Genomic DNA, 57,671 nt, shown 5'->3' on the forward strand with positions numbered 1-57,671 from the left:
GCGCGCTGTCGGCGGTCTACACGGCGAAGCTGGAGACGAGGAAGGGCAGGGCCGTGAAGGCCCGTACCGGCACCGACCAGGACTGACGAACGTCACATCACGTCCCCGTCGCGCCAGTCGAAGACCAGCGGCTCGGCCGGGTCCGGTAGCGGCCGCCCGGCCGCCGCCCACAGATACGTCGAGTCCTCCTCGTCCGGCAGCCGGACGATCCCCGCCGGGCTCAGCGTCTCGATCCGGCCCCGCCACAGCCGCCATCCGCGCCCGCGGTAGAGCCCGGCCCCGTCCCGCGACGCGGACAGCGCCCCGAAGGCGTACGCCCCGTCGACCGCCCGCTCCAGCTCCCCGAGCACCCGCCCGCCGAGCCCCTGCCGCCGCAGCTCCGCGCGCACGGCCACGGCCTCGACGTACCCGATCCGGTACGACCGCCCCCGGTACAGCACCCGCCGCATCACCAGGCTGCCGTGCGCGGCGACCCCGTGCCCGTCCTCGGCCCAGACGTGCAGCCCGCCGAGCGCGTGGTCCCAGTCCTCGTCGGCGAAGTCGCCGTCGAAGGCGCCGTCGAGCAGGGCGCGGACGGCGCGCAGCCGAGCGGGCCCGAGGTCATGGGTGGGAGCGGTCCGCAGGATCATGCTCACCAGTGTCCTCCGGCCCGCCGCGGACCCGGCGGGAAATGGAAACCGCCCCCGACCTCGGTTGGGGGACCGAGGAAGGGGGCGGTGACTGGGGGTGTGGGCTCAGCCCATGTGCGGGTAGCCGTACTCGGTCGGCGGGACCAGCGTCTCCTTGATGGCCCGGGTCAGGGTCCAGCGCATCAGGTTCTGCGGGGCACCGGCCTTGTCGTTGGTGCCGGAGGCGCGGCCGCCGCCGAAGGGCTGCTGGCCGACGACGGCGCCGGTCGACTTGTCGTTGATGTAGAAGTTGCCGGCGGCGAAGCGCAGCTTCTCCATCGTGTACGCGGCGGCGGCGCGGTCGTTCGAGATGACCGAGCCGGTGAGGGCGTAGTCGGAGACGGACTCCATCTGCGCCAGCATCTCGTCGTACTTCTCGTCCTCGTAGACGTGGATCGCGAGGATCGGGCCGAAGTACTCGGCCTTGAAGACCTCGTTCTCCGGGTCGGTGCACTCGATGACCGTCGGGCGGACGAAGTAGCCCTCGGAGTCGTCGTAGGTGCCACCGGCGACGATCGTGCAGCTCGGGTCGGCGGCGGCGCGGTCGATGGCGGCCTTGTTCTTGGCGAAGGAGCGGTCGTCGATGACGGCGCCGATGAAGTTCGACAGGTCGGTGACGTCACCCATGGTGATGCCGTCGACCTCGGCCGCGAACTCCTCCTTGAAGCCGTCGTTCCAGATGGAGGCCGGGATGTACGCACGCGAGGACGCGGAGCACTTCTGGCCCTGGAACTCGAAGGAGCCGCGGGTCAGCGCGGTCTTCAGGACGGCGCGGTCGGCGCTCGGGTGGGCGACGACGAAGTCCTTGCCGCCGGTCTCGCCGACGATCCGCGGGTAGGAGCGGTACTTCTCGATGTTGGTGCCGACGGTCTTCCACAGGTGCTGGAAGGTCCGGGTCGAGCCGGTGAAGTGGATGCCGGCCAGGTCGCGGTGGTTCAGGGCCACCTCGGAGACGGCGATGCCGTCGCCGGTCACCAGGTTGATGACGCCCTTCGGCAGACCGGCCTCCTCCAGGAGCTCCATGAGGAGCACGGCGGAGTGGGTCTGGGTCGGGGACGGCTTCCAGACCACCACGTTGCCCATGAGGGCGGGGGCGGTGGGCAGGTTGCCCGCGATGGCCGTGAAGTTGAACGGCGTGATCGCGTAGACGAAGCCCTCGAGCGGGCGGTGGTCGAGGCGGTTCCACACGCCGGGCGAGTTCGCCGGCGGCTGCTCGGCGAGGATCTGGCGGGCGTAGGCCACGTTGAAGCGCCAGAAGTCGACGAGCTCGCACGGGGTGTCGATCTCGGCCTGCTGGGCGGTCTTCGACTGGCCGAGCATGGTGGAGGCGGCCAGCGTCTCGCGCCACGGGCCGGCGAGCAGCTCGGCGGCGCGCAGGATGATCGCGGCGCGGTCGTCGAAGGACATCGCGCGCCAGGCCGGGGCGGCGGCCAGGGCGGCGTCGATGGCGTCCTGGGCGTCGGCCTGGGTGGCACCGCGGAAGGTGCCGATGACGGCCTTGTGGTTGTGCGGCTGGACGACGTCGAACGGCTCGCCGCCACCCATGCGCTTGACGCCGCCGATGGTCATCGGCAGCTCGCGCGGGTTCTCGGCCAGCTCCTTGAGCTTGGCCTCCAGGCGGGCGCGCTCGGGCGAGCCGGGGGCGTAGCCGTGCACCGGCTCGTTGACGGGAGTGGGGACCTGGGTCACAGCGTCCATGAGTCGCGATACTCCTTCGGAGGGGTGTGGGCTCAGCCCTTGGTGAGGATGGAGCGGACGAAGAAGAGGAGGTTGGCCGGCTTCTCCGCCAGACGGCGCATGAAGTAGCCGTACCAGTCGGTGCCGTACGCGGTGTAGACGCGCATCCGGTGGCCCTCGGCCGCGAGACGGTTCTGCTCCTCGCTGCGGATGCCGTACAGCATCTGGAACTCGTACTCGTCCAGCTTGCGCCCGGCGCGGCGGGCGAGCTCCTGGCCGACGGAGATGAGCCGGGGGTCGTGGGAGCCGATCATCGGGTAGCCCTCGCCCTCCATGAGGATCTTCATGATCCGGACGTAGGCCTTGTCGATCTCGGGCTTGTCCTGGATGGCGACCGAGGCGGGCTCCTTGTAGGCGCCCTTCACGATGCGCACGCGCGAGCCGTTGGCGGCCAGGCGGCGTGCGTCGTCCTCGGTACGGAAGAGGTACGCCTGGATGACGCATCCGGTCTGCGGGAAGTCCTTCCGCAGCTCCTCGTGGATGGCGAACATCGAGTCGAGGGTCGTGTGGTCCTCGGCGTCCAGGGTGACGGTGGTGCCGATCTCGGCGGCGGCCGCGACGACCGGGCGCACGTTGGCGAGGGCCAGCTCGTGGCCGTTGTCCAGCGACTGGCCGAACATCGACAGCTTGACGGACATCTCGGCCCGGGCGCCGAGGCCCAGCTCCTTGAGGCGGCCGATCAGCTCCAGGTAGGCGTCCCGGGCGGCGTAGGACTGCTCGACGGTGGTGATGTCCTCACCGACGACGTCGAGGGTGACCTCCAGGCCGCGGGCGGCGAGGTCCTGCACGATCGGGACGACGTCGTTCACCGACTCGCCGGCGATGAAGCGGGCCACGACCTGCTTGGTCCCGGGGGCGGCCGACACGAAACGGCGCATCTTGTCGCTGCGCGACGCGGCGAGGATCACGGGACCCAGCACGGGGCACCTCCTGAGGGCAGGGTGACGAAAGGTGCGGTACCCGAGGATTCGTAACCAATCGGGAACAGCACGAAGAACCACCGTGAAACCTAAGGATCGCTCCGATCGTCCGCCATCTACAGCTGTCACGCATCCGTGGCCACGGGCTCAGACATCTGTCTGAAGGCACGGGCGAACGGTGCGAGAATGGGCGCCGTGAAGGCCGATTACCAGGACCTGGTGGACGAGATCTCGGCGCTGCTCGGCGCCCCCGCGACCCTGGAGAACCGGGACTTCGGGCTGATCGCCTTCGGTGCGCACGACTCCGAGGACGACAGCGCCATGGACCCGGTCAGGACCCGCTCGATCCTGACCCGGAAGTCCACCCCGGCGGTCCGGGCCTGGTTCGAGGGCTTCGGCATCACCCGGGCGACCGGCCCGGTGCGCATCCCGGCCGCCCCTGACGCGGGCGTGAACCGGGGCCGGATCTGTCTGCCGGTACGCCATCGGGGGGTCGTCCTCGGGTACGTGTGGCTGCTCGACGCCGAGCCGGGCCCCTCGCACGCCCAGCTGACCGCCGCCATGGAGGTCGCCGCCCGGATCGGCGACCTGCTCGCCGACGAGGAACGGGCCGGCGCCGACCTCTCCCGCGAGCTGCGCGCCACCCTGACGGCGGAACGCGGCTGGCAGTACGACATGGCGGTCGCCGCCCTGCGCACCGCCCTCGGCCCGGACGCCGACGGCCTGCACGCCCTGGTCTGCCTGGCCCCCTGGCCGGACGAGGACTCCCCCTCCCCGCGTACGGTGCCGGCCGCGGCGGCCCTGTGCACGGTGCCGTGGCGGACGGCGGCGCCGGGCGAGGGCGGCGCGCCCCGTGCCCTCGCCGCGCTCGTGCGGCTGCGCTCCGGTGACAACCTCTCGCCCGCCGCCGGCGCGGCCGGCCGGCTGCGCACCACGGCGGAGGCGGCCGGGACCGCGGCCGTCGCGGGCATCGCCGCGCCGCGCCGCGGGCTCGCGGACCTCGACATCGCCTGGCGGGAGGCCGCGTCGGCGGCCCGGGCCGCGGGCGCCCAGCCGCTGCTCGGCCCGCTGGCCGAGTGGGCCGCCATCGGCCCGTACCGGATGCTGACCGCCCTCCCGCCCGCCGAGCCGGACCCGGCGGTGCGCACCCTGCTCTCCCCGACCCATGCCGAACTGGCCCGCACGGCCGAGGTGTTCCTCGACCACGCGGGCCAGGCGGGCCGCACGGCGACGGCCCTGGGCATCCACCGGCAGACCCTCTACTACCGCCTCTCCCGCGTCGAACAGCTCACCGGCCTCGACCTGGACGAGGGCGAGGACCGGCTGTTGCTGCACATGGCGCTCAAGGCGGCGCGGCTGTAGGGCGGCTGACGGACCGCCGGATCCGCCGGGCCGCTACCGGTCCCCCATCAGGACCCTGAGCCCGGCCGTCAGGTCGTCCGCGCTCGGCGCCGTCTCCGGGTCCACCATCCACTGGATCATCACGCCGGTCGCCAGCGCCTGGCAGAGCAGCCCGGCCACCCGGGCCTTCTCGGGCTCCTGCTCCGGGTCGATGCCGAGGAAGCCCTGGGCCATGCCGAGCCGGCCCTCGCGCTGCGGCTCCTTGACGGCCTCGCGCAGCTTCTCGTCGTCGTCCATGCGGGTGACGACCTCGGTCTGCAGCTTCCACACCGGGCGGCTGGCCCCGGCGGTGGCGATGAGCCGCTCCCAGACGTCGTGGAAGCGCTGGTACGGGTCGGCGGGCAGGTCCTTGGTGACCTCCTCGGCGGGGCCGGCCCGGTGGCCCCACTCCTCGGTCAGCGCGAAGAACGCCTGCTGGAGCAGGGCGTCCTTGGAGCCGTAGTGGTAGCCGATGGAGGCGAGGTTGGTGCCCGAGGCGGCGACGATGTCGCGGGCCGTGGTGCGCCCGTACCCCTTCTCCAGAAGGCAGCGCTTGGCGCCTTCGAGCAGATCTTCCTTGTGTCCCATGACAGCACTGTACCCGGCCGCTAGACGCCCGTCTAAGACGGGCGTCTAGCGCGCCGGGCAGCAGTCGGTGCGGCGTGCGGTCGGCGCGGAGCGGTCAGACCAGGTTCAGGTCAGACCAGGTTCACCGAGCGGGCCGAGGCCGCGCCGATCTCCGCCGAGATCTCCGCGAGCACGTTCGCCGGGACGGTCTCGTCGACGGTGAGCACGACCAGCGCCTCGCCGCCCTCGGTCGTCCGGGAGACCTGCATGCCCGCGATGTTCAGACCGGCCTCGCCGAGGATCCGGCCCACCGTGCCGACGATGCCCGGACGGTCCTCGTAGCGCAGCACCGCCATGTGGTCGGCGAGCGCCAGGTCCACGTCGTACTCGCCGACGGCGACGATCTTCTGCAGGTGCTTCGGGCCCGCGAGCGTGCCGGAGACCGAGACCTCCTGGCCGTCGGAGAGCGTGCCGCGCACGGTGACCACGTTGCGGTGGTCGGGCGACTCGGAGCTGGTGGTCAGGCGCACCTCGACACCGCGCTCCTGCGCGAACAGCGGCGCGTTCACGTACGACACGGTCTCGTCGACCACGTCCTCGAACACGCCCTTGAGCGCGGAGAGTTCGAGCACCTTGACGTCGTGCTGGGTGATCTCGCCGTACACCTCGACGTCGAGACGGACCGCGACCTCGCCGGCGAGCGCCGTGAAGATCCGGCCGAGCTTCTCGGCGAGCGGCAGACCCGGCTTGACGTCCTCGGCGATGACACCGCCCTGGACGTTGACCGCGTCCGGGACCAGCTCGCCGGCGAGCGCCAGGCGCACCGAGCGGGCGACGGCGATGCCGGCCTTCTCCTGGGCCTCGTCCGTGGAGGCGCCGAGGTGCGGGGTACAGACGACCTGGTCGAGCTCGAAGAGCGGGGAGTCCGTGCAGGGCTCCTTCGCGTACACGTCGAGGCCGGCGCCGGCGACCCGGCCCTCCTTGAGCGCCGAGTACAGCGCCGCCTCGTCCACGATGCCGCCGCGCGCGGCGTTGACGATCCGCACCGAGGGCTTGACCTTGTGCAGCGCCTCGTCGCCGATGAGACCGAGGGTCTCCGGGGTCTTCGGCAGGTGGACGGTGATGAAGTCGGCGACCTCCAGCAGCTCGTCCAGGGACAGCAGCTTCACGCCCATCTGGGCGGCGCGGGCCGGCTGCACATAGGGGTCGTACGCGACGATCTTCATGCCGAAGGCGGACATCCGCTGGGCGACCAGGACGCCGATCCGGCCGAGGCCGACGACACCGAGGGTCTTCTCGCTCAGCTCGACGCCCGTGTACTTCGAGCGCTTCCACTCGCCGTTCTTCAGCGCGGTGTTGGCCTGCGGGATGTTGCGCGCGGTGGCGACGAGCAGACCGCACGCGAGCTCGGCGGCGGTGACGATGTTGGACGTCGGCGCGTTGACGACCATCACGCCGGCCTTGGTGGCGGCGGAGACGTCCACGTTGTCCAGGCCGACACCGGCGCGGGCGACGACCCGCAGCTTCCGAGCGGCGGCGATGGCCTCGGCGTCGACCTTGGTCGCGGAGCGGACCAGGATCGCGTCCACGTCGGCGATGGCGGGCAGCAGCTCGGCACGGTCCGCGCCGTTGCAGTGCCGGATCTCGAAGTCCGGGCCCAGGGCGTCGACGGTGGCGGGCGACAGCTCTTCAGCGATGAGTACGACAGGTTTCGAGCTCACGTTGAGTCCTCACAAAGGCAGTGCGGACGGCCGTCCCGACGGCCGCAGCGGTGGAGGGGGGCTAGCCGCGTGAAAGCGCACGACGCTGTGGGCCAGACGCGATGTTGTTGAGCAGTGTAGTGGTGCGGCGGCGCGGTTCCTGCGCCTCCTTGGAAGGATCACCCGTCCGTGGTTGGACGGGCTGTCCAAGGCCGTGACGAGGTGTCCAGGATGCGGCCCGGGGGCCGGACGGTGTGTCCGGCCCCCGGGCCCGGAAGGCTTACGCCTCCTCGTCGTTCACCCAGCTCATGAGCTTGCGCAGCTCCTTGCCGGTGGTCTCCAGGAGGTGCTGCTCGTCCTGGGTCTTGTACTCGTTGTACTTCTTCAGACCGCCGTGGTACTCGTCCATCCAGTTCTTGGCGAAGGTGCCGTCCTGGATGTCCGTGAGGACCTTCTTCATCTCGGCCTTGGTGGCGTCCGTGATGATGCGCGGGCCGGTGATGTAGTCGCCCCACTCGGCGGTCTCGGAGACGGACCAGCGCATCTTCTCCAGGCCGCCCTCGTACATGAGGTCCACGATCAGCTTCAGCTCGTGGAGGCACTCGAAGTAGGCGATCTCCGGCTGGTAGCCGGCCTCGACCAGGGTCTCGAAGCCCGCCTTCACCAGGGCGCTGGCGCCACCGCAGAGAACGGCCTGCTCGCCGAAGAGGTCGGTCTCGGTCTCCTCGGTGAAGGTCGTCTTGATGACACCGGCGCGGGTGCCGCCGATGGCCTTGGCGTACGACAGGGCCAGGGCGAACGCGCCACCCGTGGCGTCCTGCTCGACGGCGGCGATCGCCGGGACGCCGCGACCCTCCTCGTACTGGCGGCGGACCAGGTGGCCCGGGCCCTTCGGGGCGACCAGGGCGACGTCGACGCCGGCCGGGGGCTTGATGAAGCCGAAGCGGACGTTGAAGCCGTGGGCGAAGAAGAGGGCGTCGCCGTCCTTCAGGTTCGGGGCGATGGACTCCTCGTAGACCTGGGCCTGGATCGGGTCCGGGATGAGGATCATGATGACGTCGGCCTCGGCGGCGGCCTCGGCGGGCGTCACGACGCGCAGGCCCTGCTCCTCGGCCTTGGCCTTGGACTTGGAGCCCTCGTGCAGACCGACGCGGACGTCGACGCCCGAGTCCCGCAGCGACAGCGCGTGGGCGTGGCCCTGGCTGCCGTAGCCGATCACCGCGACCTTGCGGCCCTGGATGATGGACAGGTCGGCGTCGGAGTCGTAGAACAGCTCGGCCACTGGAGTTTCTCCTTGAGGTGCTGGTGTTGCGTCCCACCGTACGGCGGGGTGCGGGAGGTTGGTTTTCGGGTCTCGCCAGGCGGACCACCGGGTGGACCGGCGGTCAGCGCCCGTTGACGACGGGGAGTGTCACGCGCTGCGGTCGAGGGCCCGCAGGGACCGGTCCGTGATGGACCGGGCGCCACGCCCTATGGCGATCGTGCCGGACTGGACGAGCTCCTTGATGCCGAACTGCTCCAGCATCTTCAGCATCGCCTCGAGCTTGTCACTCGAACCGGTGGCCTCGATGGTGACCGCCTCCGGCGAGACGTCCACGGTCTTCGCGCGGAAGAGCTGGACGATCTCGACGATCTGGGAGCGGGTCTCGTTGTCGGCGCGGACCTTCACCAGGACGAGCTCGCGCTGGATCGCGGCGCTGGGCTCGAGTTCGACGATCTTCAGGACGTTGACCAGCTTGTTGAGCTGCTTGGTCACCTGCTCGAGAGGCAGGTCCTCGACACCGACCACGATGGTGATGCGGCTGATGTCGGGGTGCTCGGTGACACCGACGGCGAGGGAGTCGATGTTGAAGCCGCGACGGGAGAACAGGGCGGCGATCCGGGCGAGGATGCCGGGGGTGTTCTCGACCAGGACGGAGAGCGTGTGCTTGGTGGACATGGTGTGGGTCTCTTCCCTGTAGCTCTTCTGCGCCTGCGGCTCAGTCGTCTTCGCCGTCGCCGAAGTCGGGGCGGACGCCCCGGGCGGCCATGACCTCGTCGTTGGAGGTGCCGGCGGCGACCATCGGCCAGACCTGGGCGTCCTCGTGGACGATGAAGTCGATCACGACCGGACGGTCGTTGATGGCGTTGGCCTCCTCGATGACCTTGTCGAGGTCGGCCGGGTCCTCACAGCGCAGCGCGACACAGCCCATGGCCTCGGACAGCTTGACGAAGTCCGGGATGCGGGTGCCCCGGGCGTCCGGGTTGACGTCGTCCGGGCCGGAGTGCAGCACGGTGTTGGAGTAGCGCTGGTTGTAGAACAGGGTCTGCCACTGCCGGACCATGCCGAGGGCGCCGTTGTTGATGATGGCGACCTTGATCGGGATGTTGTTCAGCGCGCAGGTGACCAGCTCCTGGTTGGTCATCTGGAAGCAGCCGTCGCCGTCGACCGCCCAGACGGTGCGCTCCGGCGCGCCGGCCTTGGCGCCCATGGCGGCCGGGACGGCGTAGCCCATCGTGCCGGCGCCGCCGGAGTTGAGCCAGGTGCGCGGGTTCTCGTAGTCGATGAAGTGCGCGGCCCACATCTGGTGCTGGCCGACGCCGGCGGCGAAGATCGTGCCCTCGGGCGCCAGGGCGCCGATGCGCTGGATGACCTGCTGCGGCGACAGGCTGCCGTCCTCGGGCAGGTCGTAGCCGAGCGGGTAGGTCTCGCGCCAGCGGTTGAGGTCGCTCCACCAGGCGGTGTAGTCGCCCTTGTGGCCCTCGGTGTGCTCGGCCTGGACGGCCTGGACCAGGTCGGCGATGACCTCGCGGGCGTCACCGACGATCGGGACGTCGGCGGCGCGGTTCTTGCCGATCTCGGCCGGGTCGATGTCGGCGTGGACGATCTTGGCGTACGGGGCGAAGCTGTCCAGCTTGCCGGTGACGCGGTCGTCGAAGCGGGCGCCGAGGGCGACGATCAGGTCGGCCTTCTGCAGCGCGGTGACGGCGGTGACGGCGCCGTGCATGCCGGGCATGCCGACGTGCAGCGGGTGGCTGTCGGGGAACGCGCCGAGCGCCATCAGGGTGGTGGTGACCGGGGCGCCGGTGAGCTCGGCGAGGACCTTCAGCTCGGCGGTGGCGCCGGCCTTGATGACGCCGCCGCCGACGTACAGGACGGGCCGCCTGGCGGCGGTGATCAGCTTGGCGGCCTCGCGGATCTGCTTGGCGTGCGGCTTGGTGACCGGGCGGTAGCCGGGCAGGTCGGTCTGCGGCGGCCAGCTGAAGACCGTCTTCGCCTGGAGGGCGTCCTTGGCGATGTCGACCAGGACCGGGCCGGGGCGGCCGGTGGAGGCGATGTGGAAGGCCTCGGCGATCGTCCGCGGGATGTCCTCGGCCTTGGTGACCAGGAAGTTGTGCTTGGTGATCGGCATCGTGATGCCGCAGATGTCCGCCTCCTGGAAGGCGTCGGTGCCGATCGCCTTGGAGGCGACCTGACCGGTGATCGCGACCAGCGGGACGGAGTCCATGTGGGCGTCGGCGATCGGGGTGACCAGGTTGGTGGCACCGGGGCCCGAGGTCGCCATGCAGACGCCGACCTTGCCGGTGGCCTGCGCGTAGCCGGTGGCGGCGTGGCCCGCGCCCTGCTCGTGGCGGACCAGGATGTGGCGGACGCGCTGCGAGTCCATCATCGGGTCGTACGCCGGGAGGATGGCGCCGCCCGGGATGCCGAAGACGGTGTCGGCGCCCACTTCCTCGAGAGAGCGAATGAGGGACTGCGCACCCGTGACGTGCTCGACGGGGGAGGCGGGCTGCGCGCCGCTACGGGGTCGCGGCTGCGGATGGTGCCCGGTGGCCTGCTCGGTCATCAGCATTCTCTTCTCGAAGCAGAGGGTTTTTGCGAGGGTTTGGTACGACTTCGGGGTGTTCCGGTGCAACAAAAAACCCCTCGTGCCGTGAGGCAAGCGAGGGGAGCGCGTCGGGTGCTTTTCAGGCGGACCTTCTTGGGGGCCCTGCCTCAGCCGACGCGCTTGCCAAGTACGAGAATTCGGGTGCGCATGGCACTGACCCTCCCCCCGACGCACAGTCACTGTCAAGTGGGTGGGACGGGCGTCTCATCATGTGAGCGCACGGGGGGCCGGTTTCCGGCGGTCAGGGCGCTGACGGCGCCCGCGGGGGTCACCGGAACGGGTGCGCCCGGCAGCGGGTACTCGTCCCGGACCAGGGCGCGGCGCAGCCGGTACTCGTCGAGCGGACCGGAGAAGGCCAAGCCCTGGCCGTGGGTGCAGCCCATGGCGCGCAGGGCGAGCACCTGCTCGGGCATGTCGACGCCGTCGGCGACGGACTGCATCCCGAGGTCGCCGGCGATGCGCAGCAGACCGCTGGTGATCTTGCGCAGTCTGGCCGATTCCACCACGCCCTCGACCAGCCCCCGGTCCAGCTTCACCAGGTCGACGGGGAGCCGGCGCAGGGCGTTGATGGCCGCGTGACCGCTGCCGAAGCCGTCGAGGGCGATCCGGACGCCGAGCCGGCGCAGGGCGGCGAGCCGCTGCTCCAGTTCGTCGAAGGTGACCCGGGGGTCCCGGGGGTCGGTGTCGGCGAGCTCGACGATCAGCGAGCCGGAGGGCAGTCCGTGCCGGGTGAGCAGGGCCTCGACGGAGCCGAGCGGCAGGGAGCGGTCCAGCAGCCGGCGCGCGGAGAGCCGGACGGTGACCGGGGTGCGGTGGCCGATTCCGGCCCGCTCGGCGGCCTGCTCGACGGCCTCCTCCAGGAGCCAGCGGCCGAGCTCGGCGGTGCGCTCGCCGTCGTCGGCGGCCCGCAGGAACTCGGCCGGGGTGAACAGGATGCCCTGCGCGGAGCGCCAGCGGGCCTGGGCGGCGACGGCGGTGATCCGGCCGGTGGCGAGGTCCACGACGGGCTGGTGCAGCAGGGCGAACTCGCCGTCGTGCAGGGCGGTGCGCAGCCGGGCGGCGAGCTCGGTGCGCCGGACCACCTCGGCCTGCATCTGCGGGGCGTAGAGCTCGACCCGGTCCTTGCCGCCGGCCTTGGCCCGGTACATGGCGAGGTCGGCGTTGCGCAGCAGGTCGCCGGCGCCGATGCCGGGCTCGGCGAAGGCGACGCCGATGGACGCGGCGACCCGCACCTCGCCCGCCTCCACGCGGTACGGCTGGGAGAGCCGCAGTCGCAGCCGGTCGGCGATGTCGTGGACGCGGCGCTCGCGGGCGGCCTGGTCACGGGTGCCGTCGCCGAGGATGAGCGCGGCGAACTCGTCGCCGCCGAGCCTGGCGGCGGTGTCCCCGGCCCGTACGGCGTCCTGGAGCCGGCGGGCGGCCTGGACGAGCAGCTCGTCGCCGGCCTGGTGGCCGAGGCGGTCGTTGACCGCCTTGAAGCCGTCGAGGTCGATGAAGAGCACGGCGGTGCCGGGGTCGGTGGCGCGGCGGCCGCCGAGGGCGCCGCGCACCCGTTCGGTGAACAGCGCCCGGTTGGGCAGGTCGGTGAGCGGGTCGTGCTCGGCGTTGTGGCGCAACTGGGCCTGGAGGCGGACCCGTTCGGTGACGTCGCGGCTGTTGAAGAGCAGGCCGCCCTGGTGGCGGTTGACGGTGGACTCGACGTTCAGCCAGGCGCCGGTGCCGGAGCGGAAGCGGCACTCGATCCGGGTGGTGGGCTCCTCGGCGGGCGGCGCGGCGAGGAAGCGGCGCACCTCGTGGACGACGGCGCCGAGGTCCTCGGGATGGATGAGCGAGGCCAGCTCGGAGCCGACCAGGTCCTCCGCCTCGCGGCCGTACACGCCGGCGGCGGCGGGGCTGACGTACCGCAGCATGCCGGTGGGGGCGGCGATCATGATGACGTCGCTGGAGCCCTGCACGAGGGACCTGAAGTGGTTCTCCTTCTGGGCCAGTTCGTGGGTGAGGGCGATGTTGTCGAGCAGCATGATGCCCTGCCGGACCACCAGGGCGAGCACCACCGCGCAGCCCGTGAGGACGACGACGCGGTCCACTCTGCGTCCCTCGACGACGTTGTACAGGATGCTCAGGGTGCAGACCGCCGCCGCGAGGTACGGCGTGAGGGCGGCCAGCGAGCCGGCGAGGGGGCGGCTGTGCGGGAGGCGGGCGGCGCGGGGCGGCAGGGGTGGCGGCTCGGCGTGGCGGCGCGCACCCCAGGGCGCGTAGGCGAGCAGCAGCGAGCCGGAGAACCAGCCGGCGTCCAGGAGCTGCCCCGAGCTGTAGTGCTCGCGCAGCAGCGGCGAGGTGAACAGGGCGTCGCACAGCACGGTGAGCGCGAGGGCGGCGATGGCCGTGTTGACGGCGGAGCGGTTGAGGTGGGAGCGGCGGAAGTGCAGCGCCAGCACCATGCTGACGAGGACGATGTCGAGCAGCGGGTAGGCGAGCGAGAGCGCGGCCCGCGCGACGCTCTCGCCCGGCACGTACGCGGTGTGGGCGAGGGCGAGGCTCCACGAGAGGGTGAGCAGCGAGCCGCCGATGAGCCAGGCGTCCAGGCCGAGGCAGACCCAGCCGGCCCGGGTGACCGGCCGTTTGGCGAGGACGAGCAGGCCGACGATGGCGGGCGGGGCGAAGAGCAGGAAGCAGAGGTCGGCGACGGAGGGGCTGGGCACCGGGCGGCGCAGCACCACCTCGTACCAGCCCCAGACGGCGTTGCCGGCGGAGGCCATGAAGGACGAGAAGGCGAAGAGCAGCCAGGCGGGGCGGAAGACGCGGTGGTGGCCGCGGGCGTAGAGCAGACAGGACACGGCGGCGGCGAGCGCGGCGGCACTCAGCCCGAAGTCCCCCATGACGAGCGCGAGTTCCTCGGATCCCCAGCCGAGCGCGGCGCCGGTCGCGTATCCGCCGCAGACGAGGCCGAGCCCGATCTGCCCGAGCACTCCGCCGGCCCCGCCCGCGGGCCGCTCCGGTGTCCGCGGCCGGGCCGCCCCGGCCCGGCCGCCGTCGGTGACGCACCGGCGCCGGGCGAGCGTCCCGGTGCTCACCGGCTCCCCCGGGAGCTCGCCGGGATGCTCGTGCGCGGGCGGGGTGCCGAGATCCGCGTCGCACCCGCCGGTGCGGGGCACGGCGTGCCCGCGGCCGCAGGCGTCCGGGGCGGGCTCGCCGCCGGCGCGGGGCGCGGGGACCGCGAGGGGGCGGTCGGTGACGGGCGGGCGGCGCCCGCCGGGCGCCGGCCCGGGTGCGGCGGGGCGGGCGGAGCCGCCGGGCTGGTCCGGGACCGCGGGGTCCGGAAGGGCCGGCGCGAGACGCGGGAGGGCGGCCGGCGGCGGTGTCGCCGCGCCGGTCCGACGGTCGTCCGGCCGTGCTCCACCCGTCGCCCCCCTCGGAATCTGATGACCCGTCACTTCGCTCCCCAGCGTCTGCCCGTACCTCGACGCAGTCCCCCGCTCCGGGACGATACACCAGGATCGTCACTCAGGGACAGGGTGTAAGTACTCTGCGTGATGAGCAGGGGGCTTGTGACCGGCGCACTCCGGGGGCGCGCACGCCCGGACGTCCTCAGGTGGTGAGGACGACGTTGGCCAGCCCCTCCCCCGCCGCGAACCGCGTCAGCTGGGCCGCGAGCAGGCGCTTCGCGCGCGGCATGAACGCCGAGGTGGAGCCGCCCACGTGCGGGGTGACGAGGACGCCGGGCGCGTGCCACAGCGGGTGACCGGCCGGCAGCGGTTCGGGGTCGGTGACGTCGAGCGCCGCCGTGATCCGGCCGCTCTCCACCTCCTTCAGGAGCGCGGCGGTGTCCACCACCGGGCCGCGCGCCACGTTGACCAGCAGCGCGCCGTCCTTCATCCGGGCGAGGAAGCCGGCGTCGGCGAGGTGTCGACTCGTGGGGGTCAGCGGCACGGAGAGCACGACCACGTCGGCCTCGGGCAGCAGCGCGGGCAGTTCGGTGAGCGGGTGCACGGGACCGCGCTCCGTGGCACGCGCGGAGCGCGCGACGCGCACGACCCGCGCACACTCGAAGGGCGCGAGCCGGTCCTCGATGGCGGCGCCGATCGACCCGTACCCGACGATCAGCACCGACTTGTCGGCCAGCGCCGGATAGAAGCCGGCCCGCCACTCCTCCGCGTCCTGACCGCGCACGAAGCCGGGGACTCCGCGCAGCGAGGCGAGGATCAGGGTGAGCGTCAGTTCGGCCGTGCTGGCCTCGTGCACACCCTTGGCGTTGCACAGCCGGACGCCCGGCCGCAGCGCGCCGATCCCGGGCGTGACGTGGTCGATGCCGGCGGACAGCGTCTGCACGGCGCGGACGTTGCCCATCCCGGCGAGCGGGCGGACGGCGACCGCCTCGCCCTTCATGTAGGGCACGACGTAGAAGGCGCAGCGCGCGGGATCGGCCGGGAAGTCCGGCCCGCCGTCCCAGAAACGGTAGTTGAGGCCCGAGGTGCCCGGATCGGGCAGTCCGTCGATCTCCTCGGCCGGAATCGGAAGCCACACGTCCGTGGCGGCGGACGCGCTCGCGCCGGCAGCGGTCTGTTCGAGTGTCATGTCCGCGAGGCTATGCGAAGGAACCCGCACGCCATTGGTTACTTTGGGGGGCGGCACAGGGAGGGGTAGCGGCACGGTGGAGCGCAGGACGATCGGGGCGGCGGCGCTCGAAGTGGGGGCGGTGGGGCTCGGCTGCATGCCGATGAGCTGGGCGTACAGCGGGTCGCAGCGGCGGGGTGACCGCTCGCTGCGGGCGGTGCACGCGGCCCTGGACGCCGGGGTGGACCTGCTCGACACCGCCGACATGTACGGCCCCTTCACCAACGAGCTGCTGCTCGGCCGGGTGCTCAAGGAGCGCCGCGCGGACGCGTTCGTGTCGACGAAGTGCGGGCTCCTCGTGGGCGACGGGCACGTGGTGGCCAACGGCCGCCCCGGTTACGTCCGCCGGGCCTGCGACGCCTCGCTGCGGCGGCTGCAGACCGATGTGATCGACCTCTATCAGCTGCACCGGGCCGACCCCGAGGTGCCGGTGGAGGAGACCTGGGGCGCGATGGCGGAGCTGGTCCGGGCGGGCAAGGTGCGGTCGCTCGGGCTGTGCGCGGTGGGCGCCCGCACCACGCGGCGCGGCACCCGGGCCGGCGCCTTTGACGGAACGATCCGGCAGCTGGAGCGGATCCAGCAGGTCTTCCCGGTGAGCGCCGTCGAGGCCGAGCTGTCGGTGTGGTCGCCGGAGGTCCTGGAGCGGCTGCTGCCCTGGTGCGCGGCGCGCGGCGTGGGCTTCCTGGCCGCGATGCCGCTGGGCAGCGGCTTTCTGACCGGCACCCTGAAGCCGGGCGGCGGCTTCGAGGAGGACGACCCGCGGGCCCGGCACCCGCGCTTCACGGCCGAGATGATGGCCGCCAACCAGCCGCTGGTGGCCGGGCTGCGCCGGGTCGCGGCCCGGCACGGCGCGGACGTCACCCCGGCGCAGGTGGCGCTCGCCTGGGTGCTGGCGCAGGGCCCGCACGTGATCCCGATCCCGGGCGCGAAGCGGGAGCGCTGGGCCGTGGAGAACGCGCGGGCGGCCGAGCTCGTGCTGGACGCGGCGGACCTCGCGGAGATCGCGGGGCTGCCGGCGCCCCGGGGGTCGTGGGACTGACTCCGCGAGGCGCGGTGCCGGGCGTCGCGGGCCCGGCGTGATCGGCGGGACACCCCCTGGACGCGGGCCGGGTACGACGGAGAGGACCGGGAGCATGGGCAGGAGCGGGTTCGTCGCGGGTGCGGTCGCCGCGTTGTTGCTGGCCGCCGGGTGCTCGTCGCCCCCGTCCGCCCCGTCGGCGCCTCCGTCGTCCCCGTCGGCTCCTTCGTCCGCCACTGCTTCCACCGCCACCTCGCCCGCCCGCGTCCGCGTGGTCGGCACCCTCACCCGGGACCTGAAGTCCCCCTGGGGCCTCGTCGAGCTGCCCGGCGGCGATCTGCTCGTCTCCTCGCGCGACGAGCGGACGATCACCCGCGTCGACGCGCGCACCGGCCGGAAGACCTCGCTCGGCCAGGTGCCGGGCGTCGTCCCGGGCGGCGAGGGCGGGCTGCTCGGGCTCGCGCTGCGGGACGGACGGGTGTACGCCTACCTGACCTCGGCCACCGACAACCGGATCGTGCGCATGCGGTACGGCGGCGGGCCCGGCGACCGGCTCGGGGCGCCGGAGCCGGTGCTCACCGGCATCCCCAAGGGGCCGATCCACGACGGCGGCCGGATCGCCTTCGGTCCGGACGGGATGCTGTACGCCGGGACCGGCGAGACCGGGAAGGGCTCGCTCGCCCAGGACAAGGGCTCGCTCGCCGGCAAGATCCTCCGGATGACCCCGGAGGGCCGCCCCGCGCCCGGCAACCCTTTCCCGGGCTCCGTCGTCTGGTCCTACGGCCACCGCAACGTCGAGGGACTCGCCTGGGACGCGGACGGGCGGCTGTGGGCATCGGAATTCGGCCAGGACACCTGGGACGAGCTCAATCTGATCGAGCCCGGGCGGAACTACGGCTGGCCGGTGGTCGAGGGCCGCGCCGGGCGGCCCGGCTACACCGATCCGGTGGTCCAGTGGCCCACCGACGAGGCGTCGCCGAGCGGCATCGCCTACGCCCGGGGAGCGATCTGGGCTGCCGCGCTGCGCGGGCAGAGACTGTGGCGCGTTCCGGTCTCCGGAGCGGAACGTTCCGGGGAGCCCCAGGCGTTCCTGAAGGGTGAGTACGGTCGGCTGCGCACGGTCCTCGCGACCGCGGGCGGCACCCGGCTCTGGCTGGTGACCAGCGAGACCGACACCCGGGGCACCCCGGGCCCGGGGGACGACCGGATCCTCCGCTTGGAGATCTCGCCCTAGCGCCCCGAGGACCCGAGGAAGGCGAGGCCGATGTTCAGCTTCATGGAAGAGCTCTTCGCGCCCGGCCGCAAGCACACCGAGGACGAGCGGCAGCGGCTCGCCCTGACCCGGGAGGACATGGGCGACGGCGATCCCTCCCGGGGGCCGATAGACCTGACCTCCGGGAAGGTGACCATACGGAAGCCGGCCGCCGCCGACGCGGCGGCCGGCGACGGCTGATCAGGCGGAGGTCTCCAGGAGGCGCAGCCGGTGGGCCATCGCCGCCGCCTCGCCGCGCCCCGCGACGCCCAGCTTCGCGAGGATGTTGGAGACGTGGACGCTCGCCGTCTTCGGTGAGATGAACAGCGCCTCGGCGATCTGCCGGTTGGTGCGGCCCTCGGCGACGAGCCGCAGCACGTCCTGTTCGCGCGGGGTCAGACCGAAGGCGTCGTCCTGCTCCGGCTCGGGCTGCGCGGGCACGGCGGCCGGGCCGGTGACCGGGGCGAGCCGGGCGCGGGCGGCGAGCAGCTCGACGTCCTCGCGCAGCGGGTGCGCCCCGAGGCGTACGGCGGTGGTGTGGGCGTCACGGAGCAGCGCGGCGGCCTCGTCGCGCCGGCCGCCCTCGGCGAGCAGCGCGTCGGCGAGCCGCCGCCGGACCCGGGCGAGGTCGTAGGGCCGGTCGAGGGGCTCGTGGGCGGCGACGGCCTCGGCCCAGCGCTCGGCGGTGTCGCGGCCCTCGGCGCGGGCGAGTTCGGCGGACAGGTGCAGCGAGTGGGCCTGCCAGACGGGTGCGGGCGTGGCCAGGCCGCGGACGCCGCGGCGGATCAGGTCGAGCGCGGCGGCGCGGCCCTCGGCGGCGGCGGGCAGGCCCAGGTTGTCGGCCTCGGCGGTGGCGGCGGCGAGCAGGATCGGCCAGCCGTAGCGGTGGGAGCCGGGCGGGAAGCCGGCCTCGACCGCGGCGGCGAGCTCGGCGCGCACGTCGGCGAGCCGGCCCTCGGCGACGGCGACGAGGAGCGTCACGTGCGCGGTGATCAGGTTGTACTGCGGTATGGGGTCGCGGCCCTGGCCGTAGCGGTCGGCGGCCTCGGCGAGGCGGGCGGCGGCCGCGGCGGTGTCGCCGCGGGCGACGGCGAGCTGGGCGAGCAGGGCCAGGGCGCTGCCGCCCGGCTTGGTGCCGCCGGCGGCGGTGCGCAGCAGCGTCTCGGACTCCTCCTGGGCGCGGTCCCACTCGCCGAGCGAGTGCAGCGACTCGGCGAGGTTGGCGCGGATCCAGCCGGCGCTGTCGACGAGGCCGCGGGAGCGGGCCAGCTCGATGCCGGCGACGGCGGTCTCCACCGCCTCGCGGGAGCGGCCGAGTCCCTCCAGGGAGGAGGAGATGTTGACGTGGGCGCGGGCGGCCTCGTGGAACTGGCCGAGGGCCGTGGTCCGCGTCCGTACGGCGTGCATCTCGGCGAGTCCGTCCTCGACGTCGCCGGCGAGGACCAGGATGGTGCCGAGGGTGAGCCGCGCGTTGAGTTCGGTGGACTCGGCCTTGACCAGCCGGGCGTACTCGACGGCCCGTTCGGCGGCGGCGAGGGCCGCGGGGCCGGGGTTGCGGAGCATGCCCCAGCCGGCGGCGACGGCGAGCACGACGGCGTGCACGGCGGACGGCGGGAGGCCACGGACGAGTTCCTGGGCGCGGGCGATCTCGGCCCAGCCGTCGCCGCGGGCCAGGTTGGACTTCATGCGGGCCGCCTCGACGTAGAACCAGGCGGCGCGCAGCGGGTCCTGCTCGCCGTCCTCGTCGAGGATCCGGAGCGCCATCCGGCCGATCTTCAGGGCGCGTTCGCGTTCGCCGGAGAGGCGGGCGGCGAAGGCGGCCTCGGCGAGCAGGTCGACGTAGCGCAGCGGGGTGTTCTCGCGGTCGCCGCCGCAGGCCGGGTACGCCTCGGCGTAGTCGATGGGGCGCAGCGAGCGGCGGACCTCGTCGGCGACCTTGTCCCAGAGTTCCAGGGCGCGTTCGAGGAGCCGGAGCTGTTCGGCGTAGGCGTGGCGCTTGCGGGTCTCGACGGAGGCGCGGAGCACGGCGGGCAGCGCCCGGGCGGCGTCGTGGGCGTGGTACCAGTACGTGGCGAGCCGGTTGGCGCGCTCGTCGGCGCGGACGAGGCCGGGGTCGGCCCCCAGGGCCTCGGCGTAGCGGCGGTGCAGCCGGGTCCGCTCGCCGGGCAGCAGGTCGTCGCTGACGGCCTCGCGGACCAGGGAGTGGCGGAAGCGGTAGCCGTCGCCGTCGGGGGCGGCGAGCAGGATGTTGGCGCCGACGGCGGCGCGCAGGGCCTCGATGAGGGTGTCCTCGGGGAGTCCGGCGACGGCGGCGAGCAGGTCGAACTCGACGGTGGAGCCGCCTTCGGCGACGATCCGGACGACCCGCTGGGCCTCTTCGGGCAGGGTCTCGACGCGGACCAGGAGGATGTCGCGGAGGGATTCGCTCAGCGTGCCGACCTCGCGGCCGCACTCGTGGGAGGCGACGAGTTCCTCGACGAAGAAGGCGTTGCCGTCGGAGCGGCGGAAGACCTCGTCGAGCAGGGCCGGTTCGGGTTCGGCGGCGAGGATGCCGGTGAGCTGGCGGTGCACCTCGGCGCGGGTGAAGCGGGCGAGTTCGACGCGGCGGACGGAGCGCAGCCGGTCGAGTTCGGCGAGCAGCGGGCGCAGCGGGTGGCGCCGGTGGATGTCGTCGGCGCGATAGGTGGCGACGACCGTGATCCGGCCGCGGTCGAGGGTGCGGAAGAGGTAGGCGAGCAGGTGCCGGGTGGAGGCGTCGGCCCAGTGCAGGTCCTCCAGGACGAGGACGAGGGCGCGGTCCCCGGCGACGTTCTCCAGGAGCCGTGCGGTCAGCTCGAAGAGGCGGGCGGTGGCGTCCTCGGCGGCGGGTTCGAGGCCGCCGACGTCGCCGAGTTCGGGGAGCAGCCGGGCGAGTTCGCCCTCCTGGCCGTCGGCGGCGGCGGCGAACTCCTCGGGCAGTTCCCGGCGCAGGGCGCGCAGGGCGGTGGAGAAGGGCGCGAAGGGCAGGCCGTCGGCGCCGACCTCGACGCAGCCGCCGAGGGCGACGATGGCGCCCTGGGCGCGGGCCCGGGCGGTGAACTCCTCGATGAGGCGGGTCTTTCCGACACCTGCCTCGCCTCCGACGAGCAGCGCCTGGGGCTCTCCCGCGCCGCCGCGGGAGAGCGCCTCGGTGAGGGCGGTGAGTTCGCCGGCGCGGCCGACGAAGACGGGGCTGACTGACCTGGTCTCCACGGCGCCGAGCATCGCACAGAGATCCGGTGCTCCGCTCGTACGGGTGCGCATCGGGTGGTCACGCGGCCCGTGCGAAGCGGTTGCGGTCGGCGCTCACCCGGCCCTCCGGTTCCTGGCGGCCGGTGCGGCGGGCGCGGCGGCCGGCGCGGGCGGCCTCGTGGGCCAGGCGCTGGGCGGCGGCCTCGGCGACGAGCTCGTTGTGGTGGGCGACGTGCAGCTGGTACTCGAACATCGTGTTCTCCCCGGTGATTTCGGTTTCGGTATCGCTCCTTGCGATGCCTCTACTTTCGTCTCCCAGGGGGGTGCGCGGCATCGGGCGGGTGCCGCATGTTCGGAGTACGGGGGGCCTTAGACGTACCCGGGGGTGCCTTAGGGCCTGTCCGAGCGGGTCCTAGGCGTCCTCGGTCCTGGCCACGGACACCCGCTGCGCGGGGATCGCGGCGCCCTCCACGGCACCCGCGGCATCCACGGCGCCGGCGGTCCGTGCCGCGATGTCCGCGCGGGCGTCGGCGGCCACGCGGCACTCGGGCGGTTCGATGCTGATCCGGGGCAGACGGCGGTCCAGCCAGCGGGGCAGCCACCAGTTGGCGCCGCCGAGCATGTGCATGAGGGCGGGGACGAGGAGGGTGCGCAGGACGAAGGCGTCCAGGGCGACGGCGGCGGCGAGCGCGATGCCGAACATCGCGACGACCCGGTCGCCGGAGAGCACGAAGGCGAGGAAGACGGAGATCATGATGACCGCCGCCGAGTTGATCACCCGGCTGGTCTCGGCGAGGCCGACCCGGACCGCACGGCGGTTGTCGCCGGTCTCCAGCCACTCCTCGTACATCCGGCTGACCAGGAAGACCTGGTAGTCCATGGAGAGGCCGAAGAGCACCGAGACCATGATCACGGGCAGGAAGGGTTCGATGGGCCCGGCGCTGCCGAGGCCGAGCGCCTCGCTGCCCCACCCCCACTGGAAGATCGCGACGACCACGCCGAAGGCGCCCGCGACGGCCATGATGTTCATCAGCGCGGCCTTGAGCGGGATGCCGATGGACCGGAAGGCGAGCAGCAGGAGCACGCAGCCGAGGGCGATCACGACGCCGACGAACAGCGGCAGCTTGCCGATGATGATCTGCGCGAAGTCGTCGAAGGAGGCGGTGACGCCGCCGACGTGGACCTGGAGCGAGGTGCCGTCGGAGACGCTCGGCACGACGTCGTGGCGCAGCCGGTCGACCAGTTCGCTGGTGGCCGTCGACTGCGGCGAGGAGTCCGGGACGACGGTGATCACGGCGGTGTCGCCGGAGCCGTTGTACGTGATCGGGGAGACCGACTCGACGCCCTTGGTGTGGGCGAGGCGGGCCGGCAGCTCGTCGAGGGCGAGCCGGTCGTCGGCGCCGTCGAGCGAGGCGACGAGGGTGAGCGGCCCGTTCGCACCGGGTCCGAAACCGTCGGCGATCAGGTCGTAGGCCTTGCGGGTGGTCGCGGTGGCCGGGTTGTTGCCCTGGTCGGAGGAGCCGAGGTGGAGCGAGAACGTCGGCAGGGCGAGCACCGCCATGACGAGGACGGCGACCGCGCCGAGCAGCTTCGGGTGGCGCTCGACGAAGGCGGACCAGCGGGCCGCGAAGCCGGTGGGCAGCTCCGGCTGCGGGCCGTGCTCGGCGAGCTGCCGGCGCTCGCGTCGGCTGAGGGCGCGCATGCCGATGAGGGAGAGCAGCGCGGGCAGCAGGGTGACGGAGGCGGCGACGGTGAGGACGACGGTCAGCGAGGCGGCGATGGCGACGCCGTTGAGGAAGCTGAGCCGCAGGATCAGCATGCCGAGCAGCGCGATGCAGACGGTGGCGCCCGCGAAGACCACGGCCCGGCCGGTGGTGGCGACCGCGATGCGGGCGGCCTCGGCGACCGGCAGGCCGCGTTTGAGGCCCTTGCGGTGCCGGGTCACGATGAACAGCGCGTAGTCGATGCCGACGCCCAGTCCGATGAGCGTGCCGAGCATCGGGGCGAAGTCGGCGACCGTCATGACGTGGCCGAGCAGCACGATGCCGGAGAAGGCGATGCCGACGCTGACCAGGGCGGTCGCGATGGGGAGCAGGGCGGCGGCGAGGGAGCCGAAGGCGAGGAAGAGCACGACGGCGGCGACGGCCACGCCGACGATCTCGGCCATGTGCCCGCCGGTGCCCACGGTGGCCCCGACGGCGGCACCGCCGAGCTCGACCTGGACGTCGTCGGTGGCCGCGGCCTTGGCGGTGTCGACGAGGGCCTGGGCCTGGGCCTTGGGGATGTCGTTGGCCTGGGCGTCGAAGGCGACGGTGGCGTAGGCGGTGTGCCCGTCCGCGCTGATCTGGCCCTGCGCGGAGCCGTAGGGGGAGGTGACGGAGGCGATGCCGGGGAGGGCCTCGACCTGGCGGAGCATGCCGGTCATGCGCTGCTCGACGCCGGCGGCGCTCACGCTGCCGCGGTCGGTGTGCCAGACGATGGTGTCGGTGTCACCGCCGGCGCCGTGGAAGCCCTGTTCCAGGAGGGCGGTGGCACGGCCGGACTCGGTCCCGGGGACCTCGTAGTCGTTGGAGTACGCGTTCCCGGCGAGCGCCGCTCCGGTGACGGCCCCGCCGAGGGCGAGGAGCCAGAGCAGGACGGCGACGAGGCGGTGCTTCACGCACCATCGGGCGATGGCTGCCAACGGACGCGCTCCCTGGATGGATCGGTGTTCCGCCCACTGTCGCAGCCAAACGTGATCCTTTGTCCGTTTCGTGGCAATGCTCACAGGGCCATAAGGGCCCTGTGAGCTACGGGACCTCAGCGAGCTGCGCGACCTCAGCCCGAGACGCTCGGGCGGCCGTTCTCGATGTGGCCCATGAGCCGGCGGCGGAAGCCGTCGGGGGCGGTGACCTCGATGTCGTACCAGCCGTGCGCGTCGGCGGCGGAGTGCACGACCGTGCGTGACCGGCCCGGCTTCACGGTGACGGTGCGCGTCCAGTCCGTGAGGTCGTCGGCGTCCACGTAGCCGAGCGGCCGGACGGTGAAGGCGACCGGGGCCGCGGAGTCGTTGCGCAGGGTGAGGTGCAGGTCGCGGTCGTGGTGGTCGATGCGCGAGGCGAGCCCGGCGCCGCCCGCGGCCGGGCCGGCGAACTCGCGGCGGAAGCCGTTGGGCCCGGTGACCGTGAAGCGGTAGCGCTCCCCGGCGACCGGGACCCGCCACTCCCCCGCACCCCGGACGTCGGTGTGCTGCGGGACGGCGAACTCGCCCGCGTACGGGTAGAGCGCGAAGTGCGCGCTCGCCCGGCCGGTGTTGCTCAGCGCGACCGTGACGGCACCGTCGCCGACCGTGGCCGAGGCGTCCGGCTGGTACGGCAGCGGGCGCGCCGGGCGCGTGCCGGGCTCCTGCACCGGCATCGTCTGGACGGCCGGCGGCTGCGGCCGCCAGCGGCCGCTGAACGGCGGGACCGGGCCGGGCTGCTCGACGGGCGGCAGGGCGCGGGTGCGCCGCCAGTCGAAGGCGGAGGTGAGATCGCCGGTGACGGCCCGGCGCCAGGGCGTGATGTTGGGCTCCCGGACGCCGGTCAGCCGCTCCAGGAAGCGGATCACGGAGGTGTGGTCGAAGGTCTCGGAGCAGACGTAGCCGCCGACCGTCCACGGGGAGACCACGAGCAGCGGGACCCGGATGCCGAGGCCGGTGGGCCGCCCCTGCCAGCGCTCGTCGGTGTTCCCGGCCGGCGGGACGGGCGGCGGGACGTGGTCGAAGAAGCCGTCGTTCTCGTCGTAGTTGATCAGCACGACCGTGTGGCGCCACACCTCGGGGTGCGCGCCGAGGGCGTCGAGCACCTTGTAGACGAGGCTCGCGGAGGCGACCGGCGAGGAGGAGCCGGGGTGCTCGGAGTCGATCGCCGAGGGCACCAGGTAGGAGACCTCGGGCAGCGTGCCGGCGGCGACGTCGGCGCGGAAGGCGTCGGCCAGGGTGCCGCTCTCGACCCGGCGCAGGCCGCGCTCGAAGAGCGAGTGCTCGGCGTCGGTGAGGGTGGCCACGCCCTCCTCCAGGAGGCCGAGGAGCCTGGCCCGCTCGGCGGGGTCGGCGCTCTCGCGGACGGCCGCGTAGAAGGACTCCATGAAGGTGTGCGGCGCCGCGCCGCCCGTGCCGGTCCTCGCGAGCGCCTTGCGGGCGACCTGCTTGAAGGTGGTGAAGAACTCGATGTTGTTGTCGGTGAAGTTCTCCCACTCGGTGTACGTCTTCCAGCTGCGCCCGGCGGCTTCGAGCCGCTCGGCGTAGGTGGGCCAGCCGTAGCCCGGGTGGGTGTCCTCGGCGTAGGCGGCGTTGGTGACGGCGCGGCCGCCGTCGGCCTCGTAGCCGGTCCAGCCGGACCACAGGTGGTTGCGGTTGGGGCTGGTGGAGGTGTGGATGGAGGAGTGGTAGGCGTCGCAGATGGTGAAGGAGTCGGCGAGCTCGTAGTGCAGCGGGATGTCCTGGCGGTCGTAGTACGCCATCGTGGCCGCGGTCTTCGCGGAGACCCAGCCGTCCATCCAGCCGTCGCGCCAGGCCCGGGCGCCGCCGCTCCAGGAGTGGTCCAGGGCGCCGATGTACTGGAGGTCCTTCGCCTGCGCCGCGGCGGCGCCGCGCACCGGGAAGGGCAGCACGGTCCGGCCGAGCGGGCCCGGCTGCTCGAAGACGTTCGCGCCGGAGGGCAGTTCGACCGCGTTGCGGTCGCCGAAGCCGCGGACGCCGCGCAGGGTGCCGAAGTAGTGGTCGAAGGAACGGTTCTCCTGCATCAGGACCACCACGTGCCGGACCGCCGACATCCCGCCCGCCGGCGGCTCCGCGGCCATCGCCGCCTGCAACGACGGCGGCAGCAGCGACCCGGTGGCGGCGACGCCCAGCGCGCCTCCGCCGAGCGCGAGCAGCCTTCTGCGCGAAAACTCCGGTGTCAACGCCCCGACCTCTCTCCTCGACAGCCCGCGGCTCCTTCGCCGGGCCACGGGGTGGTACGGCGGGGACGCTAATGAGACGGGATGACGCGAAGGAGGCCCGGCAGCGGCCCCGGAATGAACGTACGGGCGGCCGCGGCTCCTCGCCGCGACCGCCCGTACGGGTCGTGCCGGTCATGCCGGTCATGCCGGTCATGCCGGTCGTGCCGGCCTCACCGGTCGTGCGGTCAGCGGGTCAGCTGCGCTGCCACTTCTGGTTGGTGCCGTCGTTGCCGTACCAGAGGCCGACCGCGCTGCCCGCGGACGTGGCCTGGCCGCCGACGTCGAGGGCCAGGCCGGAGTCCTGGGCCGTGATCGAGCCGCCGGCGTTGATGTTCCACTTCTGGTTGCTGCCGCCGTTGCACGGCCACAGGATCAACGGGGTGCCGCCCGCGGTGCCGCCGTGGTCGACGTCCAGGCACATGTCGCCGTACACCCGCAGCTCCTTGGCCGCGGTGTAGGTCCACTGCTGGTTCTCGCCGCCGTTGCAGTACCAGATGGCCATCCGGGTGCCCGGCTCGCGCGAGACGCCGGGCACGTCCAGGCAGAGGCCGGAGCCCACGCCGCGCAGCGCGCCGGAGGTGATGGCCGGGCGGCCGGTGCCGAACCAGGACCAGGCGAGCCGGTCGGCGGCGGAGGTGTTGGTGGTGCGCAGGGTCAGGTCGGTGCCGGTGCCCTGGAGCTCGGTGAGGCTGTACCAGTCGCCGTTGCGGAGCCCGGGCCAGTAGACCGAGCCCATGTTCAGCTCGCGCAGGGTGTCGGTGGCGGCCTGGAGGTAGGCGATCTCGTGGTTGGCGCTGACCGGGCCGTTGTAGTCCAGGCCGGTGGTCAGCGTGGCGCCGAACTCGGTGAGGACCGTGCGCGAGGCGCAGCCGCCCACCTTGGTGCGCAGGTCGGCGGACCAGTTGGCGTGCTGGTTCCAGTCCGCGTGCCAGAAGCCGTACTGGTGCAGCGAGAGGTGGGTGCCCGCGAGGCGGCTGTCGGCGCACACGGGCCGGACGTCCTCGCTGTAGCCGGTGCCGCCGACGAAGACGCGGTCGCGCGGGATGCTGCGGCCGTGGTCGCCGAGCCAGCGGGCGGCGGTGTCGGTCCACTCGCTCGCGCTGTAGCCGAACGGCTCGTTCATCGGCTCGAAGTAGACCCGGTCGTTGTCGCCGTAGCGGTCGACGATCGTCGACCACATCGTGTCGTAGGCGGCCTGGTCGTCGATCCGGCCGTCCTTGGCGGCGGTGCCCTCCCAGTAGGCGAGCAGGACCTTGGCGCCCTTGCCGACGGCGGCGTCGATGGCTCCGGTGTACGAGCCCCACCACGGGCCGTTGACGGTGGCCGGGTTGACCGGCAGCCGCACGGTGTCGGCGCCGAACTTGGTCTGGAACTGGCCGACGACGGCGGCGGACTTCTGGTACGTCGTCAGGTAGTCGTCCGCGGTCGACAGTCCGGACGGGACGACCTCGTCGTCGGCGTAGTTGTCGCGCGGGTCGGCCCAGTTGACGCCGTGGAACCGGCTGCTGTCCGGGGCGGTGGCGGCGGCCGCCGTGGCGGCGAACGGGCCGGCCTGCAGGCCGACCACGCCGGCGAGGCCGAGGGAGCCGACGGCGGCCAGCGCCAGGGCTCTTCGGATAACGGACATCTCTTTCCCCCATACGATCAGAGACAGATCAGGCGCGATCGTATAGCAGTGGAATACAGCGGCAACCCGATCGCATTTCGGCCAATCGGCAGCACGTCACTCGGCCGCCCACCCCGCCCGGGCCGCCGTGGAGCCCGGCCCCGACGGCCTCTTCCCCCACCTGTCCGGAAACTGTCCGGAAATCGCCGACCGGCGCACGGACGCGCCGCACGACAGTGGCCCCGCACCGGAACTCCGGTGCGAGGCCACTGTGGTGCGGCTGAGTGGACGATCAGCCCTCGCTGACGCCCAGCTTCTCCAGGATCAGGTCCTTGACCTTCGCCGCGTCCGCCTGGCCACGGGTGGCCTTCATGACCGCGCCGACCAGGGCGCCGACCGCGGCGACCTTGCCGCCGCGGATCTTGTCGGCGATGGCCGCGTTGCCCGCGATGGCCTCGTCGACGGCCGTGCCGAGCGCGCTGTCGTCGGAGACGACCTTCAGACCGCGCTTCTCGACGACCTCGTCCGGGGTGCCCTCGCCGGCGAGGACGCCCTCGATGACCTGACGGGCCAGCTTGTCGTTCAGGTCGCCGGAGGCGACCAGGGCCGACACGCGGGCGACGTCCGCCGGGGTGATGGGCAGCTCCTCAAGGGAGACGCCCCGCTCGTTGGCGTTACGGGCCAGCTCGCCCATCCACCACTTGCGGGCCGACGCCGCGTCGGCGCCCGCCTCGGTCGTGGCGACGATCGCGTCGACCGCGCCCGCGTTGAGGATGGACTGCATGTCCAGCTCGGACACGCCCCACTCCTCGCGCAGCCGGTTGCGGCGCACGCGCGGCAGCTCGGGCAGACCGCCCCGCAGCTCCTCGACCCACTCGCGGGAGGGGGCCACCGGCACCAGGTCCGGCTCGGGGAAGTAGCGGTAGTCCTCGGCGTTGTCCTTGATGCGGCCGGAGGTGGTGGTGCCGTCGTCCTCGTGGAAGTGACGGGTCTCCTGCACGACCGTGCCGCCGGCGGACAGGATCGCCGCGTGACGCTGGACCTCGAAGCGCGCCGCGCGCTCCACGGAGCGGAGCGAGTTGACGTTCTTCGTCTCCGAGCGCGTACCGAAGGTGCTGGAGCCCTTCGGCATCAGCGACAGGTTGACGTCGCAGCGCATCTGGCCCTTGTCCATGCGCGCCTCGGAGACGCCCAGGGCGCGGATCAGCTCGCGCAGCTCCGCCACGTAGGCCTTGGCGACCTCCGGGGCCCGCTCGCCCGCGCCGACGATCGGCTTGGTGACGATCTCGATCAGCGGGATGCCGGCCCGGTTGTAGTCGAGCAGCGAGTGCGAGGCGCCGTGGATGCGGCCGGTCGCGCCACCGATGTGGGTGGACTTGCCGGTGTCCTCCTCCATGTGGGCGCGCTCGATCTCCACACGGAAGATCTCGCCGTCCTCCAGCTGGACGTCCAGGTAGCCGTCGAAGGCGATGGGCTCGTCGTACTGGGAGGTCTGGAAGTTCTTCGGCATGTCCGGATAGAAGTAGTTCTTCCGGGCGAAGCGGCACCACTCGGCGATCTCGCAGTTCAGCGCGAGACCGATCTTGATGGCGGACTCGACGCCGACGGCGTTGACGACCGGCAGGGCGCCGGGCAGGCCGAGGCAGGTCGGGCAGGTCTGGGCGTTGGCGTCCTGGCCGAGCTCGGTCGAGCAGCCGCAGAACATCTTCGTCTTCGTGCCCAGCTCGACATGGACCTCCAGGCCCATGACGGGGTCGTACGTGGCGAGCGCCGCCTCGTACGACAGCAGTTCAGTGACAGTCACGGTGGAACTTCCCTCTCAGCCCAGCAGGACGTCGTCGTCGCCGAGACGCTTCAGCTCGCGGTACAGGATCGCGAGGCCGGTGACGATCGCGGCGGCGGACACGACGGCGTCGACGAGCTTGAGCGTGTCGTGCTCGTTGCGGGCCTTCTTGATCTGCTTCGTCACGCTCACGGCGCCGAACGCGGTGGTGGCCATGGACAGGTACGTACCGGTCTTGGACTTCTTGAAGCCCTTGGCCTTCTGCAGTGCACTGGTGCTCACAGCGACGGAGCCTCCTCAAGCAGCGGGTGACCCCACTTTTCCACGAAGGCGGCCTCGACGGCGGCGCCGACCTTGTACAGCCGGTCGTCCTTCATGGCGGGGGCGATGATCTGCAGGCCGACCGGCAGTCCGTCCTCCGGCGCCAGGCCGCAGGGCAGCGACATGGCGGCGTTGCCGGCCAGGTTGGTCGGGATGGTGCACAGGTCCGCGAGGTACATCGCCATCGGGTCGTCGGCGCGCTCGCCGATCGGGAAGGCGGTGGTCGGCGTCGTCGGCGACACCATCACGTCGACCTGCTCGAACGCCTTCTCGAACTCGCGGGTGATGAGGGTGCGGACCTTCTGGGCCGAGCCGAACCACGCGTCGTAGTAGCCCGAGCTCAGCGCGTACGTGCCGAGGATGATGCGGCGCTTGACCTCGGGGCCGAAGCCGGCCTCGCGGGTGAGCGCGGTGACGTCCTCGGCGGACCGGGTGCCGTCGTCGCCGGTGCGCAGTCCGTAGCGCAGACCGTCGAAGCGGGCCAGGTTGGAGGAGCACTCGGACGGCGCGATCAGGTAGTACGCGGAGAGCGCGAGGTCGAAGGACGGGCAGTCCACCTCGACGATCTCGGCGCCGAGCGACTTCAGCAGCTCGACGGACTCGTCGAAGCGCTGCATGACGCCGGCCTGGTAGCCCTCGCCGCGGAACTGCTTGACGACGCCGACGCGCATCCCGGCCACCGAGCCGTTGCGGGCGGCCTCGACCACCGGCGGGACCGGCAGGTCGATGGAGGTGGAGTCGAGCGGGTCGTGCCCGGCGATCGCCTCGTGCAGCAGGGCCGCGTCGAGCACCGTGCGGGCGCAGGGGCCGCCCTGGTCGAGCGAGGAGGAGAAGGCCACCATGCCGTAGCGGGAGACCGCGCCGTAGGTCGGCTTGACGCCGACCGTGCCGGTGACGGCGGCGGGCTGGCGGATCGAGCCGCCGGTGTCCGTGCCGATGGCGAGCGGGGCCTGGTACGCGGCGAGCGCTGCCGAGGAGCCACCGCCGGAGCCGCCCGGGATGCGGGTCAGGTCCCACGGGTTGCCGGTCGGGCCGTAGGCGCTGTTCTCCGTGGAGGAGCCCATCGCGAACTCGTCCATGTTGGTCTTGCCCAGGATGACCACGTCGGCGGCCTTGAGCTTCTTGACCAGGGTCGCGTCGTACGGCGGGATCCAGCCCTCGAGCATCTTCGAGCCGACCGTCGTGGGCACGCCCTTGGTCGTGAAGATGTCCTTGAGCGCCAGCGGCACACCGGCCAGCGGGCCGAGCCGCTCGCCCCGGGCGCGCTTCTCGTCCACGGCGCGGGCCTGGGCCAGCGCGCCCTCGCGGTCGACGTGCAGGAAGGCGTGGACCTTCTCGTCGACGGCGTCGATGCGCGCCAGGTGGGCCTCGGTGACCTGGACGGCGGTGAGCTCGCCGGAGGCGATCTTCGCCGCGGTCTCGGCGGCGGTGAGCTTGATGATGGTGCTGTTGTCCGTCATGACGTTCTTAGTCCTCCCCCAGGATCTGCGGCACCTTGAAACGCTGCTTCTCCTGGGCCGGGGCGCCGGAGAGCGCCTGCTCGGGGGTGAGCGACGGACGGACCTCGTCCGCGCGCATGACATTGGTCAGCGGCAGCGGGTGGGAGGTCGGCGGTACGTCTTGGTCGGCGACCTCGGAGACGCGGGCGACCGCGCCGATGATGTCGTCGAGCTGTCCGGCGAAGTGGTCGAGTTCTTCGGCCTTGAGCTCCAGACGCGCCAGCCGTGCGAGGTGTGCGACCTCCTCGCGCGTGATGCCAGGCATGCAGATCCTCACGGGGTGAGTGTGATGGTGTTGGCCCAATCCTATGGGGCCCGCACCGCTGCCCGTGAAACGGTTTGCCGTGACGGCGCGCGCACGGCTACTGCACGACGTGTCCGGAGGGGTGCTCGGAGGGGTGCTCGGAGGGGTGCTCGGAGTCCGCGAGCGCGGCGCTCGCGGCGATCTCCGAGGGGCGGCGCCAGCCGTGTTCGCCGCGGGCGCGGAGCCAGGCGGTGGCCTCGGCGGGCGGCATGGCGGCGGCCACCAGCCAGCCCTGGACGGCGTCGCAGCCCAGGTCGCGCAGGCGCTCCCAGGTCTCGTCGTCCTCGACGCCCTCGGCGACCACGAGCAGGCCGAGGGAGTGGGCGAGGTCGACGGTGCAGCGGACGATCTCGGCGTCCTCGGTGTCGACGGCGAGCCGGGCGACGAAGGAGCGGTCGATCTTCAGTTCGCTGACCGGGAGCCGGCGCAGGTGCACCAGGGAGGAGTAGCCGGTGCCGAAGTCGTCGAGGGACATCTTGACGCCGTGGCCGGTGAGACCGGCCATGGTGTCGGCGGCCCGCTGCGGGTCCTCCAGGAGGACGTGCTCCGTTATCTCCAGCTGGAGCGCGCCGGCCGGGACGCCGTGCCGGGCGAGCCGGGCGGCGACGGCGCCGGCGAAGCCGGGGGTGTGGACGTCGCGCGGCGAGACGTTGACGGCGACGGGCACGTCGAGGCCCTGGGCGCGCCAGCGGGCCACCTGGGCGAGGGCGGTCTCCAGGACGTACTCGGTGAGGTGGGGCATCAGGCCGGAGGACTCGGCGATGGCGATGAACTCGTCCGGCGGGACCTTGCCGCGCTCGGGGTGCACCCAGCGGACCAGGGCCTCCAGGCCGGCGACGTGGCCGTCGAAGCGGACCTTGGGCTGGTAGTGCAGCTCGACCTCGCCGGCGTCGAGGGCTCGGCGCAGGTCGCCGAGGAGCCCGAGCCGGTCGGGGGTGTTGGAGTCGCGCTTGGACTCGTACACCTCGACGCCGGTGCGGTCCCGCTTGGCCTGGTACATCGCCACGTCGGCGCGGCGCAGCAGGCCCTCGGCGTCGAGGGCGTGCTCGGGGAAGACGGCGACGCCGGCGCTGGCCTCCAGGACGAGGGTGAGCCCGTCGAGGTCGAGCGGCGAGGAGAGCTCGGCGACGAGGTGGCGGGCGACCCGCTGGGCGCTGGTGGTGGAGTCGGCGGTGGGCAGCAGCACGGCGAACTCGTCGCCGCCGAGCCGGGCGGCCTCGGCGCCGCGGGGCAGCGCGAGCCGCAGCCGCTCGGCGATCTGGAGCAGCAGCCGGTCGCCGGCGAGGTGACCGAGGGTGTCGTTGACCGAACGGAAGCGGTCGAGGTCGATCAGGACCAGGGCGGAGCGGACGCCCTCGCCCTCGGCCTCCTCCAGGGCGGTCCAGGTGCGTTCGAGGAGCCACTGGCGGTTGGGCAGGCCGGTGAGCGGGTCGCGCAGCTGTTCCTCGGCGCGGGCGCGGGCGATCCACAGGGTGGAGTCGAGGGCGATGAGCGGGACCGCGAAGAGCGGCAGGAGCGGCGGCCGGGAGGCGGCGACGACGCAGATGAGCGGGGCGATGGCGAGCAGCGCGACGGCGACCAGGCCCTGGCGGACCAGGGCGCTGCGGGCGGCCGTGGGCAGTCCGCGGCCCTGCGGCGCGAGCGCGTACCACAGCAGCATCCGGGTCGCCACGAGGTAGGCGACGGCGGCGAGGGCCACTTCCGGCACGGCGCCGATCCCCCAGTCGAGGGGCTGCCAGGGCCGCGCGACGGAAGGTACGGAGTCGAAGGTGGCGAGGACGAGGGCGGCGGCGCCGGTGCCGATGACGTCGACGGCGCCGTGCAGCAGGCCCTGGCGCCAGCGGTGCCGGCGGGCGCCGGCGACGAGCACGACGACGGCGAGCGAGACCAGACAGGCCGGCACCCAGCCGTAGAGGAGCAGGACGGCCAGGGTGAGGGCGGCGCCGGAGCCGGTGCCGCCCCACCAGCGGTCGCGGCCGAGCGCGACCAGATGGCCGACGATGATGCCGGTGAGCACGGCCAGCGACCAGCCCTGGGCGCCGCCGGGGAAGAGCGCCTGACCGGTGCTCAGCGCATGGTAGAGCCCGGCGGTGAGTGCGACGGCGGCGATGCCCACCAGGGCTCCGGGGAGTCCTGCGGTGATGCCCACGAAGGCCGCTCGGCCCTGGGGCCGTGCGACCGGGGCGGCGCTCTCGGTCGGTTTCATTCCCGTCCCTCTCACAGCGGGTGGTGCGCGTCCTGCTCCCGCACGCGCCGGCAGGGACCCTCGCGCGGCCGTGCGCGACGGACGCACGGTCACCACAGTAGGCCGCGGAGGGCCGCTACGGGCAGCGCTCTCCATCTCTTGCCCGAATGCGACCCGGCCACCCGTAACGATCTGGTATGCGCCGAACGGGTGAGCTTCCGCGGCCTCGTGGGCGGCTAGCCCTCGGTCGGGATCGCGGCCTCCTGAGCTGCCTCGGGCCCCTGTTCGAGCAGGATGGCGAAGCCGTCCTCGTTCAGAACCGGAACCTTCAGCTGCATCGCCTTGTCGTACTTGGAGCCCGGGTTGTCACCGACGACCACGAAGGCGGTCTTCTTCGAAACGGAACCCGTCACCTTCGCTCCTTGGGCCTGGAGCGATTCTTTTGCGCCATCCCTGGTGTAGTTCTGCAGGGTGCCGGTGACGACGACGGTCAGTCCGTCCAGCGGCCGCGGCCCCTGCTCCTCGCCGGCACCCTCGTCCTCGAAAGCGACCCCGGCCGCGCGCCACTTGCGCACGATCTCGCGGTGCCACTCCTCGGCGAACCACTGCTTCACGGCGGTGGCGATGATCCCGCCGACGCCGTCGACGGCGGCCAGCTCGTCCTCCGTCGCCTGCTCGATCCGCTCCAGGGAACGGAACTCGCGGGCCAGCGCCTCGGCCGCGACCGGGCCCACATGGCGGATCGACAGGCCGTTGAGGAAGCGGGCGAGCGGGCGGGTCTTCGCCGCCTCGATGTTCGCCAGCATGGCGAGGGCGTTCTTCTTCGGCTCGCCCTTCTGGTTGGCGAAGACGGAGACGACCTTCGGCTCGCCGGTCTTCGGGTCCCGCTTGGGCAGCCCGCTGTCCGCGTCGAGGACGTACGCCCGGACCGGCAGCAGCTGCTCGATCGTCAGGTCGAACAGGTCGCCCTCGTCGGCCAGCGGCGGCTCGGCCGGCTCCAGCGGACGGGTCAGCGCCGCCGCCGCGACCATGCCGAAGTTCTCGATGTCCAGGGACGAGCGCCCGGCCAGGAAGGCCAGCCGCTCGCGCAGCTGGGCGGGGCACGACCGCGCGTTGGGGCAGCGCAGGTCGATGTCGCCCTCCTTCATCGGCTTCAGCGGCGTGCCGCACTCCGGGCACTCGGCCGGCATCACGAACTCCCGCTCGGTGCCGTCCCGCAGGTCCGCGACCGGTCCGAGGATCTCCGGGATGACGTCACCGGCCTTGCGCAGCACGACGGTGTCGCCGATCAGCACGCCCTTGGCCTTCACCACGTCCTGGTTGTGCAGGGTGGCGAACTCGACCTCGGAGCCGGCCACCGTCACCGGCTCGACCTGCGCGTACGGCGTGACGCGGCCCGTGCGGCCGACGCCCACCTTGATGTCGACCAGCTTGGTGTTGACCTCCTCCGGCGCGTACTTCCACGCGATGGCCCAGCGCGGGGCGCGGGCCGTGGAGCCGAGCCGGCCCTGGAGCGGGATCTCGTCGAGCTTGACGACGACGCCGTCGATCTCGTGCTCGACGGAGTGCCGGTTCTCGCCGAAGTACGCGATGAAGTCCTTCACGCCGGCGAGGGTGTCGACCACCCTGTTGTGCCGGGCGGTGGGCAGGCCCCACTCGTGCAGCAGCTCGTACGCGTCCGAGAGCCGGGCGATCTCCAGGCCGTCACGGGCGCCGATGCCGTGCACCACCATGTGCAGCGGGCGGGTGGCCGTCACCCTGGGGTCCTTCTGGCGCAGCGAGCCCGCCGCCGCGTTGCGCGGATTGGCGAAGGGCTTGTCGCCGGCCTCGACCAGGCGCGCGTTGAGCCCCTCGAACGCCTCCATCGGGAAGTAGACCTCGCCGCGGATCTCCACCAGGTCCGGGACGCGCTCGCCGCGCAGCCGGTCCGGGATGTCGGCGATCGTGCGCACGTTCGGAGTGATGTCCTCGCCGGTGCGGCCGTCGCCGCGGGTCGCCGCGCGGGTCAGCCGCCCGTGCTCGTACGTGAGGTTGACGGCCAGGCCGTCGACCTTCAGCTCGCACAGGAAGTGGTAGTCGCCGGTGCCGACGTCCTTGGCGATCCGCTCGGCCCAGGCGGCCAGCTCCTCGTCGTCGAAGGCGTTGTCCAGCGACAGCATCCGCTCCCGGTGCTGCACGGACGCGAAGTCCGTCGCGTACGACCCGGCGACCTTCTGGGTCGGCGAGTCGGGCGTGCGCAGCTCCGGATACTCCTCCTCCAGCGCCTCCAGGTCGCGCAGGAGCCGGTCGAACTCCGCGTCGCTGACGACCGGCTGGTCGTTCACGTAGTACCGGAAGCGGTGCTCCTCGACCTGCTCCGCCAGCTCGGCGTGCTTCTCCCGCGCCTCCGCGGGGGCCCCCTGTTCGACTGCCACCGTTTCTCGTCCTCCCGAAGCCTGAAACCCGGTCACTCTGGGTTGTCCGCGAGCGACTTCGCCGCCCGCACACACTGCGCGAGGGCCTTGCGCGCGTACGCGCCCGAGGCACCCGCGAGACCGCAGGAGGGGGTGACCACCACGGACTCGGCGAGAGTCCCCGGATTCAGCCCCAGCCTGCGCCACAGCGTCCTGACACCCATGACGCTACCGCCCGGGTCTGACAATGCCCCCGCGACCGGGTCCGTGGACGGCACCACACCGGCGAAGAGCTTGGTCCCGGCCTCCACGGCCTCCCCGATCGGCTCCTCGTCACGCTCGGTGAGGAGCGAGAAGTCGAACGACACCCCGGCCGCGCCGGCCCGCCGCAGCAGCGCGAACGGCACCCCCGGCGCGCACGAGTGCACGACCACGGGCCCGTCGTGCACGGCGATCACCTCCCGCAGGGCCGCCTCCACCACCTGCCGGTCGACGGCCCGGTGGGTGCGGTAGCCGCTGGCGGTACGGATCCGGCCGAGGAGCACGGACGTCAGCGAGGGCTCGTCGAGCTGGAGCACGACCCTGGCCCCCGGCACCCGCCTGCGCACGTCGGCCAGATGCCCGCGCAGCCCCTCCGCGAGCGAGGCGGCCAGGTCCCGGCAGGCCCCGGCGTCCGACAGCGCCGCCTCTCCCCCGTGCAGCTCAAGGGCGGCGGCGAGCGTCCACGGTCCCACCGCCTGCACCTTCAGCGCGCCCTCGTACCCCTGCGTGAACTCCTCGAGCGCGTCCAGGTCCTCGCCCAGCCACGACCGCGCCCGCCGGGTGTCCCGCCCCGGCCGGTCGCTGATCCGCCACCCGCTCGGCTCCACGTGCGCGTACAGCTCGGCGAGCATCCCCGTGGTCCGCCCGATCATGTCGGCGCCGGGCCCGCGGGCGGGCAGCTCGGCGAGGAACGGGAAGTCCTCGAAGGAGCCGGTGACGGTCTTGGCGGCCTCGCGGGCGTCGGTGCCGGGGAGGGAGCCGACGCCGGTGGCGGGGGCCCAGGGGAAGTTGGTCTTGTCGCTCACCCACGCAGCGTACGTGCCGTGCGCTCCAGGGTCGCGCGGGTGGCGACGGTGACGGGGTGGCCGGGTCCGAGGACGCGGTTGCGGGCTTCGAGGACGGCGGTGAGCTCGGGGACGGCGGAGGCCGGGTCGAGGACGGTGGCGAGGTTGGAACGGGCCGTCAGGGTCTCCGGATGGTCGGCGGGCAGGAGCCGGAGCCTGACCGCCAGGACGGCTTCGAGCTCCGGGCGGGCGGCCTCGGGGTCGCCGAAGTCTCGGAGTACGCAGGCCCGGTTCTCGCGGGTGACGAGGACGCGGAGATCCTCCGGGCCGTGCAACCGGATCTCCGTCGCGTGCAAGGCGTCCAGCTCCGTCAGTGCCTCCCGGTGCCGTCCGAGAACGGCCAGGTTGACGGCGAGGTTGTTACGAGTGGCCAGGGTCATCGGGTGCTCGTGCCCGAAGAGGCCGAGGCGCAGGGCGAGCACCTCCGCGTTCTCCACGGCGGCCCGCTCGTCGTCGCCGGCCAGGTGCAGGGCGTTGGCACGCTCGTTCCGGACCACCAGGGTCAGCTTGTCGTCCGGGCCGAAGGCGCGCGTGCACTCCTCGGCCAGGCCGTCGAGCAGCGGCAGCACCTCCTCGGCCAGCCCCGCCGCCAGCAGGCCGCGGGCATGCCCCAGCCGGGCGAAGAGCGCCGTGGGGTGATGCTCCGGCAGCGCGCCGACGGCACCGTCCCGCACGGTCCGGCCGGCCTCGGCCGCCTCCCGCACCAGGCCCAGGACATCCAGCACGCTGATCGCGGTCACGGCCGCCCGCCACGTCCGCTCGGGGACCTCCGGCCCGAGGTCGTCGAGCAGATGAGGGACGAGCAGCGGCCACAGCGGGTGCCGGTCCTCCGGGTCGCCGAGCTCCCGTGCCAACTCCGCCGACAACCGCTCCCGCTCCCCGCGGTACGCGTCCCGCACCAGCGGATGCACCGTCACCACCGGCTCCCCCTCGCTCCGCAGCGCCGCGAGCCCCAGCCGGTCCAGCGCCCGCAGACAGCTCCACAGCTCCCCCGGCGGGATCGCGACCCGCTCCGGCGCGAACACCCGCAGCGGCACCGGCGCGTCGGCGAACCCGGCGAGGAGCCGGAGCAGGTCCTCAGCGTGGGTGTGGCCGCGGTCGTGGAGGAGGCCCAGCGCCATGGACCAGATCCGGGCGAGGGTGCCGTCGCCGTCCACGGTGACGTCCCCGGCGCCCAGCGCGGCGAGGTAGGCGGCGTAGGTGGCGGGTTCGGTGGGCGCCCGCAGGAAGGCCGGGCGTTCGGCGACCGAGGCCAGGTAGCGGCCGGCGCTGTCCAGGGCGAGGGGCAGGCCGCCAAGGCGTTCGGCGAGCGCTTCGGCGTCCGTCGCGGGGCCGGCCGTCTCGCCCGCGCGGTCGCCGAGGACGCGCGCGCCGTCGGGGGCGGGCAGCGCGGCGAGGGGGTGGAGGACGGGGCCGGTGCCCCAGGCGGCGGGGTCGCCGTCGCGGGTGGTGACGAGGACGAGGCCGCCGGTGCGGGCCGCGCGGACCCAGCCCGTACCGGCCGCGAGCGATCCCGGGCCGTCGAGCAGCGCCAGCTCGTCGGCGTTGTCGAGGACGAGGAGCCAGGGCCCGGGCAACGCGGCGAGGCGTTCCCACAACAGGTCGGCGCTCTGGCCGCTCGCCAGCTCGTCCTCGCGGACCCCGACCCGGCGGGCCACCGCCCGCAGCCCGCCCGCCAGCCGCCCGGCGTCCTGGGCCGCCACCCACCACACGGGCGCGCCGCGCCGCGCGAGGACGTCGGCGACCTCCAGGGCGAGGCTGGTCTTGCCCACGCCCCCGAGCCCGTACAGCACGTGCGTGCCGGAGGCGGAGCACAGCCGGGCGAGCAGTTCCGCACGGCCGCGGAGCGGGGTGCCGCGCCGTCCGAAGGGCGGGGCGACGGTGACCTCGTCGGCGGGCGGCGGGGCCTGGTGCACGACGAGGTGCTCGATGTGCCCGGCCTGGACGACGGTCCCGTGCCTCCCGCCCGACACGGCGTTGCCCCCGGGCCCCGCTCCCGCCCCCGTCATCCCGGGTCAGCGTCCCGGGCGCACGGTCAGGTCGTTGACCTCGGCGTCACGCGGCAGGTCGATCGCCATGACGATGGTCGTCGCCACCGACTCCGGGTCGATCCAGCGCTCGGGGTCGTACTCCTTGCCCTCCTGCTGGTGCACCTTGGCCTGCATGGGGCTGGCCGTCCGCCCCGGGTACACGGACGTCACCCGCACCCCGTTGGCGTGCTCCTCGTGGCGCAGCGAGTCGGCGAGCGCCTTGAGTCCGTGCTTGGAGGCGGCGTACGCGCCCCACTCGGCGTGCGCGTTGAGCCCGGCGCCCGAGTTCACGAACAGCACATGGCCCTTGGAGACGCGCAGCTGCGGCAGGAAGTGCCGGGTGAGCTCGGCCGGGGCGACCAGGTTGACGTCGAGCTGGTGGTGCCAGGTCTTCGGCGTCAGCTCGCCGACCGGTCCGAGGTCGACGACGCCCGCGATGTGCAGCAGGGTGTCCACCCGCTCCGGCAGCGTCTGGTGCGAGAACGCCCACGACAGCCTGTCGGGCTCCGCCAGGTCCCCGACCAGCGTCCGCGCGCCGGGGAACTCCGCCACCAGCTCCTTCGCCCGCGCCGCGTTCCGCGCGTGCAGCACGAGCTCGTCCCCGCGCGCGTGCAGCCGCCGCGCGACGGCGGCGCCGATGCCGGAGCCGGCTCCGGTGATCACATGTGTAGCCATGGCCCCATGCTCGCATCATCGGCGGGAGGGGCGTCAGCCGCGGGCGGAGACGGTCTCCTCCAGGTAGGCCAGCGCCGACGCGCCGTCGTCCGCGAAGAAGACGAGGTCGGTGAGCGGGAGCGGGAGGAAGCCCTCGTCCTCCATGCGGCGGAACTGGGTCTTGAGGCCGTCGTAGAAGCCGGCCGTGTTGAGCAGGACGACGGGCTTGGCGTGCTTGCCGTGCTTCTTCAGTTCCAGGATCTCGGTGGCCTCGTCGAGGGTGCCGGTGCCGCCGACCATGACGACGATCGCGTCGGACTTGGCGAGCAGCAGGGCCTTGCGCTCGGCGAGGTCGCGGGCGATGACCATCTGGTCGGCGACCGGGCGGGCCTTGGCCGCGAGGAAGTCGACGGAGACGCCGACCAGCCGGCCGCCGGCCTCCTCGACGCCGTCGGCGACGACCTTCATCAGACCGGTGTCGGAGCCGCCCCAGACCAGGGTGTGGCCCGCCTTGCCGAGGCGGTTCGCGAAGTCGCGGGCGGGGACGGTGTAGCGGTCGTCGAGGTCGGCGGCGGAGAGGAAGACGCAGATGTTCATGGTCTCCACCGTACGGCCCGGCACCGGCATCCGGGTTTTTCCGGGAAGTTCCGCCGGAGAGCGATGAGTTCCGGGCGCGGCGCCGGTCTGTCCTGGCATGGACGAGGTGAAGACCGTGCCGTGCCGGGCCAGGGGCCTGGTCACGGCGCAGGACGGGACGCGGATCGCGTACGAGAGGTACGGGTTCGGTGAGGGGCCGCCGCTGATCCTGGTGGGCGGCGCCGGCGGGGCGGGCGGGAACGACTCGGTGCTCGCCGGGCTGCTCGCGCAGCGGTTCCCGGTGGTGGCGTACGAGCGGCGCACCGGGCCCGGGGCCGGCCGGGTGGAGCGGGAGATCGCCGATCTGGCGGCGCTCGTCGACGCGGTGGGCGCGGCGGGTCCGGCGGGCCCGGCGGCGGTGCACGGCACGGCGTCCGGCGGGGCGCTCGCCCTGGCCGCGGCGGCGGCCGGGGTCCCGGTCGGGCCGGTGTCGGTGTACGAGCCGCCCTACCCGGTCGGCGGCGAAGGGGCCGCGGTCCGGCTGGGCCGGGTGCCCGCGCGCGTTCTCGTGGTCGACGGCGGCGCGAGCCCGTCCTCGACGCGGCGGGCGGCCCGTACGGTCGCGGCGGCCGTCCCGCGCGGCCGCCACCGCACCCTGACCGGCCAGACGCACGAGGTGTCCCCGCACGTGCTCGCGCCGGTCCTGGCCGACTTCTACGCGGAGGAGCAGGCGGGGGGCTGACGGGGCCTCGGAACGGGTCTCCGGCGGCCTGGGCGAGGCCCTCGGCGGGATCTCCGGCGAGGCCCGGGCCGGGACCTCACGCGGATCCTCGGCGGGACCTCAGGCGGATCCTCGGCGGGACCTCAGGCGGATCCTGGCCGGGACCTCACGCGGATCCTGGCCGGGACCTCAGGCAGTGGTCGGCTGGGCCGTGCGCCGCACCGTCGTCGCGATCGTCGCCGAGCCGACCACGCGCGTGCCGTCGTAGAGCACGATCGCCTGGCCCGGGGCCACGCCGCGGACCGGCGCGTCGAAGGTGACGGACAGTTCGCCGTCCGTCATCTCCGCGCTGACCGGGGTCTCGTCGCCGTGGGCGCGGAGCTGCGCCGTGTAGCGGCCGGGGCCGTCGGGGGCGGTGCCGCACCAGCGGGGCTTGATGGCGGTGAGGGCGGTGACGTCGAGGGCCTCGGCGGGGCCGACGGTGACGGTGTTGTTCACCGGCGAGATGTCGAGGACGTAGCGCGGCTTGCCGTCCGGCGCCGGGTGCCCGATGCGCAGGCCCTTGCGCTGGCCGATGGTGAAGCCGTACGCGCCGGTGTGGCTGCCCACCTTCGCGCCGGACTCGTCGACGATGTCGCCCTCCGCCGTGCCGAGATGCTTGGCGAGGAAGCCCTGGGTGTCGCCGTCGGCGATGAAGCAGATGTCGTGGCTGTCGGGCTTCTTGGCGACGGCGAGGCCGCGCCGCTCCGCCTCCGCGCGGATCTCGTCCTTGGTGGTGAGGGTGTCGCCGAGCGGGAACATGGCGTGGGCGAGCTGCTTCTCGTCGAGCACGCCGAGCACGTACGACTGGTCCTTGGCCATGTCGGAGGCCCGGTGCAGTTCGCGGCCGCCGTCCTCGCGCAGCACGACGGTGGCGTAGTGGCCGGTGCAGACGGCGTCGAAGCCGAGGGCGAGCGCCTTGTCGAGGAGCGCCGCGAACTTGATCTTCTCGTTGCAGCGCAGGCACGGGTTGGGCGTGCGGCCGGCCTCGTACTCGGCGACGAAGTCGTCGACGACGTCCTCGCGGAACCGCTCGGCGAGGTCCCACACGTAGAACGGGATGCCGATGACGTCGGCGGCCCGCCGGGCGTCGCGCGAGTCCTCGATGGTGCAACAGCCCCGCGCTCCGGTGCGGAAGGACTGCGGGTTCGCGGAGAGGGCCAGGTGCACACCGGTGACGTCGTGGCCCGCCTCGGCGGCACGGGCGGCGGCGACGGCGGAGTCCACTCCGCCCGACATGGCGGCGAGGACCCGGAGGGGGCGGGCGGAGGGGCGCTGCGGCGAGGTCTCAGTCATAGCCCTACCAGGGTACGGGGCCCGGGAACCGTGGTCGTGGGAGTGAGCGTTCTCGGTCACGTGGGAAAAACGGGGCAGGGGAAGAACACGGGCCGGGCCAAGGGCAAGGCGAAGGGCTTGGCCAAGACCAATGTGCTCAGAGGCACCGCGCCCAAGGGCAAGGGCTCGGCCAAGGGCAGGGGGTCGGGCAAGAGCGCGGCGCCCGGGCGGCGGGCGTTCCTGATCGGCGGCGCGGTCGCCGTCGTCGGCACGGCCGCGCTCGCCCGCGACGAGCTGGCGCGGCTCTACTGGCGGCTGCCCGGCATCGAGCGCAAGCGCGTCGAGGGCGTGCTCGACCACAAGGGCGCCGAGTGGACGGCGGCGTCCCGGTACAACTGGCGGCGGGCCGACCGCCCCGACGACTACGTGATCGACCGGGTCGTGATCCATGTCGTCCAGGGCAGCTACGACACCGCCCTGAGGGTCTTCAAGGACCCGGGGCACGGGGCCGCCGCGCACTACGTGGTCCGCAAGGACGGGCACATCGCGCAGATGATCCGGGAGCTCGACGTGGCCTTCCACGCCGGGAACCGGGACATGAACGAGCGCAGCATCGGCATCGAGCACGAGGGCTTCGTCGACCGGCCGCAGGACTTCACTCCGGCGATGTACGCGGCCTCGGCGCGGCTCACGGCCGACATATGCGCGCGGTACGGGATACCCGTGGACCGGGAGCACGTCATCGGGCACGTGGAGGTGCCGGGCACCGACCACACGGACCCCGGGCCGCACTGGGACTGGCCCCGGTACATGGCGCTGGTGAAGAAGGAGCGCGCGAAGATCCCGGCGGCCGCCTGAACCGCGCGCGCTCAGGCCCCGCCGGCTCAGACCCCGCCACTCAGCCGAGGCCGGCCGTCCCCGCCCGCTCGACCGCCGGGCCGGCACGCCAAGATCCCGGCAGCCGCCTGAACCCCGCCGGCTCAGGCGCCGCCGCTCAGCTGAGGCCGGCGGTCCGCGCCCGCTCGACCGCCGGGCCGGCACGCCAAGATCCCGGCAGCCGCCTGAACCCCGCCGGCTCAGGCGCCGCCGCTCAGCTGAGGCCGGCGGTCCGCGCCCGCTCGACCGCCGGGCCGATCGCCTCCGCGACGGCCGTCACGTCCTCCTTCGTCGACGTGTGGCCGAGGCTGAAGCGCAGCGTGCCGCGGGCCAGGTCCGGGTCGGCGCCGGTGGCGAGGAGGACGTGGCTGGGCTGGGCGATGCCGGCGGTGCAGGCGGAGCCCGTGGAGCACTCGATGCCGGCGGCGTCGAGGAGCAGCAGCAGCGAGTCGCCCTCGCAGCCGGGGAAGCTGAAGTGCGCGTTGGCGGGGAGCCGGTCGACCGGGTCGCCGCCGAGGATGGCGTCGGGGACGGCGGTGCGGACGGCCGTGACGAGCTCGTCGCGCAGCGCGCCGACGGTCCGGGCGAACTCCTCGCGGCCCTCGTCGGCGAGCCGGCCGGCGACGGCGAAGGCGGCGACGGCGGGCACGTCGAGCGTGCCGGAGCGGACGTGGCGCTCCTGGCCGCCGCCGTGCAGCACGGGGACCGGGGTGTACTCGCGGCCGAGGAGCAGCGCGCCGATGCCGTACGGGCCGCCGATCTTGTGGCCGGAGACGGTCATCGCGGCGAGGCCGGAGTCGGCGAAGCCGACCGGCACCTGGCCGAACGCCTGGACCGCGTCGGCGTGCAGCGGTACGCCGAACTCGGCGGCGACGTCGGCGAGTTCGCGGACCGGCATGAGGGTGCCGATCTCGTTGTTCGCCCACATGACGGTGGCGAGCGCGACGGAGTCCGGGTCGCGGGCGACGGCCTCGCGCAGGGCGTCGGGGTGCACGCGGCCGTAGGCGTCCACGGGCAGGTACTCGACGGTGGCGCCCTCGTGGGCGGCCAGCCAGTCGACGGCGTCGAGGACCGCGTGGTGCTCCACGGGGCTCGCCAGGACGCGGGTGCGGCGCGGGTCGGCGGCCCGGCGGGACCAGTACAGGCCCTTCACGGCGAGGTTGTCCGCCTCGGTGCCGCCGGAGGTGAACACGACCTCGCTGGGGCGCGCCCCGAGCGCGCCGGCGAGCGTCTCGCGCGCCTCTTCGACGGTGCGCCGGGCGCGTCTGCCGGCGGCGTGCAGCGAGGAGGCGTTGCCCGTGACGGCGAGCTGGGCGGTCATCGCCTCGATCGCCTCCGGGAGCATGGGCGTGGTCGCGGCGTGGTCGAGGTAAGCCATGGTGGCAACGATTCTACGAGGCGGGGTGGGCGGGCTCGTCCGCCGGTGGGGTCCCGGCGTACCGCGCGACCGTCTCGCGGGCGACCTCGGCCAGGTAGGCGCGGGCCTCGGGCGGAGCGAGGATCTCCAGGCTGGCGCCCATGGCGAGCAGCGGGCGCAGCTCGCCGAGTTCGCCGGCGGCCAGCTCGACGGTGGTCCAGTCGGCGGTGGCGCGCGGCGGGGGCGGGGCGCCGAGGAGGTCGGCGTACAGGCGCAGGAAGCGGTCGTAGCGGTCGCGGTGGACCCGGGCGGTGACGGCGGTGCCGGCCGGGCGCCGCTCGACGCGCTCGCGCAGCACCGCCCACACGTCGGCGAGTTCGACGCCCGGGCGGCGGCGGACGGGTTCGTCGAGGAGTTCGGCGTACTGGACGCGGTCGGCGCGGTAGAGGCGCGGCTCGGCCTCGTGGTCGGCGACCAGGTACCAGACGCCCGCCTTGACGACGAGTCCGTACGGGTCGGCCGTGTACGTCTTCGGGGCGGGCGCCCCGCTGCTCCGGTAGCGCAGGGCGAGCCGCCGGTCGGCGAAGACGGCCCGGTGCAGCACGTCCAGGTCGACGTCCGGCCGCGGCCCGCCGCGCCAGCGGTCCGGGTCGACGAGGATCCGCCGGCTCGTCAGCTCGGCGGCGGGCCGGTGCGGTGCGGGCAGCGCGGCCATCACCTTCCGCAGCGCGGACCCGAGCGCCCGGTCGAGCCCGAGCGCCGTGTGCGCGCCCTGCGCGGCGAGCACGAACAGCGCGCGCGACTCGTCGGCGGTCAGCCCGGTGACGTCGGTCCGGTACCCGGCGAGCAACGCGATCCCCCCGTACCGCCCCCGCTCCGCGTACACGGGCACCCCGGCGGCCGACAGCGCCTCGACGTCCCGGTAGACGGTGCGCACGGACACGTCGAGCCGCTCGGCGAGCTCGGTGGCGGGGACGAGGCCCCGGGTCTGGAGCAGCAGGAGGAGGGAGAGCAGCCGGTCGGACTTCACGGGGCCACGGTAGGGGGCGTCCGGCGGATCGGGGACCCCGGCCGTGGTCGGCGGGACGGGGGCTGGTGGATCAGGGACCCCGCCGTGGCCCTTGGGGCGGGCCCCGGTGGGGCCGCGCCCGGCGCATCAGGAACCCCGCCGTGGTCCGTTGGACGGGCCCCGATGGTGGGGCGGGGTCCGGTGGGGCGGGGTCCGGTGGGGCGTCGCCCCGTCGGGGACCCCGAGGGGGCCTCCGGGGCGTCGCCCCTTCGGGGCGGCCCCGCTCCCGTCGGAGCCGCCGGCGTCAGCCCCGCGGTGCCCGTGCCAGCTGTCGCGACTGTGCCACGAGCCGGTCGGCGGAGTCCCAGACCTCGGCGTCCTCCTCCAGGAAGCCGCCCGCGAGGTTGCGGGTGGTGATGGAGACGCGGAGCGGGCCGGGGGCGGGGCGGCAGCGGATGTGGGTGGTGAGTTCGACGGTGGGGGTCCAGCCCTTGAGGCCGAGCTCGAAGGAGGTCGGCGGCAGGGCGTCGACGGTGAGCAGCAGGGAGAGCGCGTCGGGCTCGCGGCCGTCCGCGAGGCCGAACCAGGCGCGCATCTCGCCCTTGCCGGACGGCGCGCCGACCGCCCAGCCGACGGTGGCCGGGTCGAGCTTGAGGTCCAGGCGGTCGGCGATGGCGGACGAGCCCGGGATCTGCGGGGCCGGACCGTCGGAGGTGCCGAAGCACTGCTCGACGGGGGCGAAGGCGGGCGGCGTCGCGGTGGTGCGGACGTCGTCCGGGAGCGCGTCGAGGTCGCCGTAGGAGGCGAGCACGCGGATGCGCTCGACCTCGGTGCCGTCCTCCGCGTACTGGAAGAGGGAGGCCTGGCCGGTGGAGAGCGTGCGGCCGGTGCGGACCGTCTCGGTGCGGATGACCGCGGGGCCCGGCACGGACGGCGTCAGGTAGTGCGCCGAGATCGTGAACGGGTCCGGGTGCGGCAGGTGGTGGCCGAGCGCGCGGCCGAGAAGCGCCAGGAGGTAGCCGCCGTTGACGGCCTGGATGATCGTCCAGCCGGCGGACAGCTCGGCGTCGTAGACGCCGGGTTCGCGGAGGGTGACGGCGGTGTCGCGGTCGAACTCGCTCGTCGTCTCGATGCTGCTCGTGCTCATATCCGGGACCGTACAGGATTCAGCTACTAAGCGGTAGCTTTTCCTGCCCCGCCGGCGCCACCGCCCCCGACACCCGTCTCCATCTCCTCGCGGGCACTCGACCGGCGGTTCCAGGCGCGCGGCGCCCGCCAGTGGTAACGCATGGCGAGCAGCCGCAGCGCGAACGCGGTCAGCACGGCCACGCCGCTCGTGAATCCGTTGAGCGCGTCGAAGCGGATGGCGAGGACGACGATCGTCGCGCCCACGATCGCCGGCACCGCGTACAGGTCGCGGTCCCAGCGGAGCAGCGACGGCACCTCGTTGGCCAGCACGTCGCGCAGCACACCGCCGCCGACGGCCGTGGCGAGGCCGAGCACCGCGGAGGAGGTGAGGCCGAGCCCGTAGTCGTACGCCTTGGTCGTGCCGGTCACGCAGAACAGGCCCAGGCCGGCCGCGTCGAAGACGTTGACGGCCGTCTGGGTGCGCTCGACCTCCGGGTGGAGGAAGAAGACCAGCACCGAGGCGACCAGCGGCATCAGGAAGTAGCCGAGGTCGGTGAAGGCGGCCGGCGGCACGGCGCCGATGACCAGGTCACGGAAGAGGCCGCCGCCGAGGGCCGTGACCTCGGCGAGGACGGCGATGCCGAAGACGTCGAAGTTCTTGCGGACGGCGAGCAGGGCGCCGGAGATCGCGAAGACGAAGATGCCGACGAGGTCCAGGGCGTGTTGGACCGACGGGTTGAACAGTTCGTGGAACACCGCCCCATTGTCCCGGTTGTCCCGGGCGCGTCATGACGCGAGGCCCCCGCCACCCGGGTGGGGCGGCGGGGGCCTCGCTCACGGCTCACGCCTCGGGCGACTCCGCCGGAGCCTCCGCCGAGGACTCCTCGGCGGCCTCCGCGGCCTCGGGCGCCGCGGCCGGCTTCTGCTCCGCCTTCGCCGCCGGCTTGTCCGCCGGCGTCTCCACCGAGGTCTCCGCCGACGCCGACGTCTCCGCCGGCTCGCCCTCGGGTTCGCCCTCGGGCTTCTTCGTGATCGTGACCTCCACCGACTGACGCGCCGCCGGCACCGTCACGCCCTCCGCGTTCTCCGGGTGGTGGCACGCCACGCGCTGGCCCGGACGGAGCTCCAGGAGCGGGGGCTCCTGGGTCTTGCAGACCTCGGTCGCCTTCCAGCAGCGGGTGTGGAAGCGGCAGCCGGACGGCGGGGCGATCGGGGACGGGACGTCACCGGTGAGCAGGATGCGGTCGGTCTTCTGGCCCCGGCGGCGCGGGTCCGGGATCGGCACCGCGGACATCAGCGCGCGGGTGTACGGGTGCATCGGCGACTCGTACAGGGACTTGCGGTCGGCGAGCTCGACGACCTTGCCCAGGTACATGACCGCGATGCGGTCGGAGACGTGCCGGATGACCGACAGGTCGTGCGCGATGATCACGTACGTGAGGCCCAGCTCCTCCTGGAGGTCGTCCAGGAGGTTGACGACCTGCGCCTGGATGGAGACGTCCAGGGCGGAGACGGGCTCGTCCGCGACCACGAGCTTCGGCTTGAGGGCGAGCGCGCGGGCGATGCCGATGCGCTGGCGCTGGCCGCCGGAGAACTCGTGCGGGTAACGGTTGTAGTGCTCCGGGTTGAGGCCGACGAGCCCGAGCAGCCGCTGGACCTCCTTCTTCACGCCGCCCTCGGGCACGACGCCCTGGAGCTGGAAGGGGGCCGAGATGATCGTGCCGACCGTGTGGCGCGGGTTCAGCGAGCCGTACGGGTCCTGGAAGATCATCTGGATGTCGCGGCGCAGCGGACGCATCTTGGCCACGCCGAGGTGGGAGATGTCCGTGCCCTCGAACTCGATCCGGCCGTCGGTCGGTTCGAGGAGCCGGGTGATGAGCCGGCCCATCGTCGACTTGCCGCAGCCGGACTCGCCGACGACGCCGAGGGTCTCACCGGGGTAGACCTCGAAGTCGATGCCGTCGACCGCCTTGACCGCGCCGGTCTGGCGCTGCAGCAGGCCCTTCCTGATGGGGAAGTGCTTCTGCAGGCCCGTCACCTTGAGGAGGGGTTCCATCGCGTTCTCGCCCTCGTTCTTGCCCTTGGTGTCGCTCACAGCTTCGGCGCAATCTCTTCGGTCCAGATCCGGGTCCGCTCCTCCTGCGACATGTGGCAGGCGGAGAAGTGCCGGCTGCCGTCCGCGGACTGGGCCAGCTCGGGGCGCACGGTCCGGGTGATGCCGCCCTTGGGCACGTCCGCGTACGGGCAGCGCGGGTTGAAGGCGCAGCCGTCGGGGACGTTGATCAGGCTCGGCGGGTTGCCCTTGACCGGGATGAGCCGCTCGGTCTGCTCGCGGTCGATGCGCGGCATGGAGCCGAGCAGGCCCCAGGTGTAGGGGTGCTTCGGCTCGTAGAAGACGTCCTCGGCCGAGCCGCGCTCCACGCAGCGGCCGCCGTACATCACGAGGATGTCGTCGGCGATCTCGGCGACCACGCCGAGGTCGTGCGTGATGATGATGACCGCGGAGCCGAACTCCTTCTGCAGGTCCCGGATCAGGTCGAGGATCTGGGCCTGGACGGTCACGTCGAGCGCGGTGGTCGGCTCGTCCGCGATGAGCAGCTCGGGGTTGTTGACCAGCGCCATCGCGATCATCGCGCGCTGGCGCATGCCGCCGGAGAACTCGTGCGGGTAGTTGTCGAAGCGCTTGGCCGGCTCGGGGATGCCGACCCGGTCGAGGAGTTCGACGGCGCGCTTGCGGGCGGTCTTCTTGTCGACGTCGTTGTGGACGCGGTACGCCTCCACGATCTGGTTGCCGACCGTGTAGTACGGGTGCATCGCGGACAGCGGGTCCTGGAAGATCATCGCCATCTCGCGGCCGCGCATCCGGCGGACCTCGTCCGGGTTCGCCGTGAGCAGCTCGCGCCCGTTCAGCCAGATCTCGCCGGAGATCCGGGCCTTCTGCCGGCCGTACTGGCCGACGGTGTGCAGGCCCATGATGCCGAGCGAGGTGACCGACTTGCCGGAGCCGGACTCGCCGACGATGCCGAGGGTCTTGCCCTTCTCCAGCTGGAAGCTGAGGCCGTCGACGGACTTGACCAGGCCGTCGTCGGTCGGGAAGTGGATCTTCAGGTCGCGGACGTCGAGGAAGGCGTTCGACGGGGCGTTCTCACCGGAGGCGACCGGCTCTCCCACGGCCGCGCCGGTCTTCGTGAGCTTGTCGGTCATGCGAGCCTCACTCGGGGGTCGATCACGGCGTACAGCAGGTCGACCACGAGGTTCGCGAGGACGACGCAGGCGGCGGTGATGAGGGTGACCGCCATGATGATCGGCAGGTCGCGCTCGCTCACGCCCTTGATGGCGAGGCCGCCGAGCCCCTTGAGGTTGAACGCGGTCTCGGTGAGGATCGCGCCGCCGACGAGGGCGCCGAGGTCCATGCCGAAGATCGTCAGGATCGGGGTCATGGTGGAGCGCATGGCGTGCTTGCCGAGCACGACCGGCTCCGGGAGGCCCTTGGCGCGGGCGGTGCGGATGTAGTCCTCGCCCAGGACCTCCAGCATGGTGGCGCGGGTGAGCCGCGCGTACATCGCCGCGTACAGGAAGGCGAGCGTCACCCAGGGCAGCAGCAGGCCGCCGAACCAGCCGCCGAAGGACTCGGTGATCGGCACGTAGGTGGCGTCGAGCCAGCCCAGCTGGGTGCGGAAGACGAGCATCGCCAGCATGGCGGTGAAGAAGATGGGGAGCGAGACGCCGGCGAGCGCCGTGATCATCGCGGCCCGGTCGATGATCGTGCCCCGCTTGAGCGCGGAGACGACACCGGTGGCCACACCCATGACGAGCCACAGCACCGCGGCGCCGATGACCATGGAGAGGGTGACCGGGAAGGCGTCGACGAGCATCGACGACACGTCCTGGTCGGTGCGGAACGAGTAGCCGAAGCAGGGCGCCGCACAGTGGATGCTGTCGCCGCCGCCGACGTAGTCGCGGCCGACGAAGATGCCCGAGACGAAGTGCCAGAACTGCACCAGGATCGGGTCACCGAGGCCCAGCTTCTGCCGGATGCCCTCGATGGAGGCCGGATCCGCCTGCTTGCCGACGAACATCGCGGCAGGGTCGCTGCCGGTCATCTTGGGGATGAGGAAGAAGATGCTGAGCGTCACCAGGGTGACGACGAGCAGCATCACGACGACGGCGAAGAGCCGTCGGATTATGTATGCAAGCATGCGGTCGGCCGGTCGGCGGCCGGGGGATCCGATCGGATCCCCCGGCCGCCGCGCACGGCCCTCACCTGCCCTTCGGGCCTAGCGGCGGGTGCGCCGTTGGAGCGAGTTGAGTGGGATTACTTGACGACGCCGATGGACGCGTAGTCGTAGCGGCCGTTGAACGCGTCGGCCGTGTAGACGTTGGTCAGTCGCGAGCTGCGCCAGATGATGTTCTTCTCGTTGGTGAACGGCAGGTAGACCGCGGCGTCCGAGACCTTGGCGTTGATCTGCTTGTAGAACTCGCCGGCCTTGGTCGGGTCGGTCTCCTTCAGCGCCTTGTCGAACAGGCCGTTGATGGCCGGGTCGTTCAGCTCGGAGAAGTTGTTGTTGCCGGACTGCAGGATGAAGCGGCCGTCCACGAGCGGCTGCAGGAAACCCTGGCCGGTCGGGAAGTCGGCGGCCCAGCCCATGATGATGATGCCGTAGCCCTTGTCCTTGACGACCTTCGGCGAGCCGATGATGCCGGAGGACTGGGCGCCGTCGTAGGCGTCGATCTGGGCGTCGATGCCGACGGCCTTCAGCGAGTTCTGCAGCGACTCGGCGGTGGCGATCTCGATCTTCTTGTTGTTGCGGACCGCGATCGTGGTCTTGAAGCCGTTCGGCTTGCCGCACTTCTTCAGCGCGTCCTTGGCCTTGGCCAGGTCCGGGGCGCCGGAGAGCTTGCCGTACGGGTCGGCCTTGGGGTCGGCGCCCTTGATGGCCGGCGGAAGCATGTTGGGGGCGATGTCGCCACCGGCCTGCGGGCCGCCACGGGCGGTCTGCAGCGACTTGGAGTCGGCCGCGTAGATGATGGCCTTGCGGCACTCGATGTTCGGGATGACCGTCTGCGGGAACGCCGCGTACCGGATGAAGCCGGTCTGCGGGTTGTCGACGTTCTCCTTGTGCTGCTGCAGCACCTTCTGGCGAGCAGCGGCGCCGACACCGGTCGCGTTGAGGTCGAGGTCGTACTCGCCCTCGACCAGACGGTTGTCCATGTCGTCGGCGTTCGTGGTGAACGTGACGCTGATCTTGTCCGGCAGGGCCTTGCGGACCGAGTCCGACTTGGCGTCCCACTTGTCGTTGCGGACGAGCTTCAGCGACTTGTTCGGGGTGTACGAGTCCCACTTGTACGGGCCGGAGGAGAACGGCTTCAGGCCGTACTGGGCCTTGGTGTCCTTGTCCTGGCGGACCGGCGAGGCCATCGGCAGCGCCAGCATCTGCAGGAAGTCACCGTTGGCGACCGGCAGCTTGAAGACGATGGTCTTGTCGTCCGGCGTCTGGATGGAGCTCAGGCCGAGCTTGTCCGGGGTGGTGTCCTTGTACGGACCCGCGTAGGTCTTCTTCGGGTCGAGCATCTGCTGCATGTAGATCGGGCCGCCGGAGATGACGTCCTGGGCCCAGGTGCGCTCGATGCCGTACTTGAGGTCCTTGGAGGTGATCGGCTTGCCGTCCTCCCACGTGACCCCGTCCTTCAGCGTGAAGGTGTAGGTCAGACCGTCGGCGGAGATCTTGCCGGTGTCGGTGGCGAGGTCGCCGACCAGCTCGGTGGAGCCGGAACCGGGGACGGGCTTGTAGGTGACCAGCTGACGCGTGTAGTAGCGCGCGAAGTCGAAGACGAAGCCCGTGTAGGTGCGCGCCGGGTCCCAGCTGTCGGCCTCCTGGGAGGCGATGAACTTCAGCTCGCCGCCCTTCTTGTCGGAGGGGCTGGCAATCTGGTTCACACCCGCGTTGAAGCCGGGCGCGCCGCCCTTGCCCTTGTCGCCACCGCTGCCGTTGCCGCCGCCACAGGCGGTGGTGGCGACCATCGTGGCCGCCGCGAGCAGCGCACCCGCGGCGATTCTGCGCCTCTGGGAGCCGTTCAGAGCCATGTCGTGCAACCTCCGAAGTAGTGGCGGCCGTCTTGCGGTGGTCCGCCGTTGGGGGATGTGCCTCCTGTCGACAGCGGCAGGGGCTGGTCTTGCGGGGGAGCGGCGTACGGTCAGCGGGAGCCCTTCGGGTCGAGCGCGTCACGCACGCCGTCGCCGAAGAGGTTGAACGCAAGCACGGTGATGAAGATCGCCAGGCCCGGGAAGATCATGAACAGCGGGTCGGACTCGTAGGTGGTGATCGCCGTCGACAGCATCTGGCCCCACGAGGAGGTGGGCGCCTTGACGCCGGCACCGAGGAAGCTGAGGGCCGCTTCGGTGAGGATGTTGGTCGGGATCATCAGGGTCGCGTAGACCATGATCGGGGCGATCAGGTTCGGCAGCAGTTCCTTGCGCAGGATGTAGAACCGGCCGGCGCCGAGCGACTGGGCGGCCTCGACGTACTCGCGGTTGCGCAGGGAGAGCGTCTGGCCGCGGACGATGCGGCCCACGTACGGCCAGCCGAAGAAGCCGATCACGACGACCAGGGCGAGGATGCGGACCCCCGAACCCTCCAGGCCGAACAGCGAGTTCGGCAGCACGGAGACCAGCGCGATGGTGAAGAGCAGCTGCGGGAAGGCCAGCATGACGTCCATGACGCGGCTGAGCGCGGCGTCGACCCAGCCGCCGAAGTAGCCGGCGACGATGCCGAGGATCGTGCCGAGGGCGACCGCGAAGAGGGCGGCGGCGAAGGCGACGAGCAGCGAGATCTGGGCGCCGTAGATGATCCGGCTGAAGACGTCACGGCCGTTGACCGGCTCGACGCCGAGCAGGAAGTCGCCGCTGATGCCGCCGTAGCTGCCGATCGGCGTGCCGAACAGCGGGTCGATCTGGTCCTCGTGGAACTGGTCCGGCGGGTGGCCGAGCAGACCGACGATCAGCGGGGCGCAGAGCGCGACGAGGATCAGGAACAGGACGACGAAGCCGCCGGCGAGGGCGAGCTTGTCCTTCTTGAGTCGCATCCAGGCGATCTGCCAGGGGGAACGGCCCTCGATCGCCTTGGCCGGCGCGCCGGGCACGGCGTCGACGGCATCGGCGCTCTCGGCCGCACTCGTCTCGTGCAGTGGTGCCGTCATCGTGGTGAGGACCCCTCTCGGCCGCCGGGTCGCCGGCCCTTGCCCGCCGCGGGTAGCGGCTCGGTGGAACAACTGCAGGGCACCGGCCTCGTACAGCCGAACGCCCGGTGTTCCGGGGAGTCTTCAATGTGTCCGCGATCACCCGCCAGACCTGATGGGGAATGTTTGCGCAACCGTGATGCGGTTCGGTGTCTTCCGTTATCCGGACGTCGTGATCGTGTGAGCGGACCATCTCGGCCGCTATTCGGCCAGATCGGGCATCTCGCTCAAGTCCTGTCGCGCCGATGGGAATTGGGGCGACAGGAAGGCCTGAAACGGACGTTTCAGTAGGCGCGCGGGGCGGTCGGGGGGTAGCCGTAGCCGGACGAGGGCGGCGCCGCGGGGGCGGCGTGCGCGTCGCGGTCGTAGAACGGACGGGAGTGGGCGTACAGCCACATCGCGACCGGGTCGTACGTGTCGGACATGGCCACCGTGGAGACGGGCAGGCCGTCGGGGACGGCGGCGACCGTCTGGTGCATCATCGCCCGCACGGCCTCGACGGACGCGGCCGAGGAGTCGTACAGGTCGAGGCCGATGGCGAGGTACGGGGAGCCGAGCGCGGGCTGCACCCAGGCGCGGCGCAGCGAGCGGACGGCCGGGGTGCGGTGCGCGTTCTGCGTGAGCAGCGCGTAGAACTGCGGGATCTCCAGCGCGGGTTCGGAGAGCCGCAGCGGGCCCGCGGGCATCCGGTCGAGGCCGGTGGCGATGCGGCGCAGATCGGCCCAGGGGATGCCGACGCCGCCGCCGGGGGCGTGCGGATTCAGCCAGATGCCCCAGCGGTCGGGGTAGAGGGCGCGGGCGATCTCCAGGCCGGAGACGAGCTCGTGGGCGCGGGTCCAGCCGGAGGCGGCGAGCTCCTGCGCGGAGGTGACGCAGGGCGCGTACCCGTGGCCGTCGACCTGCATGTTGCCGTACTGGGCGTCGGGCGAGCCGGCGGTGCCCTGCCAGAGCAGCATCCGGACCTCGGAGCCGGCCAGGGCGTGCAGCAGCTGCTCGTAGGCGTCGTGCCGCCCGGGTGCCACCTGGCGCAGCATGTGCTCGACCTGTCCGGTCGCAGCGGTGCCTGACGCGCTCACCCTGGGTCCCGCCCCTCTTGTTGTACGGCTTGTTGTACGGCTCGTTGTACGGCCCGCTTGACTGAGTTCAGCTTAGACAGGGGGTCTGTCACACGGCGGCGCGCTGGAAGAAGGGGCGCACCTTCTCCAGCATCCAGTCGCCGACCGGGTCCTGGGCCACGTCGAGCAGGATGAGGTTGACCGGCCAGGCGACCTCGACCCGGCCGAGGGCGCGGCCGAGGGCGTCGAGCGGGACGGCCAGGTCGCCGGCGCCGCCGAGCAGCTGGACGCCGACGAAGAGGGCCGGTTCGGTGCCCTCGACGCTGGCGAGGGCGCGGCGGGCGGTGGCGACGACGCCGGTGGCCTCGAACTCGGCGGAGGCGGCGGCGAGGAAGTCGACCGGGTCGTCCTGCCAGTCGGGCTCGAAGAGCCGCACCCGGCCGCCGGCGGCGGGGCCGTCGAGCTCGGTGCGGCCGGCCCGGCAGAGCTCGGCTACGGCGGGCGGGGGCAGCGGGACGCCGACGGTGCCGCCGGGGTTCACGGCGATGCCGAGCTGCGGGGGCAGGCCGCGGGCGAACTCGACGGCGGGGGCGACGGTGAACGACATGTGGTCGCCGACGCTGCTGCGGAACTCCCGCTCGGAGCTGAAGACGGGCACGTAGGGCGCGCCGTCGAGCTCCAGGGTGGGCAGGTCGAGGTCGGGGCTGTCGGGGCCGCCGCCGTTGGGCAGGGGCACCCAGACGGCGCTGCGGCCGAGGACCTCGACCAGGCGGCCTCCGGCGGCGGCGTTGCCGAGCGAGGCGGCCAGTACTTCCTCGAGCTCATTGCCCGGCCACATCACGTCCACGCTGTCGTCGTCCCCTTCTCCGGCTGCGGCTGCGTCCAGCACCTTAACGGCGTGTCCGTGCCCGTGTGACCGAAAGGGGTGCGTGGTTCGTCACTGCCCGCCCCGTCACGGTCCTCCCCCACCGCCCCTCCCGGCCGCTCACAGCTCCCGGAAGGCGATCTTCCGCAGGGCGTCGGCGGCGTCCCGGTCGAGCAGGGTGACCGAGGCGCAGCCCGGTGGCAGGGCGCCCGCCTCGGCGGTGCGGACCAGCCGGCCGACGGCGCGGCGGTGCCGGGCGAAGGCGTAGCCGGAGACGCCGCGGCCGCGGGAGCGCTGGCCGGCGAGGGCGAGGCCGGGGTCGACGTCGAGCAGGATCAGGTGCAGCCCGGCGCCGCGCCGCCGGGCCGCGCGGGCGAGCCAGCCGCGCACCCAGGACTGGGTGCCGCAGTCGTGGACGACCACGCCGGCGCCGGAGCGCAGCACCCGGCGCAGGCCGGCGTAGTGGGCGAGGCGGGCGAGCGGGCGGTAGAGGGCGTACGGCAGGAAGCGGGGCAGCCGGGCCTCCCAGCGCTCGCGGGTGTGCTGGGAGTCGACGGCCCGGCCGTCGGCGGCGCGGCCCATCAGCGTGGACTTGCCGGCGCCCGGCAGCCCGGAGACCACGACGATGTCGCCGGCGGCGAAGCTGAGCACGCGCGGGCTGTGGCCGCCGCGCTCGCGCAGGTCGCGCAGGAGCCGGCCGCGGCGCACCCGGCGGCGGGTGCGCACGGCCGGTATGCCGGCGCTCGTGGCGTAGGCACCGGTGCGCCGGATCGTCATCGCTCGCTCCCCCCGTCGGGTCCTGCGGACACCTCTGCCCACGAAGTGTAAAGAAACGGTAATGAGACGCAAGCGATTTGCCGCGCGGACCCGCCGTGCAATGATGAGCGCGCCACGCGCTCGCACGAGCGCGCACAACCGCATACCGGCCGCTCGAATCCGCGCGGGAGAGTCCCGGGGCACCTCGTGCACCCGGGCGCCGAAGGAGCAAGCACCTCCCTTGAATCTCTCAGGCCCCGTACCGCGTGGATGAGGCAGATCTGAAAAGCGGGCCGCGTCGTCGCGGCCCCACCCAAGGTGCAAGCCGAGGATGCCCTCGGTGAACCTCTCAGGTTCCATGACAGATGGGGAGGAACGTCCTCACCGTCATGTACGTCGTGCCCTGCACGCCCTGGGACCCGGGAGCCACCCCATGAGCACTGCCCCCCGCCTGACCGCCCTCGATGCGCTGCATCGTTCGCTGGGCGCGACCATGACCGACTTCGCCGGCTGGGACATGCCGCTGCGCTACGGCAGCGAGCGCGACGAGCACAACGCCGTCCGCAACCAGGCCGGCCTCTTCGACCTCTCCCACATGGGCGAGATCACGGTCACCGGCCCGCAGGCCGTGGAGCTCCTGGACTACGCGCTGGTCGGCAACATCTCCACCGTGGGCAACGGCCGCGCGCGCTACACGATGATCTGCCAGGAGGACGGCGGCATCCTCGACGACCTGATCGTCTACCGCCTCGGCGAGACGGAGTACATGGTCGTCGCCAACGCCTCCAACGCCCAGGTCGTCCTCGACGCCCTGGTGGCCCGCTCCGAAGGATTCGACGCCGAGGTCCGCGACGACCGCGACGCCTACGCCCTGATCGCCGTGCAGGGCCCGGAGTCCCCCGGCATCCTGAAGTCGCTCACCGACGCCGACCTGGACGGCCTGAAGTACTACGCGGGCCTGCCCGGCACGGTCGCCGGCGTCCCCGCGCTGATCGCCCGC

46 protein-coding genes and 1 riboswitch (2 of these 47 running past the window's edge) are annotated in these 57,671 nt (G+C 72.8%); of the genes, 8 read left to right on the top strand and 38 right to left on the bottom strand.

Features of this window, described 5'->3' with window-relative positions:
- On the top strand, positions 1-86 hold the end of the coding sequence (locus ACFYU9_RS32775; protein ID WP_389347233.1) for a hypothetical protein. The gene continues 652 nt to the left of window position 1, outside the view; the window shows 86 of its 738 coding nt (coding positions 653-738); the start codon falls outside the window, past its left edge; the stop codon is at positions 84-86.
- 6 nt (positions 87-92) lie between these two features.
- Here ACFYU9_RS32775 and ACFYU9_RS32780 read toward each other — a convergent pair whose 3' ends face one another.
- From ACFYU9_RS32780 to ACFYU9_RS32790, 3 genes are all read right to left on the bottom strand, one after another.
- A complete protein-coding gene (locus ACFYU9_RS32780) occupies positions 93-629 on the bottom strand; it encodes a GNAT family N-acetyltransferase (protein ID WP_389208839.1) in 537 nt (178 codons plus the stop codon).
- A gap of 105 nt (positions 630-734) precedes the next feature.
- The gene (gene pruA, locus ACFYU9_RS32785; RefSeq protein ID WP_389208837.1) at positions 735-2,366 is read right to left on the bottom strand and encodes an L-glutamate gamma-semialdehyde dehydrogenase; all 1,632 of its coding nucleotides are present in this window, start codon (positions 2,364-2,366) and stop codon (positions 735-737) included.
- Positions 2,367-2,398: 32 nt separating this feature from the next.
- The gene (locus ACFYU9_RS32790) at positions 2,399-3,325 is read right to left on the bottom strand and encodes a proline dehydrogenase family protein (protein ID WP_389208835.1); all 927 of its coding nucleotides are present in this window, start codon (positions 3,323-3,325) and stop codon (positions 2,399-2,401) included.
- Between the two features lie 195 nt (positions 3,326-3,520).
- Here ACFYU9_RS32790 and ACFYU9_RS32795 point away from each other — a divergent pair, with 195 nt between their 5' ends.
- On the top strand, positions 3,521-4,687 hold the full coding sequence (locus ACFYU9_RS32795; protein ID WP_389347278.1) for a PucR family transcriptional regulator: 1,167 nt from the start codon (positions 3,521-3,523) through the stop codon (positions 4,685-4,687).
- Between the two features lie 33 nt (positions 4,688-4,720).
- Here ACFYU9_RS32795 and ACFYU9_RS32800 read toward each other — a convergent pair whose 3' ends face one another.
- The 7 genes from ACFYU9_RS32800 to ACFYU9_RS32830 form a co-directional block, all read right to left on the bottom strand.
- Positions 4,721-5,293: a TetR/AcrR family transcriptional regulator gene (locus ACFYU9_RS32800; RefSeq protein ID WP_389347235.1), complete on the bottom strand. Its 573-nt coding sequence runs from the start codon at positions 5,291-5,293 to the stop codon at positions 4,721-4,723.
- 110 nt (positions 5,294-5,403) lie between these two features.
- Complete coding sequence (gene serA / locus ACFYU9_RS32805) at positions 5,404-6,993, bottom strand: phosphoglycerate dehydrogenase (protein WP_389347237.1); 1,590 nt, start codon at positions 6,991-6,993, stop codon at positions 5,404-5,406.
- A gap of 259 nt (positions 6,994-7,252) precedes the next feature.
- The gene (ilvC, locus tag ACFYU9_RS32810; RefSeq protein WP_389208827.1) at positions 7,253-8,254 is read right to left on the bottom strand and encodes a ketol-acid reductoisomerase; all 1,002 of its coding nucleotides are present in this window, start codon (positions 8,252-8,254) and stop codon (positions 7,253-7,255) included.
- A 129-nt stretch (positions 8,255-8,383) separates the two neighbouring features.
- Positions 8,384-8,911: an acetolactate synthase small subunit gene (gene ilvN, locus ACFYU9_RS32815; protein WP_116158691.1), complete on the bottom strand. Its 528-nt coding sequence runs from the start codon at positions 8,909-8,911 to the stop codon at positions 8,384-8,386.
- A gap of 40 nt (positions 8,912-8,951) precedes the next feature.
- Entirely contained in the window at positions 8,952-10,805 is a 1,854-nt protein-coding gene (locus tag ACFYU9_RS32820) for an acetolactate synthase large subunit (protein ID WP_389208825.1), read from the bottom strand.
- Positions 10,806-11,023: 218 nt separating this feature from the next.
- A complete protein-coding gene (locus tag ACFYU9_RS32825; RefSeq protein WP_389209224.1) occupies positions 11,024-13,810 on the bottom strand; it encodes a putative bifunctional diguanylate cyclase/phosphodiesterase in 2,787 nt (928 codons plus the stop codon).
- A gap of 619 nt (positions 13,811-14,429) precedes the next feature.
- Complete coding sequence (locus tag ACFYU9_RS32830; protein ID WP_389209222.1) at positions 14,430-15,365, bottom strand: 2-hydroxyacid dehydrogenase; 936 nt, start codon at positions 15,363-15,365, stop codon at positions 14,430-14,432.
- A gap of 127 nt (positions 15,366-15,492) precedes the next feature.
- Between ACFYU9_RS32830 and ACFYU9_RS32835 the strand changes: the two genes are divergently transcribed.
- The 3 genes from ACFYU9_RS32835 (at position 15,493) to ACFYU9_RS32845 (ending at position 17,926) form a co-directional block, all read left to right on the top strand.
- A complete protein-coding gene (locus ACFYU9_RS32835) occupies positions 15,493-16,494 on the top strand; it encodes an aldo/keto reductase (protein WP_389208823.1) in 1,002 nt (333 codons plus the stop codon).
- A gap of 94 nt (positions 16,495-16,588) precedes the next feature.
- Positions 16,589-17,707, top strand: coding sequence for a PQQ-dependent sugar dehydrogenase (locus tag ACFYU9_RS32840; protein ID WP_389347239.1), 1,119 nt, complete (start codon positions 16,589-16,591; stop codon positions 17,705-17,707).
- A gap of 30 nt (positions 17,708-17,737) precedes the next feature.
- The gene (locus ACFYU9_RS32845) at positions 17,738-17,926 is read left to right on the top strand and encodes a DUF6191 domain-containing protein (protein ID WP_389347241.1); all 189 of its coding nucleotides are present in this window, start codon (positions 17,738-17,740) and stop codon (positions 17,924-17,926) included.
- Here ACFYU9_RS32845 and ACFYU9_RS32850 read toward each other — a convergent pair whose 3' ends face one another.
- The 15 genes from ACFYU9_RS32850 to ACFYU9_RS32920 form a co-directional block, all read right to left on the bottom strand.
- The gene (locus tag ACFYU9_RS32850) at positions 17,927-20,968 is read right to left on the bottom strand and encodes an AAA family ATPase (RefSeq protein WP_389347243.1); all 3,042 of its coding nucleotides are present in this window, start codon (positions 20,966-20,968) and stop codon (positions 17,927-17,929) included.
- Positions 20,969-21,014: 46 nt separating this feature from the next.
- Positions 21,015-21,188, bottom strand: coding sequence for a hypothetical protein (locus tag ACFYU9_RS32855; protein ID WP_389208815.1), 174 nt, complete (start codon positions 21,186-21,188; stop codon positions 21,015-21,017).
- 159 nt (positions 21,189-21,347) lie between these two features.
- On the bottom strand, positions 21,348-23,618 hold the full coding sequence (locus ACFYU9_RS32860; RefSeq protein ID WP_389208813.1) for an MMPL family transporter: 2,271 nt from the start codon (positions 23,616-23,618) through the stop codon (positions 21,348-21,350).
- Positions 23,619-23,752: 134 nt separating this feature from the next.
- Entirely contained in the window at positions 23,753-25,858 is a 2,106-nt protein-coding gene (locus ACFYU9_RS32865) for a phosphocholine-specific phospholipase C (protein WP_389347246.1), read from the bottom strand.
- A gap of 232 nt (positions 25,859-26,090) precedes the next feature.
- Positions 26,091-27,524: a ricin-type beta-trefoil lectin domain protein gene (locus ACFYU9_RS32870; protein ID WP_389347249.1), complete on the bottom strand. Its 1,434-nt coding sequence runs from the start codon at positions 27,522-27,524 to the stop codon at positions 26,091-26,093.
- Positions 27,525-27,795: 271 nt separating this feature from the next.
- A complete protein-coding gene (gene gatB / locus ACFYU9_RS32875; RefSeq protein WP_389347251.1) occupies positions 27,796-29,307 on the bottom strand; it encodes an Asp-tRNA(Asn)/Glu-tRNA(Gln) amidotransferase subunit GatB in 1,512 nt (503 codons plus the stop codon).
- Between the two features lie 15 nt (positions 29,308-29,322).
- A complete protein-coding gene (locus tag ACFYU9_RS32880; protein ID WP_389209220.1) occupies positions 29,323-29,502 on the bottom strand; it encodes a hypothetical protein in 180 nt (59 codons plus the stop codon).
- A 62-nt stretch (positions 29,503-29,564) separates the two neighbouring features.
- Positions 29,565-31,067, bottom strand: coding sequence for an Asp-tRNA(Asn)/Glu-tRNA(Gln) amidotransferase subunit GatA (gatA, locus tag ACFYU9_RS32885; RefSeq protein WP_389208807.1), 1,503 nt, complete (start codon positions 31,065-31,067; stop codon positions 29,565-29,567).
- A gap of 7 nt (positions 31,068-31,074) precedes the next feature.
- Positions 31,075-31,371, bottom strand: coding sequence for an Asp-tRNA(Asn)/Glu-tRNA(Gln) amidotransferase subunit GatC (gatC, locus tag ACFYU9_RS32890; protein WP_389347253.1), 297 nt, complete (start codon positions 31,369-31,371; stop codon positions 31,075-31,077).
- Between the two features lie 97 nt (positions 31,372-31,468).
- Entirely contained in the window at positions 31,469-33,616 is a 2,148-nt protein-coding gene (locus ACFYU9_RS32895) for a putative bifunctional diguanylate cyclase/phosphodiesterase (RefSeq protein ID WP_389347255.1), read from the bottom strand.
- A gap of 215 nt (positions 33,617-33,831) precedes the next feature.
- Positions 33,832-36,009: an NAD-dependent DNA ligase LigA gene (gene ligA, locus ACFYU9_RS32900; protein WP_389347257.1), complete on the bottom strand. Its 2,178-nt coding sequence runs from the start codon at positions 36,007-36,009 to the stop codon at positions 33,832-33,834.
- 32 nt (positions 36,010-36,041) lie between these two features.
- Positions 36,042-37,055 (bottom strand): methionine synthase, encoded by a 1,014-nt coding sequence (locus tag ACFYU9_RS32905; protein WP_389208801.1) that lies wholly within the window; start codon positions 37,053-37,055, stop codon positions 36,042-36,044.
- Positions 37,052-39,067: a tetratricopeptide repeat protein gene (locus tag ACFYU9_RS32910; RefSeq protein WP_389347260.1), complete on the bottom strand. Its 2,016-nt coding sequence runs from the start codon at positions 39,065-39,067 to the stop codon at positions 37,052-37,054. The genes ACFYU9_RS32905 and ACFYU9_RS32910 overlap by 4 nt, the downstream gene beginning before the upstream one ends.
- A 42-nt stretch (positions 39,068-39,109) precedes the next feature.
- Complete coding sequence (locus tag ACFYU9_RS32915; RefSeq protein ID WP_389208797.1) at positions 39,110-39,799, bottom strand: SDR family oxidoreductase; 690 nt, start codon at positions 39,797-39,799, stop codon at positions 39,110-39,112.
- A 33-nt stretch (positions 39,800-39,832) separates the two neighbouring features.
- Entirely contained in the window at positions 39,833-40,375 is a 543-nt protein-coding gene (locus ACFYU9_RS32920) for a TIGR00730 family Rossman fold protein (protein ID WP_389347261.1), read from the bottom strand.
- 97 nt (positions 40,376-40,472) lie between these two features.
- Here ACFYU9_RS32920 and ACFYU9_RS32925 point away from each other — a divergent pair, with 97 nt between their 5' ends.
- Entirely contained in the window at positions 40,473-41,096 is a 624-nt protein-coding gene (locus tag ACFYU9_RS32925; protein WP_389347264.1) for an alpha/beta fold hydrolase, read from the top strand.
- 168 nt (positions 41,097-41,264) lie between these two features.
- Here ACFYU9_RS32925 and mnmA read toward each other — a convergent pair whose 3' ends face one another.
- Positions 41,265-42,410, bottom strand: a complete 1,146-nt coding sequence (mnmA, locus tag ACFYU9_RS32930) for a tRNA 2-thiouridine(34) synthase MnmA (protein ID WP_389347266.1) — start codon at positions 42,408-42,410, stop codon at positions 41,265-41,267.
- A gap of 219 nt (positions 42,411-42,629) precedes the next feature.
- Between mnmA and ACFYU9_RS32935 the strand changes: the two genes are divergently transcribed.
- Entirely contained in the window at positions 42,630-43,247 is a 618-nt protein-coding gene (locus ACFYU9_RS32935) for an N-acetylmuramoyl-L-alanine amidase (protein ID WP_389209218.1), read from the top strand.
- A gap of 232 nt (positions 43,248-43,479) precedes the next feature.
- Here ACFYU9_RS32935 and ACFYU9_RS32940 read toward each other — a convergent pair whose 3' ends face one another.
- The 12 genes from ACFYU9_RS32940 to ACFYU9_RS32995 all read right to left on the bottom strand — a co-directional run bounded on the left by ACFYU9_RS32940 (position 43,480) and on the right by ACFYU9_RS32995 (position 56,692).
- Positions 43,480-44,643 carry a cysteine desulfurase family protein gene (locus tag ACFYU9_RS32940; RefSeq protein ID WP_389347268.1) on the bottom strand — a complete coding sequence of 388 codons (1,164 nt, stop codon included), beginning with the start codon at positions 44,641-44,643 and terminating at the stop codon, positions 43,480-43,482.
- A 13-nt stretch (positions 44,644-44,656) separates the two neighbouring features.
- The gene (locus ACFYU9_RS32945; protein WP_389208782.1) at positions 44,657-45,652 is read right to left on the bottom strand and encodes a helix-turn-helix transcriptional regulator; all 996 of its coding nucleotides are present in this window, start codon (positions 45,650-45,652) and stop codon (positions 44,657-44,659) included.
- 283 nt (positions 45,653-45,935) lie between these two features.
- The gene (locus ACFYU9_RS32950) at positions 45,936-46,778 is read right to left on the bottom strand and encodes a thioesterase family protein (RefSeq protein ID WP_389347270.1); all 843 of its coding nucleotides are present in this window, start codon (positions 46,776-46,778) and stop codon (positions 45,936-45,938) included.
- Between the two features lie 26 nt (positions 46,779-46,804).
- A complete protein-coding gene (locus tag ACFYU9_RS32955; RefSeq protein ID WP_389208778.1) occupies positions 46,805-47,515 on the bottom strand; it encodes a trimeric intracellular cation channel family protein in 711 nt (236 codons plus the stop codon).
- Between the two features lie 85 nt (positions 47,516-47,600).
- On the bottom strand, positions 47,601-48,815 hold the full coding sequence (locus ACFYU9_RS32960; RefSeq protein WP_389347280.1) for an ABC transporter ATP-binding protein: 1,215 nt from the start codon (positions 48,813-48,815) through the stop codon (positions 47,601-47,603).
- A 35-nt stretch (positions 48,816-48,850) separates the two neighbouring features.
- Positions 48,851-49,963 carry an ABC transporter ATP-binding protein gene (locus ACFYU9_RS32965; protein ID WP_389208776.1) on the bottom strand — a complete coding sequence of 371 codons (1,113 nt, stop codon included), beginning with the start codon at positions 49,961-49,963 and terminating at the stop codon, positions 48,851-48,853.
- Positions 49,960-50,958 carry an ABC transporter permease gene (locus tag ACFYU9_RS32970; protein WP_389208774.1) on the bottom strand — a complete coding sequence of 333 codons (999 nt, stop codon included), beginning with the start codon at positions 50,956-50,958 and terminating at the stop codon, positions 49,960-49,962. The genes ACFYU9_RS32965 and ACFYU9_RS32970 overlap by 4 nt, the downstream gene beginning before the upstream one ends.
- 116 nt (positions 50,959-51,074) lie before the next feature.
- Entirely contained in the window at positions 51,075-52,844 is a 1,770-nt protein-coding gene (locus ACFYU9_RS32975) for an ABC transporter substrate-binding protein (protein WP_389208772.1), read from the bottom strand.
- A 110-nt stretch (positions 52,845-52,954) separates the two neighbouring features.
- Positions 52,955-53,956: an ABC transporter permease gene (locus tag ACFYU9_RS32980; RefSeq protein WP_389208770.1), complete on the bottom strand. Its 1,002-nt coding sequence runs from the start codon at positions 53,954-53,956 to the stop codon at positions 52,955-52,957.
- Positions 53,957-54,279: 323 nt separating this feature from the next.
- Positions 54,280-55,071 carry an enhanced serine sensitivity protein SseB C-terminal domain-containing protein gene (locus ACFYU9_RS32985; protein WP_389208768.1) on the bottom strand — a complete coding sequence of 264 codons (792 nt, stop codon included), beginning with the start codon at positions 55,069-55,071 and terminating at the stop codon, positions 54,280-54,282.
- A gap of 88 nt (positions 55,072-55,159) precedes the next feature.
- Positions 55,160-55,888 (bottom strand): enhanced serine sensitivity protein SseB, encoded by a 729-nt coding sequence (locus ACFYU9_RS32990; RefSeq protein ID WP_389209214.1) that lies wholly within the window; start codon positions 55,886-55,888, stop codon positions 55,160-55,162.
- Positions 55,889-56,035: 147 nt separating this feature from the next.
- A complete protein-coding gene (locus tag ACFYU9_RS32995) occupies positions 56,036-56,692 on the bottom strand; it encodes an AAA family ATPase (protein WP_389208766.1) in 657 nt (218 codons plus the stop codon).
- A 154-nt stretch (positions 56,693-56,846) separates the two neighbouring features.
- Positions 56,847-56,946, top strand: a riboswitch (glycine riboswitch).
- A 158-nt stretch (positions 56,947-57,104) separates the two neighbouring features.
- Here ACFYU9_RS32995 and gcvT point away from each other — a divergent pair.
- Positions 57,105-57,671: the 5' portion of a glycine cleavage system aminomethyltransferase GcvT gene (gene gcvT / locus ACFYU9_RS33000; protein ID WP_389208764.1), read on the top strand. Its footprint extends 558 nt past the window's final position; 567 of the gene's 1,125 nt are visible here — the first part of the coding sequence; it begins with the start codon at positions 57,105-57,107; the stop codon falls past the right edge of the window.

The sequence above is a fragment of the Streptomyces sp. NPDC004327 genome (assembly GCF_042873935.1).
In the GTDB taxonomy this organism is placed as follows: domain Bacteria; phylum Actinomycetota; class Actinomycetes; order Streptomycetales; family Streptomycetaceae; genus Streptomyces.

Coding starts and splice junctions, on each gene's coding strand:
- ACFYU9_RS32800 (WP_389347235.1), bottom strand. CDS start 5,293: ATGGGACACAAGGAAGATCTGCTCGAAGGCGCCAAGCGCTGCCTTCTG.
- ACFYU9_RS32940 (WP_389347268.1), bottom strand. CDS start 44,643: ATGGCTTACCTCGACCACGCCGCGACCACGCCCATGCTCCCGGAGGCG.
- ACFYU9_RS32995 (WP_389208766.1), bottom strand. CDS start 56,692: ATGACGATCCGGCGCACCGGTGCCTACGCCACGAGCGCCGGCATACCG.
- ACFYU9_RS32970 (WP_389208774.1), bottom strand. CDS start 50,958: ATGCTTGCATACATAATCCGACGGCTCTTCGCCGTCGTCGTGATGCTG.
- mnmA (WP_389347266.1), bottom strand. CDS start 42,410: ATGACTGAGACCTCGCCGCAGCGCCCCTCCGCCCGCCCCCTCCGGGTC.
- gatA (WP_389208807.1), bottom strand. CDS start 31,067: ATGACGGACAACAGCACCATCATCAAGCTCACCGCCGCCGAGACCGCG.
- ACFYU9_RS32895 (WP_389347255.1), bottom strand. CDS start 33,616: ATGAAACCGACCGAGAGCGCCGCCCCGGTCGCACGGCCCCAGGGCCGA.
- ACFYU9_RS32915 (WP_389208797.1), bottom strand. CDS start 39,799: ATGGCTACACATGTGATCACCGGAGCCGGCTCCGGCATCGGCGCCGCC.
- ACFYU9_RS32780 (WP_389208839.1), bottom strand. CDS start 629: ATGATCCTGCGGACCGCTCCCACCCATGACCTCGGGCCCGCTCGGCTG.
- ACFYU9_RS32965 (WP_389208776.1), bottom strand. CDS start 49,963: ATGACCGACAAGCTCACGAAGACCGGCGCGGCCGTGGGAGAGCCGGTC.
- gatC (WP_389347253.1), bottom strand. CDS start 31,371: ATGCCTGGCATCACGCGCGAGGAGGTCGCACACCTCGCACGGCTGGCG.
- pruA (WP_389208837.1), bottom strand. CDS start 2,366: ATGGACGCTGTGACCCAGGTCCCCACTCCCGTCAACGAGCCGGTGCAC.
- ACFYU9_RS32880 (WP_389209220.1), bottom strand. CDS start 29,502: ATGGCCACCACCGCGTTCGGCGCCGTGAGCGTGACGAAGCAGATCAAG.
- ACFYU9_RS32950 (WP_389347270.1), bottom strand. CDS start 46,778: ATGAGCACGAGCAGCATCGAGACGACGAGCGAGTTCGACCGCGACACC.
- ACFYU9_RS32870 (WP_389347249.1), bottom strand. CDS start 27,524: ATGTCCGTTATCCGAAGAGCCCTGGCGCTGGCCGCCGTCGGCTCCCTC.
- ACFYU9_RS32855 (WP_389208815.1), bottom strand. CDS start 21,188: ATGTTCGAGTACCAGCTGCACGTCGCCCACCACAACGAGCTCGTCGCC.
- ACFYU9_RS32960 (WP_389347280.1), bottom strand. CDS start 48,815: ATGGAACCCCTCCTCAAGGTGACGGGCCTGCAGAAGCACTTCCCCATC.
- ACFYU9_RS32925 (WP_389347264.1), top strand. CDS start 40,473: ATGGACGAGGTGAAGACCGTGCCGTGCCGGGCCAGGGGCCTGGTCACG.
- ACFYU9_RS32990 (WP_389209214.1), bottom strand. CDS start 55,888: ATGTGGCCGGGCAATGAGCTCGAGGAAGTACTGGCCGCCTCGCTCGGC.
- ACFYU9_RS32920 (WP_389347261.1), bottom strand. CDS start 40,375: ATGAACATCTGCGTCTTCCTCTCCGCCGCCGACCTCGACGACCGCTAC.
- ilvN (WP_116158691.1), bottom strand. CDS start 8,911: ATGTCCACCAAGCACACGCTCTCCGTCCTGGTCGAGAACACCCCCGGC.
- ACFYU9_RS32975 (WP_389208772.1), bottom strand. CDS start 52,844: ATGGCTCTGAACGGCTCCCAGAGGCGCAGAATCGCCGCGGGTGCGCTG.
- ACFYU9_RS32980 (WP_389208770.1), bottom strand. CDS start 53,956: ATGACGGCACCACTGCACGAGACGAGTGCGGCCGAGAGCGCCGATGCC.
- ACFYU9_RS32840 (WP_389347239.1), top strand. CDS start 16,589: ATGGGCAGGAGCGGGTTCGTCGCGGGTGCGGTCGCCGCGTTGTTGCTG.
- ACFYU9_RS32845 (WP_389347241.1), top strand. CDS start 17,738: ATGTTCAGCTTCATGGAAGAGCTCTTCGCGCCCGGCCGCAAGCACACC.
- ACFYU9_RS32850 (WP_389347243.1), bottom strand. CDS start 20,968: ATGCTCGGCGCCGTGGAGACCAGGTCAGTCAGCCCCGTCTTCGTCGGC.
- ACFYU9_RS32820 (WP_389208825.1), bottom strand. CDS start 10,805: ATGCTGATGACCGAGCAGGCCACCGGGCACCATCCGCAGCCGCGACCC.